The organism is Pseudoalteromonas sp. 31A1, from assembly GCF_011378815.1.
Taxonomy (GTDB): domain Bacteria; phylum Pseudomonadota; class Gammaproteobacteria; order Enterobacterales; family Alteromonadaceae; genus Pseudoalteromonas; species Pseudoalteromonas arctica.
Genome location: NZ_WTKY01000021.1, coordinates 1 through 57,671, shown reverse-complemented (window position 1 = coordinate 57,671; position 57,671 = coordinate 1). Strand labels below are relative to the sequence as shown.

At 39.0% G+C, this 57,671-nt stretch carries 51 protein-coding genes, 1 other RNA gene, 2 pseudogenes and 1 other annotated feature; of the genes and pseudogenes, 26 read left to right on the top strand and 28 right to left on the bottom strand.

The features are described 5' to 3' along the window. Position 1 precedes the first annotated feature (1 nt). Genes GQR52_RS16970 through sixA form a run of 3 tightly spaced genes read right to left on the bottom strand, consistent with a single transcriptional unit; the run spans position 2 to position 1,596 of the window. Entirely contained in the window at positions 2-739 is a 738-nt protein-coding gene (locus tag GQR52_RS16970) for an SDR family oxidoreductase (protein ID WP_165729182.1), read from the bottom strand. A gap of 8 nt (positions 740-747) precedes the next feature. Further along, positions 748-1,101, bottom strand: a complete 354-nt coding sequence (locus GQR52_RS16965; protein ID WP_165729180.1) for a RidA family protein — start codon at positions 1,099-1,101, stop codon at positions 748-750. Positions 1,102-1,125: 24 nt separating this feature from the next. Then, a complete protein-coding gene (gene sixA / locus GQR52_RS16960) occupies positions 1,126-1,596 on the bottom strand; it encodes a phosphohistidine phosphatase SixA (RefSeq protein WP_165729179.1) in 471 nt (156 codons plus the stop codon). Between the two features lie 192 nt (positions 1,597-1,788). Here sixA and GQR52_RS16955 point away from each other — a divergent pair, with 192 nt between their 5' ends. Together GQR52_RS16955 and GQR52_RS16950 are read left to right on the top strand one after the other, a co-directional pair. After that, positions 1,789-4,512 carry an insulinase family protein gene (locus GQR52_RS16955; protein WP_165729178.1) on the top strand — a complete coding sequence of 908 codons (2,724 nt, stop codon included), beginning with the start codon at positions 1,789-1,791 and terminating at the stop codon, positions 4,510-4,512. A gap of 54 nt (positions 4,513-4,566) precedes the next feature. Then, positions 4,567-6,819: an EAL domain-containing protein gene (locus GQR52_RS16950; RefSeq protein ID WP_007580604.1), complete on the top strand. Its 2,253-nt coding sequence runs from the start codon at positions 4,567-4,569 to the stop codon at positions 6,817-6,819. On the opposite strand, the gene GQR52_RS16945 is transcribed toward GQR52_RS16950, so the two are convergent. Continuing rightward, positions 6,816-7,010: a hypothetical protein gene (locus tag GQR52_RS16945; RefSeq protein ID WP_007580601.1), complete on the bottom strand. Its 195-nt coding sequence runs from the start codon at positions 7,008-7,010 to the stop codon at positions 6,816-6,818. The genes GQR52_RS16950 and GQR52_RS16945 overlap by 4 nt on opposite strands. 142 nt (positions 7,011-7,152) lie before the next feature. After that, complete coding sequence (gene yeiP, locus GQR52_RS16940; protein WP_007580599.1) at positions 7,153-7,725, bottom strand: elongation factor P-like protein YeiP; 573 nt, start codon at positions 7,723-7,725, stop codon at positions 7,153-7,155. A gap of 194 nt (positions 7,726-7,919) precedes the next feature. Here yeiP and GQR52_RS16935 point away from each other — a divergent pair, with 194 nt between their 5' ends. Continuing rightward, complete coding sequence (locus GQR52_RS16935) at positions 7,920-8,306, top strand: MmcQ/YjbR family DNA-binding protein (protein WP_007580596.1); 387 nt, start codon at positions 7,920-7,922, stop codon at positions 8,304-8,306. Positions 8,307-8,342: 36 nt separating this feature from the next. Here the strand turns inward: GQR52_RS16935 and GQR52_RS16930 are convergent, their stop codons facing one another. The 3 genes from GQR52_RS16930 to fadI form a co-directional block, all read right to left on the bottom strand. Continuing rightward, positions 8,343-8,852 carry a GNAT family N-acetyltransferase gene (locus GQR52_RS16930; RefSeq protein WP_007580595.1) on the bottom strand — a complete coding sequence of 170 codons (510 nt, stop codon included), beginning with the start codon at positions 8,850-8,852 and terminating at the stop codon, positions 8,343-8,345. A 73-nt stretch (positions 8,853-8,925) separates the two neighbouring features. Further along, positions 8,926-11,133: a fatty acid oxidation complex subunit alpha FadJ gene (gene fadJ, locus GQR52_RS16925; RefSeq protein ID WP_165729177.1), complete on the bottom strand. Its 2,208-nt coding sequence runs from the start codon at positions 11,131-11,133 to the stop codon at positions 8,926-8,928. Continuing rightward, on the bottom strand, positions 11,133-12,443 hold the full coding sequence (fadI, locus tag GQR52_RS16920; RefSeq protein ID WP_004335629.1) for an acetyl-CoA C-acyltransferase FadI: 1,311 nt from the start codon (positions 12,441-12,443) through the stop codon (positions 11,133-11,135). The genes fadJ and fadI overlap by 1 nt, the downstream gene beginning before the upstream one ends. A gap of 306 nt (positions 12,444-12,749) precedes the next feature. On the opposite strand from fadI, the gene GQR52_RS16915 reads away from it, so the two are divergent. The 9 genes from GQR52_RS16915 to GQR52_RS16875 all read left to right on the top strand — a co-directional run bounded on the left by GQR52_RS16915 (position 12,750) and on the right by GQR52_RS16875 (position 22,049). Beyond that, complete coding sequence (locus GQR52_RS16915; protein WP_004335627.1) at positions 12,750-13,706, top strand: MoxR family ATPase; 957 nt, start codon at positions 12,750-12,752, stop codon at positions 13,704-13,706. A 3-nt stretch (positions 13,707-13,709) separates the two neighbouring features. Further along, complete coding sequence (locus GQR52_RS16910) at positions 13,710-14,654, top strand: DUF58 domain-containing protein (protein WP_010554656.1); 945 nt, start codon at positions 13,710-13,712, stop codon at positions 14,652-14,654. A gap of 2 nt (positions 14,655-14,656) precedes the next feature. Then, positions 14,657-15,091 carry a DUF4381 domain-containing protein gene (locus tag GQR52_RS16905; protein ID WP_165729176.1) on the top strand — a complete coding sequence of 145 codons (435 nt, stop codon included), beginning with the start codon at positions 14,657-14,659 and terminating at the stop codon, positions 15,089-15,091. Continuing rightward, on the top strand, positions 15,084-16,070 hold the full coding sequence (locus tag GQR52_RS16900) for a VWA domain-containing protein (protein ID WP_165729175.1): 987 nt from the start codon (positions 15,084-15,086) through the stop codon (positions 16,068-16,070). Before GQR52_RS16905 ends, GQR52_RS16900 begins: the two co-directional genes overlap by 8 nt. After that, the gene (locus tag GQR52_RS16895) at positions 16,070-18,001 is read left to right on the top strand and encodes a VWA domain-containing protein (RefSeq protein WP_165729174.1); all 1,932 of its coding nucleotides are present in this window, start codon (positions 16,070-16,072) and stop codon (positions 17,999-18,001) included. Before GQR52_RS16900 ends, GQR52_RS16895 begins: the two co-directional genes overlap by 1 nt. Then, entirely contained in the window at positions 17,995-19,653 is a 1,659-nt protein-coding gene (locus tag GQR52_RS16890; RefSeq protein ID WP_165729173.1) for a BatD family protein, read from the top strand. Before GQR52_RS16895 ends, GQR52_RS16890 begins: the two co-directional genes overlap by 7 nt. A 61-nt stretch (positions 19,654-19,714) precedes the next feature. Next, positions 19,715-20,272 (top strand): sigma-70 family RNA polymerase sigma factor, encoded by a 558-nt coding sequence (locus tag GQR52_RS16885; RefSeq protein ID WP_032827217.1) that lies wholly within the window; start codon positions 19,715-19,717, stop codon positions 20,270-20,272. Further along, positions 20,272-21,024, top strand: coding sequence for a DUF3379 family protein (locus GQR52_RS16880; protein WP_165729172.1), 753 nt, complete (start codon positions 20,272-20,274; stop codon positions 21,022-21,024). Before GQR52_RS16885 ends, GQR52_RS16880 begins: the two co-directional genes overlap by 1 nt. 164 nt (positions 21,025-21,188) lie before the next feature. After that, positions 21,189-22,049: a TIM44-like domain-containing protein gene (locus tag GQR52_RS16875; RefSeq protein WP_165729171.1), complete on the top strand. Its 861-nt coding sequence runs from the start codon at positions 21,189-21,191 to the stop codon at positions 22,047-22,049. Between the two features lie 48 nt (positions 22,050-22,097). Here GQR52_RS16875 and ggt read toward each other — a convergent pair. Both ggt and GQR52_RS16865 read right to left on the bottom strand, forming a co-directional pair. Beyond that, positions 22,098-23,760, bottom strand: a pseudogene (ggt, locus tag GQR52_RS16870) (gamma-glutamyltransferase). Positions 23,761-23,852: 92 nt separating this feature from the next. After that, positions 23,853-24,395, bottom strand: a complete 543-nt coding sequence (locus GQR52_RS16865) for a GNAT family N-acetyltransferase (RefSeq protein WP_165729170.1) — start codon at positions 24,393-24,395, stop codon at positions 23,853-23,855. Between the two features lie 51 nt (positions 24,396-24,446). On the opposite strand from GQR52_RS16865, the gene GQR52_RS16860 reads away from it, so the two are divergent. Next, the gene (locus GQR52_RS16860) at positions 24,447-24,812 is read left to right on the top strand and encodes a hypothetical protein (RefSeq protein ID WP_024591652.1); all 366 of its coding nucleotides are present in this window, start codon (positions 24,447-24,449) and stop codon (positions 24,810-24,812) included. A 103-nt stretch (positions 24,813-24,915) separates the two neighbouring features. Here GQR52_RS16860 and fabB read toward each other — a convergent pair whose 3' ends face one another. Continuing rightward, entirely contained in the window at positions 24,916-26,127 is a 1,212-nt protein-coding gene (gene fabB / locus GQR52_RS16855) for a beta-ketoacyl-ACP synthase I (protein ID WP_007582000.1), read from the bottom strand. A gap of 179 nt (positions 26,128-26,306) precedes the next feature. Here fabB and mnmC point away from each other — a divergent pair, with 179 nt between their 5' ends. From mnmC to GQR52_RS16840, 3 genes are all read left to right on the top strand, one after another. Continuing rightward, positions 26,307-28,316 (top strand): bifunctional tRNA (5-methylaminomethyl-2-thiouridine)(34)-methyltransferase MnmD/FAD-dependent 5-carboxymethylaminomethyl-2-thiouridine(34) oxidoreductase MnmC, encoded by a 2,010-nt coding sequence (gene mnmC, locus GQR52_RS16850; RefSeq protein WP_165729169.1) that lies wholly within the window; start codon positions 26,307-26,309, stop codon positions 28,314-28,316. Between the two features lie 67 nt (positions 28,317-28,383). After that, on the top strand, positions 28,384-28,707 hold the full coding sequence (locus tag GQR52_RS16845) for a hypothetical protein (protein ID WP_165729168.1): 324 nt from the start codon (positions 28,384-28,386) through the stop codon (positions 28,705-28,707). Between the two features lie 183 nt (positions 28,708-28,890). Beyond that, positions 28,891-29,526, top strand: coding sequence for an NAD(P)-binding oxidoreductase (locus GQR52_RS16840; RefSeq protein WP_165729167.1), 636 nt, complete (start codon positions 28,891-28,893; stop codon positions 29,524-29,526). 179 nt (positions 29,527-29,705) lie between these two features. Here the strand turns inward: GQR52_RS16840 and GQR52_RS16835 are convergent, their stop codons facing one another. Then, positions 29,706-30,464: a sulfite exporter TauE/SafE family protein gene (locus tag GQR52_RS16835; RefSeq protein WP_165729166.1), complete on the bottom strand. Its 759-nt coding sequence runs from the start codon at positions 30,462-30,464 to the stop codon at positions 29,706-29,708. Between the two features lie 185 nt (positions 30,465-30,649). Between GQR52_RS16835 and GQR52_RS16830 the strand changes: the two genes are divergently transcribed. From GQR52_RS16830 to GQR52_RS16820, 3 genes are all read left to right on the top strand, one after another. Continuing rightward, entirely contained in the window at positions 30,650-31,654 is a 1,005-nt protein-coding gene (locus GQR52_RS16830; protein WP_165729165.1) for a YHYH protein, read from the top strand. A 35-nt stretch (positions 31,655-31,689) separates the two neighbouring features. Next, positions 31,690-31,986, top strand: coding sequence for a hypothetical protein (locus GQR52_RS16825; protein ID WP_165729164.1), 297 nt, complete (start codon positions 31,690-31,692; stop codon positions 31,984-31,986). 156 nt (positions 31,987-32,142) lie between these two features. After that, on the top strand, positions 32,143-33,234 hold the full coding sequence (locus tag GQR52_RS16820; protein WP_346774287.1) for a hypothetical protein: 1,092 nt from the start codon (positions 32,143-32,145) through the stop codon (positions 33,232-33,234). A gap of 383 nt (positions 33,235-33,617) precedes the next feature. Here GQR52_RS16820 and GQR52_RS16815 read toward each other — a convergent pair whose 3' ends face one another. The 3 genes and pseudogenes from GQR52_RS16815 to ssrA all read right to left on the bottom strand — a co-directional run bounded on the left by GQR52_RS16815 (position 33,618) and on the right by ssrA (position 35,044). Beyond that, entirely contained in the window at positions 33,618-34,319 is a 702-nt protein-coding gene (locus tag GQR52_RS16815) for a hypothetical protein (RefSeq protein ID WP_165729162.1), read from the bottom strand. Beyond that, positions 34,316-34,528 (bottom strand): annotated as a pseudogene (locus GQR52_RS16810) (tyrosine-type recombinase/integrase); the annotation flags it as partial. The gene GQR52_RS16815 and the pseudogene GQR52_RS16810, both read right to left, overlap by 4 nt. Before the next feature lie 159 nt (positions 34,529-34,687). Beyond that, positions 34,688-35,044: a transfer-messenger RNA gene (gene ssrA / locus GQR52_RS16805) on the bottom strand. Between the two features lie 264 nt (positions 35,045-35,308). Between ssrA and GQR52_RS16800 the strand changes: the two genes are divergently transcribed. Next, entirely contained in the window at positions 35,309-36,934 is a 1,626-nt protein-coding gene (locus tag GQR52_RS16800; RefSeq protein WP_165729161.1) for a FapA family protein, read from the top strand. Here the strand turns inward: GQR52_RS16800 and rnt are convergent. Further along, positions 36,918-37,622 carry a ribonuclease T gene (gene rnt / locus GQR52_RS16795; RefSeq protein ID WP_165729160.1) on the bottom strand — a complete coding sequence of 235 codons (705 nt, stop codon included), beginning with the start codon at positions 37,620-37,622 and terminating at the stop codon, positions 36,918-36,920. The genes GQR52_RS16800 and rnt overlap by 17 nt on opposite strands. 202 nt (positions 37,623-37,824) lie before the next feature. On the opposite strand from rnt, the gene GQR52_RS16790 reads away from it, so the two are divergent. Further along, the gene (locus GQR52_RS16790; protein ID WP_007581990.1) at positions 37,825-38,703 is read left to right on the top strand and encodes an OmpA family protein; all 879 of its coding nucleotides are present in this window, start codon (positions 37,825-37,827) and stop codon (positions 38,701-38,703) included. A 16-nt stretch (positions 38,704-38,719) separates the two neighbouring features. Here the strand turns inward: GQR52_RS16790 and GQR52_RS16785 are convergent, their stop codons facing one another. After that, on the bottom strand, positions 38,720-39,601 hold the full coding sequence (locus GQR52_RS16785; RefSeq protein WP_165729159.1) for a DMT family transporter: 882 nt from the start codon (positions 39,599-39,601) through the stop codon (positions 38,720-38,722). Positions 39,602-39,816: 215 nt separating this feature from the next. On the opposite strand from GQR52_RS16785, the gene GQR52_RS16780 reads away from it, so the two are divergent. Beyond that, positions 39,817-41,019 carry an aromatic amino acid transport family protein gene (locus tag GQR52_RS16780; protein ID WP_165729158.1) on the top strand — a complete coding sequence of 401 codons (1,203 nt, stop codon included), beginning with the start codon at positions 39,817-39,819 and terminating at the stop codon, positions 41,017-41,019. A gap of 80 nt (positions 41,020-41,099) precedes the next feature. On the opposite strand, the gene GQR52_RS16775 is transcribed toward GQR52_RS16780, so the two are convergent. The 4 genes from GQR52_RS16775 to GQR52_RS16760 all read right to left on the bottom strand — a co-directional run bounded on the left by GQR52_RS16775 (position 41,100) and on the right by GQR52_RS16760 (position 45,041). After that, positions 41,100-42,290: an amino acid aminotransferase gene (locus GQR52_RS16775; protein WP_165729157.1), complete on the bottom strand. Its 1,191-nt coding sequence runs from the start codon at positions 42,288-42,290 to the stop codon at positions 41,100-41,102. Between the two features lie 80 nt (positions 42,291-42,370). Continuing rightward, positions 42,371-43,030: a GAF domain-containing protein gene (locus GQR52_RS16770; RefSeq protein WP_165729156.1), complete on the bottom strand. Its 660-nt coding sequence runs from the start codon at positions 43,028-43,030 to the stop codon at positions 42,371-42,373. A 56-nt stretch (positions 43,031-43,086) separates the two neighbouring features. Then, a complete protein-coding gene (locus GQR52_RS16765) occupies positions 43,087-44,736 on the bottom strand; it encodes a SpoIIE family protein phosphatase (protein ID WP_121954292.1) in 1,650 nt (549 codons plus the stop codon). Then, positions 44,736-45,041: an STAS domain-containing protein gene (locus tag GQR52_RS16760; RefSeq protein WP_002962948.1), complete on the bottom strand. Its 306-nt coding sequence runs from the start codon at positions 45,039-45,041 to the stop codon at positions 44,736-44,738. Before GQR52_RS16760 ends, GQR52_RS16765 begins: the two co-directional genes overlap by 1 nt. Positions 45,042-45,176: 135 nt before the next feature. On the opposite strand from GQR52_RS16760, the gene GQR52_RS16755 reads away from it, so the two are divergent. Continuing rightward, complete coding sequence (locus tag GQR52_RS16755) at positions 45,177-45,506, top strand: stress response translation initiation inhibitor YciH (protein ID WP_165729155.1); 330 nt, start codon at positions 45,177-45,179, stop codon at positions 45,504-45,506. Positions 45,507-45,518: 12 nt separating this feature from the next. Here the strand turns inward: GQR52_RS16755 and GQR52_RS16750 are convergent, their stop codons facing one another. Continuing rightward, complete coding sequence (locus tag GQR52_RS16750; protein WP_021032079.1) at positions 45,519-48,533, bottom strand: EAL domain-containing protein; 3,015 nt, start codon at positions 48,531-48,533, stop codon at positions 45,519-45,521. 192 nt (positions 48,534-48,725) lie between these two features. Then, positions 48,726-48,843 (top strand) — a sequence feature (Phe leader region). A gap of 44 nt (positions 48,844-48,887) precedes the next feature. Between GQR52_RS16750 and GQR52_RS16745 the strand changes: the two genes are divergently transcribed. Next, positions 48,888-50,045 carry a chorismate mutase gene (locus GQR52_RS16745; RefSeq protein WP_165729154.1) on the top strand — a complete coding sequence of 386 codons (1,158 nt, stop codon included), beginning with the start codon at positions 48,888-48,890 and terminating at the stop codon, positions 50,043-50,045. Between the two features lie 127 nt (positions 50,046-50,172). On the opposite strand, the gene tyrA is transcribed toward GQR52_RS16745, so the two are convergent. From tyrA to ffh, 6 genes are all read right to left on the bottom strand, one after another. Continuing rightward, positions 50,173-51,306, bottom strand: a complete 1,134-nt coding sequence (gene tyrA, locus GQR52_RS16740; protein ID WP_165729153.1) for a bifunctional chorismate mutase/prephenate dehydrogenase — start codon at positions 51,304-51,306, stop codon at positions 50,173-50,175. A gap of 263 nt (positions 51,307-51,569) precedes the next feature. Further along, entirely contained in the window at positions 51,570-51,929 is a 360-nt protein-coding gene (gene rplS, locus GQR52_RS16735; protein WP_007581406.1) for a 50S ribosomal protein L19, read from the bottom strand. A gap of 33 nt (positions 51,930-51,962) precedes the next feature. Continuing rightward, a complete protein-coding gene (gene trmD, locus GQR52_RS16730) occupies positions 51,963-52,730 on the bottom strand; it encodes a tRNA (guanosine(37)-N1)-methyltransferase TrmD (RefSeq protein ID WP_165729152.1) in 768 nt (255 codons plus the stop codon). Further along, a complete protein-coding gene (gene rimM / locus GQR52_RS16725; protein ID WP_010554631.1) occupies positions 52,730-53,266 on the bottom strand; it encodes a ribosome maturation factor RimM in 537 nt (178 codons plus the stop codon). The genes trmD and rimM overlap by 1 nt, the downstream gene beginning before the upstream one ends. A gap of 17 nt (positions 53,267-53,283) precedes the next feature. Beyond that, the gene (rpsP, locus tag GQR52_RS16720) at positions 53,284-53,532 is read right to left on the bottom strand and encodes a 30S ribosomal protein S16 (protein WP_002962192.1); all 249 of its coding nucleotides are present in this window, start codon (positions 53,530-53,532) and stop codon (positions 53,284-53,286) included. 260 nt (positions 53,533-53,792) lie between these two features. Beyond that, positions 53,793-55,172 carry a signal recognition particle protein gene (gene ffh, locus GQR52_RS16715; RefSeq protein ID WP_007581399.1) on the bottom strand — a complete coding sequence of 460 codons (1,380 nt, stop codon included), beginning with the start codon at positions 55,170-55,172 and terminating at the stop codon, positions 53,793-53,795. Between the two features lie 253 nt (positions 55,173-55,425). Here ffh and ccsA point away from each other — a divergent pair, with 253 nt between their 5' ends. Together ccsA and GQR52_RS16705 are read left to right on the top strand one after the other, a co-directional pair. Beyond that, a complete protein-coding gene (ccsA, locus tag GQR52_RS16710) occupies positions 55,426-56,232 on the top strand; it encodes a cytochrome c biogenesis protein CcsA (protein ID WP_024593585.1) in 807 nt (268 codons plus the stop codon). A 61-nt stretch (positions 56,233-56,293) separates the two neighbouring features. Continuing rightward, on the top strand, positions 56,294-57,562 hold the full coding sequence (locus GQR52_RS16705) for a CNNM domain-containing protein (RefSeq protein ID WP_024593584.1): 1,269 nt from the start codon (positions 56,294-56,296) through the stop codon (positions 57,560-57,562). Positions 57,563-57,671 lie beyond the last annotated feature (109 nt).

The window sequence follows — 57,671 nt, the reverse complement described above, 5'->3', positions numbered from 1 at the left end:
CTTACAAACCGCCGGCTACATCAACAAAACTACCCGTTGTAAAAGAAGCGTGCTCCGAAGCTAAAAAGTAAATTGCTGCAGCAACTTCCTCGGGTGTACCGCCTCTGCCAAGGGGTAATTTACTTTTAAGACGATCGACTCGATTTTTTTCGCCGCCATCACTATGCATATCAGTGTAAATAAGCCCAGGTCTAACAGAGTTAACACGAATACCTTTACTTGCCACCTCTTTTGCCAAGCCAATAGTAAATGTGTCCATTGCACCTTTAGATGCTGCATAATCAATGTACTCATTAGGAGAGCCCGTTTTAGCGGCCCCCGATGAAACATTAACAATACTACCGCCATTTCCCATTCGCTTTATTGCCTCACGACTACATAAAAAAGCACTGGTAATATTTGTAGTCAAAACTTCGTTTATGCGCTCAGCACTCATTTCTAACAAAGGCATTTGTGGTTTTAAAATACCGGCGTTATTTATTAGTACATCAAGTTGACCTAACTCTTTATCAATAAAGTCAAATAACGCCAAAACATCTGCCTCTTTCGACACATCTGCTTTTATAACTTGAGCCCTAACGCCAGAGCTTCTGACTTGATCGGCTACTAGCTTCGCACTAGCTAAATCAGCTTTATAATTAATGCAAACATCATAACCATGCTTTGCAAAATATAGTGCAGTAGCTGCGCCAATACCTCGACTAGAGCCTGTGATAAGTACAACGGGGGAGCGAGTCATTAAAGCTATTATTCTTTTAAAGCTGCGACTACTGAAATTTCAACAAGCAGTGCATCACGTGCCATTTTAGCTTCCACACAGGCACGTGCTGGTGCACAACCCTCGGGTACCCATGCATCCCATACTGCATTCATATCAGCAAAGTATTCCATGCTCTTTACATAAATAGTCGCGCTAAGCATATGTTCTTTTGAACTTCCCGCTTCATCAAGCAATGCCTCTACTTTATCAAGCATAGTTTGAGTTTGTTCTTTGATATCTTTTTGCGCGTCGGCGCATACCTGCCCACATAAATACACAGTGCCGTTATGTTTTACAATGCGGCTCATGCGCGCACCTGTTTGTAAACGTTCTATTGTCATTTTACTTTACTCAATTATTTATATTTAAACGTTTTCTGGGGCATTTATACTTAAATAACTACTACGCTGGGTTTGCTCATCGTAACTAATAACAGCAACAGCCCCCGTATTAAAAATGGGCATATTGCCAGGGCTTAATTGGTCCACTAAGTAACTTACAATAGGCATGTGTGCCACTATAAGCCATGTATTGCATTGGGTGTGAGTAGCAATAAGTGTTTCGATGTAGTCAGCAGCAATTTGAGGTTTGCCTTCGGGAATTATATCAGACGTGGTTTCGCTAAATTTAAATACGTTATTTTTAGCCACACCTGCAGCTGTTTGCTGTGCTCGAATGTAAGGACTAACTAACAGTGCATCAGGGTAATGTGCTTTACTGAGCCAAAGGCCCATTTTTTCAGCTTCATCATGCCCTGCTTGGGTTAAATTTCTACCTGCATCATCAGCCTGCATGGGTGTTGCTTCGCCGTGGCGCATTATTAGGATTGTTTTCATAAAAAATCAACCGATTAAAGAATATAAAACAGTAGCCAGTTTGCCCGTTTGTCAGCTATATTAACAATATAAATCTATTTATTTCTAAAATAGTTCTTTCATGAGATTCAGGTAAATCTTTAAGCTGTACTTCGCTTTCCTGAAGCCATCATCTGTTGTTAACAAGTAAACGTTTAGTTTCAGGAGCATCATTTGAATATCAGCCGCAATGATAACAGAGCATACCGCGCCTTTACACTGGACAATGGTCTAAAAGTACTATTAGTGCAAGATAAAGATTCTACAAAAGCGGCAGCATCAATGGCAGTTAACGCCGGACATTTTGACGACCCTCTTGATAGGCAAGGCCTAGCACACTTTTTAGAGCACATGCTTTTTTTAGGCACTGACCAGTATCCAGATTCAGGTAGTTTTAATAATTTTGTTTCGCAAGCTGGCGGCAACACCAATGCGTGGACCGGCACTGAGCATACCTGTTACTTTTTTGATATTAACAATCAAGAATTTGAACAAGCACTTACCCAATTTAGCCGCTTTTTTATTGCGCCTCTTTTAAATTCAGCCGAAACAGAAAAAGAACGTAACGCAATTGAAGCCGAGTTTAAACTAAAAATAAAAGACGACGGTCGCCGTATTTATCAAGCCCACAAAGAAACGGTAAATCCAGCTCATCCATTTGCTAAATTTTCTGTAGGAAACCTACAAACCTTAGCTGACAGAGAGCGCTGTATTAGTGATGAGCTTCGTGACTTTTTTAATAGCCAGTACCAAGCTCAGTGGATGACTTTAGTTATTTGCGCAAACGAAACACTAGACACACTACAAAGCTGGACTCAAACTTACTTTGGCGCAATTAACGGCAACAAAAACCTTAAAAAGCCAGAGATCAGTGAGCCACTTTATCGTAAACAAGACATAGGAAAAATACTCCATATTGAGCCACATAAGCATATGCAAAAACTTATTATAAGTTTTGCTATGCCTAATATTGACGACTTTTATCGCCATAAAACAGTAAGTTTTATTGCCCACTTACTTGGCTATGAAGGCGCTGGTTCTCTTTATTCTATTTTAAAAGAACAAGGCTGGATCAATGCACTTTCTGCTGGCGGTGGTATTAATGGCAGCAACTTTAAAGATTTTAATATTAGCTTAGCGCTTACCGATGAGGGTATTGAATACTTTGAAGATATTATTGAAATGGTGTTTGAATACATTTGTTTAATTAACGATAACACCGAAAAATTGCCGCGCTTATATCAAGATAAAAAAAATCTATTACAAATAGCATTCGATAACCAAGAAAAATCACGCTTAATTGATTGGGTCAGTAATTTAAGCATTAATATGCAGCATTACGATGAAGCAAATTACGTGCAAGGCGACTATTTAATGGAAGGCTTTAAAAAAGCGACCCACGAAATGGCCATGCAGTGGTTAACGCCACATAATATGCGCATCGTACTTATACATCCAGATGTAGAGCCTGAACATAAAACGGCATGGTACAACACACCATATAAAGTAGAACATATTTCACCTAGTTGGCTTGATGCCCTTAGCGAGATAAATAAGCCGTTGAGCGAAATGCTGCTACCTACAGCTAATCCTTATTTAACAAAAGAAGTGGTGTTATTTGATGTCGTAAAACCACAAACAAAACCCGAGTTATTAGTAAAAGAACCCGGTTTTGACTTTTGGTTTAAACAAGACAACACATTTCGTGTTGCTAAAGGCCATTTTTATTTGGCCATGGATTCTGATTTTGCCGTAAAAGATGTAAAACATATGGCACTCACCCGCTTATTTACAGATTTATTTATGGATAGTGTGGGCGAGCAATTTTATCCAGCAGAACTTGCGGGACTTAGCTACCACTTAACCTCGCATCAAGGTGGATTAACTCTACATACCGCGGGGCTTTCATCTAGCCAGTTAGAGCTTGTTGATCAATTAATAGATGCTTTATTTAATGTAGAGATCTGTGCAAAACGCTTTGCTGAATATAAAAAACAGCTTGTAAGGCATTGGCGCAATAGCAACCAAAACAAACCAGTCAGTGAGTTATTTAGCATTTTAGGCGCAAAAATAATGCCTTGGAACCCACAACCTGGGGAGCTTGCATCGGCATTAAAAAACACCTGTTTTCAGCAATTTAATGAGTTCAGAACAGACTTTTTTAAAGCACTACATGTTGAATCATTTTTACATGGTAACTGGCAGCAAAGTGATGCAATAGCCTTTCAAAAAAAGGTCGCAAATCACTTAAAAAACGCAACCATAATTGAAGATTTAAGACGCCCTCTTTTTGAAATTAAAAAAGTAACTCGCTACGAGTTAGAGCTTCCTTGTAACGACCATGCAATGGTTATTTACTATCAAGCGCAAACGGATTGCGTGGCCGAAAAAGTAAAAATGATGGCGTTAAATCATTTAATTAATCAAGATTACTTTAATGAATTACGAACTACACAGCAACTTGGTTATTTAGTAGGCGCTGGTTATGCACCATTTAACACGCGTGCTGGTATAGCATTTTATGTGCAGTCACCTAAGTTTGATGCAAAAACATTATTGCATCGACATAACCGTTTTATTAAAAACTACCTTGATAATATTGATGCACTTGATGAAAACGATTGGCAACAGCAAAAACACGGCCTTAGTACTCATATTGCAGAAAAAGATAAAAACCTGCGCCTGCGCTCACAACGGTTATGGCTTGCTATTGGTAACAGAGATCATGAATTTTATATGCAACAACGACTTTTAGATGCCTTAAATGCGCTAACCCTAAAAGAACTAAAAGTTTATGCACTAAGCCTATTTGATGATAATAGACCAAGATATGAGCTTTTAAGCTCGGCAAAAGTCAATAAATCTCAAAATATGCCCGTTTACTCTCAATCTCTTTGACACTAGGTTTAGCTTGTTTTAAATTATCATTTGTAAATTAGAAGTAATAAAAAAATGATAAAAATAATAATAAAACTAAGCATGCTTGTAGTACTTGCTTACTCATTTGAGCTTTTTGCCTTTGAGTCATCATTTAATTACAACTCCGACAATATACTTATACTAGCAAGCGCCATTATAGCGCTTGCTTTGCCCTACCTGTTATTTGTAATCCACAAACTTAGACGCTCACGCCGTCAACTCCGTCTTTCGGAAAAACGCCTTAAAAGTACTGTAGAAGGTAGCGGCGATACACTTTGGGACTGGAACATAAAAACAGGCGAAGTTATTCGTATTAACGATAAGTACTTAATGGATTCGACTACCTTAATGGGGTTTCCGCCAAACAAAGGCCTTATTCACCCTCACGATATTAATAACGTTGAGCACTTGTTAAAAGTACACTTTGCAGAGCAGTCTGCTTTTTTTGAAGCCACCTACCGAATCAAAGATACATTTGGTCGTTGGCATTGGGTACTCGATCGCGGAAAAATAATTGAAAAAGACGCCAACTTATCACCCCTTAGAATGACAGGTACCGTTCGCGATATATCACAGTTAAAATCAACGGAAGAGCGCTTAAACCTTTTTGCTAAATGTGTTGAATCACTCACTGACGCCTTAGCAATTTACGATAAAAACTTTAAACTGGTTGATATAAACCCGAGTTTTTTAACCTTGTTTGGTGGCGTACGCGAGCAATACTTAGGAAAAGATTTCAACCTATCTGGGTATGAGCCAAGCTACACAAACAGAATTATTGAAATAGTAAAAGAGCGCGAACATATCCAACAAGAAGTGAAGCTTCGTAATAGTGAGCGTGTTTTATTGCCTATAGAAATATCGATAGATGAAATTAAAAACGATCAAAATCAAATAACTAATTATGTCGTTGTTTATTCAGATTTAACAGAGCGTAAAAAAGCCGAATCGCAGTTACATAACTTATCGAATCGAGATCGCACAACTAGTCTGCCTAACCGAAATTTATTTTTTACTGATTTGCAAAAGCTAGTAAAGCTCAACTCGCATCACGCCTTGCTTGTATTCGATTTAGATAACTTTAAAAAAATAAATGACTCGTTAGGGCATCAACTAGGTGACAGCTTATTAGCTAAACTAGCAATGCGCTTAAATAAACTAACCCGCGAAAATGATGTATTTTATCGTTTAGGCGGCGATGAGTTTGCTCTTGTAATGTCTGACACTAACGACATACATGTAATTACACGTATGGCAAAACAGTTTTTAGCAGCCATTGCTACACCATTTAAAATGGCTGGCCACGAACTGGCAATCACCTCAAGTGTAGGCATTGTATTATTTCCAGAAGACGGTAATACGCCTGAACTGCTTTTAAAAAATGCAGATACCGCGATGTATCATGCTAAAAAGAAAGGTAACAGCTACTTATTTTTTAACGACACGATGAACCGTCAAGCCGTTAAACGACTGCAAATTGAAAACCTCATGCGCTTTGGTTTAAAAGAAGACCATTTTGAAGTGTACTACCAACCAAAAATGAATATTCGCACAGGCAAGCTAACCGGAATGGAAGCATTAGTGCGCTTTATTACACCCAAAAAAGGCATTATTAGTCCGGGAGTTTTTATACCTATAGCCGAGGAAACTGGCCAAATAATTGAAATTGGTGAAGTGGTATTAAACAAAGCCTGCAGAGACGTAAAAGAATGGCTAGATAGCGGTTTATTTAGCGGCCGAGTAGCTGTCAACTTATCAGCAAAGCAATTTAGCCTCCCCGATTTAACTTCTCGTATTGACGTTATTTTGCAAAAAAACGAATTACCTTCTTACTTTTTAGAGCTTGAAATAACAGAAGGTACTGTAATGGACGACCCTAAAGAAGCCATTGCAATTATGCGTTCGTTAAGTGCCCGAGGTATTCATTTAGCAATGGATGATTTTGGTACTGGTTATTCATCATTAGCGTATTTAAAGCAATTTCCGCTTAATACACTTAAAGTAGATAAAGCATTTATAGATGACATGACCAACGAACGTGGGCGTAATATGGTCGACTCAATAGTCACTATTGCGCATAACCTTGATTTGCATGTAGTTGCTGAAGGTGTAGAACAAGCTCATCAAATTGATATACTTAAAAAGCTTAATTGCGAAACAGTACAAGGTTATTACTATTCTAAGCCACTATCAAAAAGTGAATTTACTGAATTTTTAAAGCAGCAACAAACTAAAGCAGCCCCAAGCTTAATTAGAAAAAATAAAAATGTGGCGTCGATAAATTAAGGGCGCCATATACACGCATTTATACCTACATTTCTTACTAAAGCACGGCGATAATGTAGATTAAATAAGCACCAGGCCACAGGCCCAAGTAAACCGCCTAAAATAAGCCATCGCTTAATTGGCATACCTTTTTTAATGGCTTCTAAATACATTAAAGCTATAAATGCACTGCTTAGTAAAACTATAAACAAAATCACCCTTTAAAGTTGCTCAAAAATACGGCACTTATTCTAACGCTAACGTGATTAAATTTAAAGCAACAAATCCCCCGCGCGCACAAAAAAGCCGAAGCTGTTAAACACAGATTCGGCTTTTAAAATTATAATTTACGCGTTACTTTTCAGCACGACCCATAAATTTGTGTTCAACAGTATTAATACGGATACGGTCACCTGTTGAAATATGCTCTGGCACAGAAATATTTAAGCCAGTAGACATACGTGCAGGTTTTGAACGAGCACTCGCAGATGCACCTTTGATAGATGGGTCTGTTTCTTCAACAACAAGTTCAACACTTGACGGTAAATCAAGCCCTACTGGCGCGCCATCAATAACAATTACGTGTACGCCTTGTGTTTCTTCATTAACAAATAAAATTTCTTCGCTAATAGCATCTTTGCTTAAGTTATAAGGCGTGTAATCTTCATTATCCATGAACACATACTCGTCACCATCAATGTACGATAGCATTACTTCACGGCGTGTTAAATCAGCCAGCGTTAGCATGTCACTGTCTTTGAATGTTTCGTCAACTTTACCACCGGTTACCACATCGTATAAACGCATACGGTATAAACTACCACCAGCACGACCTTGCGGCACAGAGCGCACAATATCTTTTACAACTAAAACGCGGCCATTGAAGTCAATAGCAGTACCTTTTTTAACATCACTCGCCTTTGGCATGTGTGAATTCCTATTATTTTTTTGATTGCCAGAAACATACCACGAACTGGATTTTGTTCAACTAAAATTACGTTGGTTTTACGCTACATGTTGTATTAGCTTGTAAAATTTTAATTTATACTAAAATACATATAATCAAATGTGAAAAAAACTGCTATGGTAGCTTTACCGAGTATGACTTCAAGGAATGGATCATGGACCAGAAAAAAGTACATGAGTATTTAGTTAAAAAACCACTTGTTCAGGTTACAAAACCATTTGCGCAAGAGGTTGATGTATATAAAGTGAATCATAAAATGTTTGCGACTCTTGCTATTGGCAATGACGGTCAAACTAATGATGATGGTGAGGTTATTTGGTGGCTTAACTTAAAGTGCGATCCTGATGAAGCAATATCATTGCGTGATATTTTCCCGGCAGTGATCCCTGGTTACCATATGAATAAACGCTTATGGAACACAGTAATTTTAGACGGCACAATTCCACAAGGTGAAATTGAGAGAATGATTGATAACTCATTTAATTTAGTCGTAGAAAACATGCCAGAAAAAGACCGAAAAGCTATTTCACTTCACTTGTAAACACTTTTTGGGCTAGGCTACTAGCCCATTAAAACCCTACACCTTAAGCGTATAAATTAAATCGTCATATAACTTTTCGCCTATTGTATGCACTTTAAAAAGTGTATCGGTATGGGTTAAACCGCACTTACCAAGCACCTTTTCAGAACCAATATTGCCACGCGTTACGACTGCTTTAAACTGCCTAATACCACATTCTTTCCAAGCCCAGTCAATCACAGCTCTTAGGGATTCTGTCGCGTAGCCTTTATTAAAATACTCTGGCAATAATAAATAACCAAGCTCTGCGGTTTCTCCGTCATAGGCAAAACCTGTAACACCCACAGGTTGTTTTGTTTGATTATTAATAATGAGTAAACACAGGGGATGACGTGATTTAGCATTCCACTTAGGCAAGCGTATCTCAAAGCGGTTTCTTACCAGTGACTCCATTGGCATATCAAAACAATACTTGAGGACTTGAGGATCGCGATGAAGCGCAAGAAAAAGAGGCCAATCAGATTCTTCCATTTGGTATATGCTCAATCTTTGTGTAAATAATGTCATTAAGCTCCTCATTTATTTATAAAAACTATAAAAAAACCGCATTTAAATGCGGTTTTTTTAGATAGCAGAAACTTTATTCTTTCGTTTCAATCTCTTTGGTAACTTCAGGCTCAGTTACACTTTGCTCTTGTGACTCAGTGCTTTGTACTTCAGGAGCTACAACCTCAACATGTGTTGCGTTATAAAAAGTAGCACCAGAGCTTGCCATTGTTACCAGTGATTCACATGGTGCAAAGTTAGCATCGCTGTTAGCTAATGTAGACATATCAGAGCTTATTTTACTTGCGCCTAATTTATCCATATAGCTAAACGGGCCACCTAAAAATGGTGGAAAACCAATACCAAATATTGCACCGATATCGCCATCACGTGGGCTGGCAATAATGCCATCATCTAAACAGCGTACTGCTTCGTTAAGCATTTGCGATACACAACGCTTAGCAATTTCGCTCTTGTTTAAACGTGGAGCCGGGGTAACACCCAATAGTTCGTAAACTGACTCATCAACCTTTTTGCCTTTTTTATCGTATTCATAAAAACCACGACCAGACTTACGGCCAAGGCGTTTTGAATCAATCATACGCATAAATGCATCAGGGCCTTTAAAACGCTCGCCTAATTCTTTTTCAAGAATTGGGGCAATTTTAGAGCCAATATCAATACCTACTTCATCAAGTAGAGCCAGCGGGCCTACCGGAAAACCGAACTCAACAAGCGCTGCATCAATCTTTTCAATTGGCTCGCCTGCTAACATTAAGTTAGCAGCTTCGTTTAAGTAAGGCGCTAAAATACGGTTGACGTAAAAACCGGCCATGTCTTTTACAACAATTGGCGTTTTACCTTGCTTACGTGCAAAGTTAACAACGCGGGCAATGGTCTCTTGAGACGTACCTTCGTGTGGAATAATTTCCACTAATGGCATTTTTTCCACTGGTGAAAAGTAATGCAAGCCAATTACATTTTCAGGACGTGCTGCCTGCGCTGCAATTTGCGATATTGGTAATGATGACGTGTTACTTGCAAAAATTGTATTTGCTTGGCATTGCTGCTCTACGTCTGCAACCATACCTTGCTTAAGTGCAAGGTCTTCAAACACCGCTTCTATTACTAAATCAATGTGTTTAAAGCCACTGTAGTCAGTTGTACCTGTAATACGGTTCATCGTTAACTGCACATCAGCTTTAGACATAATACGACGCTTAAGACGCTTATCTAAAATTTTATAGGTGTAGCTCATTGCATTACTAATGCCCTGCTCTGCTACATCTTTAATACGTACCGGTACTTTAGCTTTAACAGCACTTACGTGCGCAATGCCTGCGCCCATTAGTCCACCACCTAAAACAGCAGTTTTGCTTATTGCGGGTGCGTCATCATTGCGCCACTCTTTTTTCATTTCAGTCGTTGCAAAGAAAATACCGCGAAGCGCTTTCGATTCGTCACTCATTACAAGTGTTGCAAAGCTTTCAGCTTCTGTTTTATACGCTTTTAGCTCATCAAGCTCTACACTAGCTCGCACTGCTTTAATAATAGCTAGTGGTGCTGGGTAGTGCCCGCCCGTTTTTTTAAGTACGTTTTCTTTTGCTTTTTTAAAGATAAAGTTACGACCAAACGGGTTTGACTCTAGTAATTTACTAATATTGTCGAGCTTTGGCTCTTTTGCTTGTGGCTTTTTCTTCGCGGCAAATTCTTTTGCAACTTTTAGCAGCACACTGTGCGGTACACAATCATCAAGCACGCCTGCTTTTTTAGCTTGCGTAGGGCGAATTTGTTTACCTGTTAGCATCCACTCAAGTGCTTTTTGAATACCAACAATTTTGGTTAAGCGCTGGGTGCCGCCGCCACCTGGAAGTAAACCAAGTTGTACTTCTGGTAAGCCAATTTTTGTTAAATCACTGTCGGTACCAACACGGTAATCACATGCTAAAGCAAACTCTAAACCACCACCTAATGCAGCGCCATGAATCGCACTTACTGTTGTGTATGGCAGTTTTGTCATATCAAAAAACGCTTGATGACATAGCTCGCTAATAGCTAAAGCATCTTCACGCTTTTGAACGCTATCGAGCATTTTCACATCGGCGCCAGCAATAAAGTTATCGCTTTTTCCGCTTATAAATACCATGCCTTTTACATTTTGCGACTTAGCGTCTTCTAGTAATGCTTTTAAATCATCGGCAAAACTGCTGCGCAGGGTATTCATTTTCTCACCCGGCACATCAATCGTTACCACGGCGATTTTATTTTCATCTACCGCTAAATTAAATACTGAATCTGTCATTACGCGCTCTCCAATACAAAGGCTGCACCTAAACCGCCAGCAGCACACGCTGTTGTTAATGCTAAACCGCCACCACGACGTTTAAGCTCGTGTAAGCTTTGCGTAATTAAGCGTGCACCTGTTGCTGCAAATGGGTGACCATATGCTAAAGAGCCGCCGTTAACGTTAAACTTATCCATGTTAATTTCGCCAATTGCTTTGCTGCGACCTAAATGCTCTTGTGCAAATTTGTCTGAAGCAAACATTTTCATATTGGCAAGTGTTTGCGATGCAAACGCTTCGTGCATTTCAATTAAATCTAAATCAGCAAGGGTAATACCCGCTCTATCTAGTGCAATAGGTGTTGAATGAGCTGGGCCCATTAGCATGTCTTTTTCTACACCAATTGCTGAAAATGCAAAGCTGCGTACATAACCTAGTATTTCGTAACCCAATGCTTTTGCTTTGCTTTCGCTCATCATAAGCACTGCCGCTGCACCATCTGTTAATGGTGTTGCATTTGCTGCGGTAACTGTACCGTGCTGGCGGTCAAACACCGGTTTAAGCTTAGCGTAGCCTTCAACCGTTGAGTTTTTACGAATATTATTGTCTTCTGAAATGAAGCTTTTATATGGCGGTAAATGCGCCGTCATTACTTCATCTTTTAACTTTCCATCAGCCCATGCTTGCGTTGCAAGTGAGTGAGAACGATGTGCTAATGCATCTTGATCTTCACGGCTAATATTATGTGTTTTAGCCATTTGCTCAGCAGTTTGTCCCATTGAAAGGCCTGTTGAGTACTCTGCAACCGCAGGTGGAACTGGTAATAAATCTTTTAAACGCAGTTTTGAAAATATTTTTAAGCGCTGACCAAGCGTACGCGCTTTATTTAAATCAACTAAGCTGCCTGCTAGCTTTTTACTTACACCGATTGGCAATACTGATGACGAATCTGCGCCGCCTGCAATACCTACACTTACAGATCCCGCCATAATAGACTCAGCTACATTAGCAATAGCCTGAAAGCTGGTAGCACATGCGCGCGATACAGAATATGCATCAACCGATACTGGCATACCTGTGCCCAATACAATTTCACGTGCAATATTTGGCGCTTCTGGCATTTGTACTACTTGACCAAATACAAGTTGATCAATTTCTGACTTATTGAAATTTAATCGTTCAAGCATTTCGTTAACCACCAACTTACCCATATCAAGTGCTGGTACATGGTGAAACGCTGTTGCTTGCTTTGCAAAAGGTGTACGTAAGCCGCTAACTATGGCAATACGGTCGCCCTTTGGTGTTTTTAGTATGTTTTGCTCAGACATTTATGCTCTCCCGCTGACAGGTCTGACCTGTTTGTTTTCCTCGATTCTAAACAACCCGTGTGCTAAAGCCAATAGAAAAACACAAATTTATATAAACAGTGTTTAATTACGACTATCACAATAGGCTTTTTTAGACGCATTTACAAAGTTTTGTGGTACGCTAAAAATCGTTAAAAAATAACGAACTATTTTAAAAAATACAGTCTAACTCTTGAGTTACCCAATTATAAACCTTATAAATAGGTCAGTATTTATCACCTAACACTATTAGGTACAAACCCAGCTGACGAGGACAGTCCACTTATTATGGCAGCTAACGCATTTTCACAATTAAAAACGTACTTAGATACACAAATCATTGGCCAGCCAGAGCTTACACAAGCGCTACTTATTGCTATTTTAGCTGATGGTCACTTATTAGTAGAAGGCCCTCCTGGGCTTGCAAAAACACGTGCAGTTAATGCACTTGCTAAAGGTATTGAAGGATCGTTTCAGCGCGTACAGTTTACGCCAGACTTATTACCGGCTGATGTAACAGGCACCGATATTTACCGCCAACAAACTAGCGAGTTTGTATTTGAAAAAGGTCCTCTTTTTCACAACCTAATTTTAGCTGACGAAATTAACCGTGCACCAGCCAAAGTACAATCAGCACTATTAGAAGCCATGGCAGAGCGCCAAGTGACCGTGGGTAAAAACACCTATCCGCTTAGCGAACTATTTTTAGTTATGGCAACACAAAACCCGCTAGAGCAAGAAGGGACTTACCCGTTACCAGAAGCCCAGCTGGATCGCTTTTTACTGCACCTAAGTATTGGCTACCCTGGCGCAGAGCATGAGCTTGATATACTACGTTTAACACGTGGCGAAGCGCTTAACGAGCAACAACCAGTAATGCAAAAAATTAGTCAAAGCGATTTATTTGCAGCTCGTAAAGAAATATTAGGCCTTTATCTAGCAGAGCCACTTGAGCAATATTTAGTACAACTTATTATTGCCACCCGTGAAGGCGCTAAATTAGATGCGCAACTAGGTAGCTGGATTGAGTTTGGTGCAAGTCCGCGTGCAACAATAGCACTTGATAAATGTGCTCGTGCTCATGCATGGCTTCAAGGCCGTGACTTTGTAGCACCTGATGACATTCAAGCTGTTGTGCATAACGTACTGCGTCACCGCATTATTTTAAGTTACGAAGCCCAAGCCGATGGCATTACTAAAGATCAAGTAATAAGCCGTATAGTTGAACTTGTAGCCGTACCATAAGTTATGCAAAAACAATTAGAATCCCAAGCATGGCTCAAACAGAGCCATAGCCACGGTGTTAATTTAGCACTCAAAGAGCTGATGTATTACAAAGCCAAAGCGCAATTGCTTGAACTTGCCCCTAAGGTAAAAATAAAAAATACCTTAACAGGGCAATACCTTGCACCGCACAAAGGCCGGGGAATGGAATTTGCCGAAGTCCGACATTATCAGCAAGGTGACGATATTCGCTCTATTGATTGGCGAGTTACTGCGCGTACCGGCGAAACTCACACAAAGCTCTTTCAAGAAGAAAAAGAACGCCCTGTGTTTGTGTTCACTGATTTTTCAAACTCAATGCTGTTTGGCTCAAAGTTACTGTTAAAGTCGGTGCAAGCTGCGCATATAAGCGCTCTTGTTGCATGGTCGGCATGTCAGCGCGGCGATAGAATTGGCGGTATTGTGTTTAATCAGCACTCGCATTTGGAGTTAAAGCCCAGCGCCCGTGAAAAAGCCGTGCTTAAGCTTTGTCATAATTTATGCGACAACCACCAGCAAGCACTCAACAACATTGATAAAACAGCCCCTAACAACTTTAGCGATAACCTAAAGCGCCTTAACCATTTAGCAAAACCAGGCAGCTTAGTGTATTTAGTGTCTGATTTTAATGCTCTGGATGATGCCAGCTTTAAGCAACTCGAAATATTAAGCCGCCACTGCGAGCTGATTGGTTGCCACATAAGCGATCCATTTGAGCATCAGTTACCTGCGTTTAAGCAAGCAGTCACCGTTAATGCAAATGGTCAAGACTTTGCCCTACCATTAATGGATAACAGCTTTAGAGAACGCTTTGCTAAAAATGCTGAGCAAGCATTTAGTACGCGCTTTAATCGCTTAACTAAATCGGGTCTTAATTTAATATCATTCAATGCAGCAACACCGCTTGAGCTGCAATTAGTGAGAAAATAACCATGCAAACCAATCCACTCGATGGCCTGCACGATATAATAGCGCCAAACCAAGTTAATTGGTGGCCACTCGCCCCTGCTTGGTGGGTTATTATTGCACTGCTGTTTTTAGCACTGTGCGCGGCTATTTATATATTTTACAAAAAACATAAATTTAAAAAGCCTAAACGCTACGCAATACAATTAAGCCAAAGTGAGCAAAATCCTCAGCAACTGCATATTATTTTAAAACGTTTAGTGATTGAATATTACGACAAGCGCCTTGCTGCGCAATCTACCTCTAAATGGTGCACAACACTTAATACACTCACCGGTTTGAACTTTACAGAACAAGAAATACTAAGCCTATATAATCCCAGCCAAAAAGATACAACACTGTGCGAAAAATTTCGCCAAGGTATTAAGCAATTTAAAATAAAGGAGTCAGTACATGTTTGAATTTAGCTGGCCATGGTTATTTTTATTAATACCCTTACCTTTATTACTTTTACTATTAAAACCCGCAGCAAGTAATGCCAGTACGCGTTTACGTATACCCAGTTTTGCAAAGCACAATTTAACCAGCCAAAGTATTGAGCCACTCGCACGACGTTTAAATCCTTTTGAGTGGGTAATTTGGTTATTACTTGTGACTGCCGCTGCCAATCCAACATGGTTAGATGAGCCAATCTCATTGCCAAACGAAGGCCGCGATATAATGCTAGCTGTTGACTTATCAGGCTCTATGACCGAGCAAGACATGGCTTACAATGGCCAATATGTTGACCGCCTTACCATGGTAAAAGCCGTACTCAGTGATTTTATAGAGCAGCGCCAAGGCGACAGGCTTGGGCTGATATTATTTGGCGACACCGCATTTTTACAAACCCCCCTCACGCGCGACGTTAAAACAGTAAGTAAAATGCTCAGTGAAGCGCAAATTGGTTTAGTGGGACGCGCAACAGCCATTGGTGATGCATTGGGTCTTTCGGTAAAGCGCTTTGCCAATAAAGATGAAAGTAATCGTATTGTGGTGCTATTAACCGACGGACAAAACACCGCTGGTAACCTAAACCCAGAAGATGCCTTACTGCTAGCCCGCGAAGAAGGTATTAAAGTGTACACCATTGGCGTTGGCTCAGATAATCCGCGCGGTTTTAGCCTCTTTAATATGGGTGGCTCTAGTGGCAGTAATTTAGATGAAAGCTTACTTAAAAAGATTGCCGAGCAAACTGGCGGATTATACTTTAGAGCCAAAGATGTAGCAGGCCTTCAACAAATTTACGCAGAGCTTGATAAACTTGAACCTATTAGCGCTGACGAGCAAACATTTCGCCCACAAAGCTCATTATTTTACTACCCGTTACTTATCGCTATTTTACTTATTAGCTTAAAAGTAATGCTTAGTACACTGCGTGCATTAAAGGAGCCAAACTAATGGATTTTGAATTTATTCGCCCCGCTCTTTTATGGTTACTCATACCTGCTGTGGCATTATTTTTTGTCGCCTTAATTAAGGATAAAAAAACGACTAGTGAGCAGCTAATTGCACCGCATTTAGCACAATTTATAATGAGCGAAGCAAACACTAAAGCCAGCCAACCACTTTGGTTAGTTGCTTTGTTTTGCAGCCTTGGCATTTTATTTAGTGCTGGGCCTAGCTTTGAGAAAAAACAAGTTCCTGTATTTCAAAGTAAAAGTGCCCGTGTAATTGTTATGGATATGTCGTACTCAATGTACAGCACCGATATTTTACCAAATCGTTTAATGCAATCACGCTTTAAAGCGCTTGATATGATTGAGCTATTTAAAGAAGGTGATACCGCGCTTGTAGCTTACGCAGGCACGGCCTATATAATATCGCCACTAACAAACGACGCCACAACACTCAGTAATTTAATTCCAAGCTTAAGCCCTGAAATAATGCCAGACAAAGGCTCAAACGTTTTAGCCGGTCTTGATATGGCCAAAGAGCTATTAACGCAAGCGGGTTATATTGATGGCGACATTATTTTAGTGACCGACGGTATTGACCAACAAGAACAAAGCGACGTGAGTAGCTTTACCAATAACACCCAATATAGATTAAATATATATGGTGTAGGTACCGCTCAAGGCGCACCGATAAAATTACCTGAAGGTGGTTTTTTGAAAGACAGATACGGCCAAATTGTAGTACCTACACTTAATGCCACTCAGCTTAAAAATTTAGCATCAAGCAGCGGCGGTAAATTTGCCAGTTACCAACCTAGCAATAACGACATAAATATATTTGCTCCAAGCGCGCAAAGCGAATTGTTAAAAGACGAAAAACAAAGCCATGCACTTTGGCGAATAGATGCCGGTATATACGGACTCTTGTTATTACTGCCATTTGGCTTGTATTTATTTAGACGCGCTGCCTTGCTGGGGGCTTTTTTAGCCTTTAGCTTTTTACCGCAGCAAAATGCGTATGCCGTAGAGCTTCCTACTCTTTTGCAAAATTCAGATCAACGTGCATTAGAGGCTTACAAAAATAAAGAATACGATGCAGCAACACAGGCGCAATCGAGTGAGTTAAAAGGCGCGGCGCTTTACCAGCAAGGTAATTTTGATGCTGCACTTAATGAGTTTAATAATGATAAGTCGGCTACCGGTTTATACAACTACGGTAATGCCCTTGCCAAAGCTGGCAAGCTTGAGGACGCCATTGAAGCCTACAAACAAGCCCAAACCTTACAAGACGACTTTACACAAGCAACTGACAACCAAGCTTTAGTTGAACAATTACTCAATCAACAAGAGCAACAAAACCAGCAAGATCAGCAAAGCGACGGCGACGACTCTCAAGACCAAGATGATAGTCAGAAAAAAGATGAGCAAAACCAAGGGCAAAATTCTGATGAGTCAAAACAGGATCAGCAACAAAATGGTGATAAAAGCGATTCTGAAAAAGGCGAAAACGAAAGTCAAAGCTCAAGCGATGAAAAATCAGATAAAGAGTCTGAACAATCAAAAGATCAACAAGGTGAGCCTGGCGAGCAATCAGACAAGCAAAATGAACCAGATATGCAAGCTCAGCCACAAAGTGAGCAAGGGCAAAATAAAGACGCTGACCAGCCTAAAGAAGACGAGCAGCAACAAAGTAAGCCACAAGCAATAAATGAGCAACCAGCCACTGATGAGCAAAAACAAAATGCTCAGCAACAAGCTATGCAAGCCCAAGCAAGTGAACTCACTAATGAAGAAAAAGAAAAAGCCCAACAGCTTAATCAATTACTCAGAAAAGTTCCGGACGATCCGGCTATTTTATTACGGAATAAAATGCAATTAGAAGCCCAAAAAAGACAATATAAACGTCGCCCTACAGGAGTCGAAAAATCATGGTAATGCGATTATTTTGCTGTTTATTGCTATTAAGTGCGATGCCTTCGTGGGCTGCCACAAAGTTAGAAGCCAGCGTAGATAAAAACCCTGTTTTAGCGGGTGAGTTTTTTATGCTTAATATATCCGTAGACGATACAGTTAAAGGCGAGCAACCAGACACCTCATCGCTGTTAAAAGACTTTGTGGTAGGCCCAACAAGCTTAAGTTCTCGTACCAACATTATTAATGGCAGCATTAATAAACAAACCACGTGGTCAGTTAAATTAATGACCCGTGCAGAGGGTGATTACACTATTCCGGCATTTAGCGTTGCAGGGTTAACCTCACAGCCTATTAAATTAAAAGTGGCAAAACGCTCAGTTGATGCAGATAAAAATAACGAAATATTTTTAAAAACGTCGCTCTCGAGTAATTCATTGTTTGTCCAAGAAGCCGGTGTTTACACTATTAAGCTTTACCTTGCGAAAGAGCTGCTTGATGGCAGCTTAAGCACACCAAGTATGGAAGATGCTCAGCTAACCCAATTGGGTAAGCAAACTGAAAGCTATGAGCTTGTTGATGGTAAACGCTACCTTGTTATTACTCGCGAGTATTTGATTCAGCCACAAAAAAGTGGTGCGTACACTATTGCAGGCCCCGCTTTTCAAGGGCGAGTACAACAAAATTATCGTCAATTAGAAGTATCAGCTCTTGGCGACGATCAGCAAATAGAAATTAAACCAATTCCGAGTGATTATAAAGGTGCATGGTTACCAAGCGAGCTGGTTAGTCTTGATGAAGAATGGCAACCTAACGACAACACCGTAGAAGTAGGTACGCCTATAACACGTACTATTACACTTACTGCGCTTGGAGTTACAAAAGAGCAATTACCTGAAATCTCTATGCCTACCATTGATGGCATACGCAGCTACCCTGATAAAAAAGAAAATAACAATGCAGTACGTGACGGACGAGTTGTATCGCAGCAAACCGCATCGTATGCATTACTGCCGCAAAAACCAGGTACTTATACCCTACCTGAAATAAAACTGCCTTGGTTTAACACTAAAATGAATCGTATTAGCGTAGCTACATTACCAAAGCGCACTATAACGGTAACGCCTAGTAGCACTGCGGCTAATACAGCTGTGGCAAATCCGCAGCCAAATATAAATAATTCATCTGCTATTGAAAATATATCGAATGAAGATCTAGGCACACAAAGCATTGAAATTAAAAGAGATACTCCTCTTTGGTTAATTGTAGTTGCCGTTTTAGGATATATTTTATGGATTGGTACTGTAATTTTTTATCTAGTTACCCGTTCTTCTAAAAATACGACTGAAAAAGTACAGATTAATAGTGGGCGTATTGTTCAGCCAAACTTGAATGAGCTTAAAGCTTTAGCTAAAACACACGATGTGAAAGCTTTTTACACCGCATTAAATAGTTTTTCTGTAAAGGTGACTCACAAAAATGTTGGCGCTATTGATGAGCTTTGCTATCGCGTAAAGAGCAGCGAGCTTAATGGCCTCATTAGCCAATTGCAGGCACAACTTTATAGTAATAAAGGCGCAAACACGGATCTTAATGCTATTATTAAAATTCTTGAGAACTATCAAACTCAAGCATCAAAGTCGCAACAAGCTGTATTAAAAGACCTTTATGATTAATAACTACGATACTCAGGTCTTTTTTTGCAATAAATAATAATTTTTAATTAAAAAAGTGCTTATGCTTGGAAAGAAAAAATCAAACAATCAGGTCTTAATCGATATGGCAGAGAAACAAAAGCGTTATGAAGCCTTGGTCCACGTTTACAATAAAGAGCTTTATCGCTTTGCTTATTGGTTATGCCGTGATCCGCACATAGCAGATGATTTAGTACAAGAAACGTTTTTACGCGCGTGGCGTTCTCTCGACTCTTTACTTGATCAAAAGGCAGCTAAACCTTGGCTGCTTACTATATTACGAAGAGAAAATGCGCGCCGATTTGAACGTAAACAGTTTGATTACAGCGACGTAGAAAACGATACGCTTGTTGATGAAACCAGCCACTCATTAGATGATGAAATGGAGCAAACGGTTATTCAACGCCAGATTGCCCTGCTATCTGATGAATACCGAGAGCCATTATTACTACAAGTTGTAATGGGCTGCTCTGGTGAAGAGATCGCAGGCATACTTAATTTAAATAAAAACACGGTAATGACTCGTTTATACCGTGCCCGAAATCAACTTAAAGAGGCTTTAAGCCGTGATGATGAACAACTTAAAGGGGCATCAAAATAATGGATGAACTTGAGTTTCGTCGCCGCACTATTGCGCAGCCAAACGACATTGACAAGGAGCTCATGGAGTTTGCTAACAATAACCCTGAGCGACAAAGTTTTATTAACGATATGAAAGATTTTGATAAGTATATTCAAGACTCTTTAGATATACCTGTGCCTGAAAACCTTGCAGACCGCATTCTTTTAAACACATCGTTAAAAGAAAAAGCGCTACAAGAAGAGCAAGCAACGGGAAAGAACGTGGTTGATGCCCGCTCGCGTTTTAAGTTTGACCGAGTGCATCTTGCATTAGCAGCGTCTTTTGTAGTGGCTATTAGTGCCTTCTTTTTTAGTACAGAGCAAAATATTGCACACGAAGCGGGTGAGCATGCGCTTGCCCATGTGTACTACGAAATTAATGCGCTTGACAAAAAAGAGCCCATTAGCCTACAAAGCGTTAACGACAAGCTTGCAGTATTAGGTGGTCATCTTGATGAACTTCCTGGTGATGTAACTTACGCTATGTTTTGTGATTTTAAAGGCGAAAAAGGGCTGCATTTGATATTTGAGTCTGACTTTGGCCCAATGACTGTATTTATAGTGCCATCTGAAAATAAATCATTTGGTTTTGGTGATGATAATTTCAAAGACGAGCGCTTTGAAGGTCATATTAACCGAGGCTCACAAGCAGATACTATTTTAGTGGCAAGTGTTGGAGCACCTCTAAATACTTATAACGAACGCGTTACTGGCGCTATTCGTTGGCTTTAAAATAAACAAATTTACCGCTTAGTTCCTACTAAGCGGTTTTTTGATTATATACCCACCAATAAACCTTTTCTTTTATACTCAAAACCTCTGATTTTTAAAGTAATTAATTAAACTCCTTAAGAAAGTAAATTATAATCGCGGCTCGATTTTAATTAGGGAATTTCATGAAGAACATCATCGTTATTTTTTCATTATTGGCATTATTATGTACTGCCAGTTTTGATGCACACGCACGTAAAAAGTTTGGCAGTAGCAAACGTGGACAAACTCCTGCAACACAACAAACAGCACAAAAACAAAAAGCAGATACAACACCCCCAACAGCAGCACCTAAAGCCACATCAAATAAAAAAGGCATTATGGCTGGCGTTTTGGGTGGTCTTTTAGCGGGTGGCTTAATTGCAGCAATGTTAGGCGACGATTTTGAAGGTTTTCAGCTATTAGAAATGATTTTATTAGCTGGCGGACTATTTATTTTATTTAAGCTAGTAACAGGCTTTTTACGTGCTAATCGTGCCCCACAACTTGCAAATGCCAGTGCAGGTACAAGTGCTCAGCAAAATGCTTTTAAACAAGCACCTATCGAGCAACCAACAAGTACAGGCTTTGCTAACAGCGCCCCACAAGATGAAAGTGTCCCTTTTAATTTACCACCTAACTTTGACGTTAATGGCTTTTTGCAAGGTGCCCGTAGTCATTACCATACACTACAAACTGCATGGAATAATGCTGATTACACCACAATGGCTGAATACTTAAGCCCTGCACTTGTTGCCGAATTTAAAGCTGAGCGTGAAGCTATACAGAGTGTAGACACTGAAGTAATGTTTATTGATGCCGAACTTGTGCGTGCAGATACAAATGCGCAATCGTGGCAGGTTAGTGTTCGCTTTAAAGGTAAGTACCGTGATTTAGGCGATAAAAAAGAACAGCCTATTTTAGAAATTTGGCACTTAGAGCGTCTAATTTCAGACGATGCTCCATGGCTAATAGTGGGTGTTGAAGATTTAATTGATACTCAATAAGCTTTTATTATTTTAAACACCGCGCTTTTTAGCGCGGTGTTTTTTTATTTAAAAAACAATTGATTTACCGCGCCCTGATGCTTCAGAAGCAGCATCTAATTGCCCATTTTTATTAATAATAACGTGTAAGTCACCAAAGTGTCTCTCGTCTATGGTGTAACCCATTTTTGTAAGCTCTGCTTTTACGCTATCGGTTAAACCAATGTGCGTTCTAATTATATTTTTAGGCCACAATTGATGATGAAAACGAGGACTATTTACAACCTGCTCTGCACTCATATCAAACTCTATCGCATTTAAGATAGATTCGTACACAGAGCTAATAATGGTTGTGCCACCAGGCGAACCTGTCACCATTTTAACGGTGTTGTCTTTAAGTAGTATTGTAGGCGTCATAGAACTCAACATACGCTTGTGTGGCTGTATTTCATTAGCTTTACCGCCTAACATTCATAACGCCTGGTTTGGCGCTAAAGTCGTCCATTTCATCATTTAAAATAAACCCTGCACCTTCAACAACTGCACCGCTACCAAACCCTAAGTTTATTGTGGTGGTATTTGCGACAGCGTTACCCATTTTATCAACGATTGAAAAGTGCGTAGTTTGCTCACTTTCTTTAAGGCCCGGTTTAATATTTTCGGTAGTCGAGATAGCGGTTAACGAAATGCCATTACTGCGCTCTTTGAGGTAGTTAATATTAGTTAACGCGTTTACTGGTACATCAAAAAAATCAGGATCGCCTAAATACTCTGCTCTATCTGCAAATACACGTTTACCTATTTCAGAAAGTAAGTGCACATACTGAGCAGAGTTATGCGCTAAGCCTGCATTTGGTTTTTGTAACTCATACATTTTGAGCCACTGTAAAATAGCAATACCACCTGAACTTGGCGGTGGCGAAGTAAGTACTTCATAACCATTCCAACTTGCTTTAATGGGTGTACGTGATTTAGCGGTATAATTTTTTAAATCATCTTGATTAATAATACCACCATGCTGGTGCATAAATTTAGCAATAATATTTGCAGTCTCGCCTTTATAAAATCCATCTTGGCCGTTATCACGAATACGCTTTAGCGTTGCCGCTAGCTCGGGTTGCTTAAAGACTTTATTGGCTTTTACATCAGCAAAATATTTTTCGAAGTTTACATTTATTTTTTGCTCTTTTAGATGGGCTATATAATGGCTAACACCTTTTGCTAACTTAGGCGGAACTACAAACCCTTGCTCAGCCAACGTTACAGCAGGCTGTACTAGTGTTTCCCACTTTAAAGTGCCATGCTTTTGATGTGCAAGCCACATACCCGCTACACTGCCAGGTACACCGCTTGCGTGAATGCCGTATATTGATTTGTTTGCAATAACATTACCTTGCTCATCTAAATACATATCACGATGAGCCGCTGTTGGCGCTGTTTCGCGATAATCTATAAAATCGCCTTTGCCATCTTTTTGAATAAGCATAAATCCCCCGCCGCCAATATTTCCGGCTTCAGGAAGCGTCACTGCAAGTACAAATTGTGCCGTAATAGCTGCATCAACAGCATTACCGCCTTGCTCTAATATACTTTTAGCAGCATCGGCACTGAACGAGTCTGGCATTGCGACCGCGCTTTGCGCTAAAGGCTGCGCCAAAACACTAAAAGTAGTGAACTGTAAAACCAGTACACTTTTGACGATTAATTTACGTGGTGAAAAAAACAATCCCATACAACATCCTTAATTTATTATTTTTGTTGCCCATATTAATGCACGTCACTTAAGGACAGGTCAATCTTTATACTGTTGATATTTAATCATCTTCAAACGTTTTTTGAATAAAGTACCGCGGGTAAGTCGCCTTGCTCATCTGTATGTGTATAATTATTTATAAATTGCAGGCCTAACTTTTTCATTATTGTTATAGAGGCCGTATTATCTTTTAGTGCAGTTGCGCTTATCGCCTTAACGTCATCTTGCTTAATGAGTTCATCACATAATGCTAAAGCCGCCTCGGTTGCATAACCATGCCCCCAACTCGCTTGTTTAAAGCGCCAACCTATTTCAATATCGCTGTAATTTGGTGCATCACTAAAGAAATCCATAGGTCTTATTAATACCCAGCCAATAAATATATTGGTTTGCTTTATAGTGATACTCCACAGCCCCCAACCTTTAAGCTCATTTCGATATGCGAGCATACGAGGCACTCCCTCATTTTTTATTTGCTCTAAAGAGGTAGGTTCACCTCGCGTTAAATACTGCATTACAGCGGGGTCTTGGTCGAGTTCAAATAATTGAGGCCAATCATGCTCATTCATTAATTTAAAATTTAATCGTTTTGTTACGGGGGCGTTCATTTTCATTGTTGTATAGTCTGCCTCGAATTAATTATCAGTCTCTAAAGGAGATAGCACATGAATAAATTAGCAGGTTTAGCTTTATTAGGCACTTTAATTACATTAACTGGTTGTGAAGATGCCAACGAAGTAAAAGAAGATGCAAAAGATAAAAGCGCACAAATGCAAGAAAAGCTTGGTGATGCATGGAACGACGTTAAAGAGACAACTAACGATCTTAAAAATGATGAGTCTTTAAACGAGCTATTAGAGCAAAGTAAAACAATGGGCTTAGACATGTACGACGACGGCAAAGAGATTGCGGTTGATGCATGGATTAAAAGCAAAGAAGCTGCTGGCGAGTTAACTGAAAAAACTAAGCAGAAAGCGCAAGATATTGCTGACGAAATTGAGCAAGCGCGTAAAGAACATAACGAAGGTTAATTTAACTTTCGATAATAAAAAAGGAAAGCCTCGGCTTTCCTTTTTTGTTTTAAGCAGTTTAGCCCTGACATGTGTTTACATATTTAGGGCTTATAAGCTCAAATTAACCTTTGTACTTACTCATAACTAAAGTCGCGTTTGTGCCACCAAAGCCAAAGCTATTAGACATTACAGTATTTAACTCAACGTCACGACGTTCAGTAATAATATCCAAACCTGCCGCTTGCTCATCTAGCTCATCAATATTAATTGAAGGCGCTACAAAGCTGTGCTCTAGCATCAATAATGAGAAGATAGCTTCGTGAACACCTGCAGCACCGAGAGCATGACCCGTCATTGCTTTAGTTGCGCTGATCATTGGTGACTTACCACCAAACACTTCTTGAATCGCACCAAGCTCTTTAACGTCGCCTACAGGTGTAGATGTACCATGCGTGTTTAAGTAATCAATACTGTCTACATCTTGCATAGCTTGGCGCATACAACGTGCTGCACCTTCGCCAGATGGAGCAACCATGTCGTAGCCATCTGATGTTGCACCGTAACCAACAATTTCAGCGTAAATGTGCGCGCCACGTGCAAGTGCATGTTCAAGTTCTTCAACTACAACAATACCGCCGCCGCCAGATATAACAAAACCATCGCGGTTTGCATCGTATGTACGAGACGCTTTTTCTGGTGTTTCGTTGTACTTAGTAGAAAGTGCGCCCATAGCGTCAAATTCCATTGCCAATGTCCAGTGTAGTTCTTCACCGCCACCAGCAAAAACAACATCTTGCTTACCTAATTGAATTTGTTCTACTGCATTACCAATACAATGCGCAGATGTTGCACATGCAGAGCTAATTGAATAGTTAACACCTTTAATTTTAAATGGTGTTGCTAAACAAGCAGATGTAGTGCTCGCCATAGTACGTGGAACCATATAAGGCCCTACACGTTTTACGCCTTTTTCACGTAAAATATCAGCTGCTTCTACTTGCCATTTAGACGAACCACCGCCAGAGCCAACAATAATACCCGTGCGCTCATTTGATACTTGGTCGTCAGACAAACCTGAGTCTTCAATTGCTTGAGTCATCGAAATATAAGAATATGCAGCAGCATCACCCATAAAGCGCATTGCTTTGCGGTCAACATGTGCTTTAACGTCAATATCAATTTTACCCGATACGTTACTACGTAACTTATAATCGGCAAATTCTTGGTTAAAAGCGATACCGCTTTTGCCCGTTTTTAACGATTCTAATACTTCTTCTTTGTTGTTACCAATGCTTGATACAACACCGATACCTGTAATTACAGCTCTTCTCATGGGTAATTCCCTTAGCTTAATACTTAATTGCATTCTATTTTACGCGAATTTAATCACCTAAGTGGTCAGCTTTCTAGCGTACACTTGTACTCTGAACTGCTAGCATATAAATAACGCCAGACTATTTCAAAGAAAACCCGTAAAATAATTAAAAAATATATCCATAAATTTAAAAAATCATGATTAAAAACGCACATAGTCACTTTAATAATTTAGGTAAACCTTTGACTAATGACTCCGGTGATATTTATTTTTCTAATGTCGATGGCTTAGCTCAATCGCATTATGTGTTTTATGAGCAAAATAATATAGATGTACGATTACAAAATCATGACCAATCACATTTTGTTATTGCCGAAACCGGTTTTGGCACCGGTTTAAACTTTTTAAATACGTGGCAACGCTTTAAAGACCACCTTGAGCGGATGCAAGTTCAAAATGAATGTGAAAAAAGCGTAAAACGCCTACACTATATTTCGTTTGAAAAGTATCCCTTAACATTAACAGACTTAAAACAAGCATTAACAGCTTGGCCTACCTTAAGTTATTTTAGTGAGCAATTAACAGTAAACTACCCAATTAATTTAGAAGGATGCCACCGGCTCGAATTTAATAATGGTAGTGTTGTTCTCGATTTATACTTTGGTGATGCGCTTGAATCAATACAAGTAATGAGCTATCCGCAAACAGGAATTGTTGATGCTTGGTATTTAAATAGGCTTGAGCCAAGTAAAAATCCTGATATGTGGCAGCAAAGCTTATTTAACTCCATGGCTGATATAACAAGAGCTAATGCAACCTTATCGACTTTTACTGCCGCTGACTTTGTTCAACGAGGATTAATAGAGGCTGGCTTTAGTACTAAAAAAGCCAAAGATTTTAATCAAAAAGAAGATATGCTTACTGGCCAACTTAAACATGTTAATAACGCTCAATCAACCCCCGCTTATTTTAATCAAGATAGCAGTACTTTAAAAAATGTAGCGGTCATTGGCGGTGGTATTGCCAGTAGCTGTATTTTATACAGCTTGGCTAAACGAGGCATAACCAGCCAATTATTCTGCCAAGATGAAAAGCCTGCAATGGGGGCATCGCACAATGTGCAAGGCGCTATTTACCCTCACCTACAAGCTAAAAACTCGCCACACAGTGAATTGTTTGCACATAGCTTTTTATACGCCAAACGTTTGTATAACCAGTTACTCAAAAACGGCTTTAGCTTTGATTACGATTGGTGCGGCGTATTACAACACGCAGTGAAAAAACCTCTCGCTGATAAGCACGAAAACTTAGCACAAAAGCAACTGTGGCCAACCCAGCTAATGCGTAACGTAACCGCAGAGCAAGGCGATGAAATAGCCGGCGTAACGACAGGTTATTCAGGCGTATTTTTTGAACAAGGCGGCTGGGTTAACCCGCCACAATTAGTAAACGCTATGCTAAGCGCTGCAAATAGCATAAACCCATTTAAAAGCGTGTTTAACTGCAATATAAAACAACTTAAAAAAACTGACAAAGGTTGGTTTTTATTAACGAATGATGAGCAGCTAGGCCCGTTTAGCGATGTAATTATTTGTGCAGGTGAGCACAGCGATGCATTTAAGCAAACAAAAGCGCTACCTATAGTAGGCGTGCGCGGTCAGGTTTCACATATTGAGGCAAGTGAGCAATCACGCAAACTTAAAACAGTGCTATGCCATAAAGGGTATTTTACCCCGGCTTATTTAGATCATCACTGCATGGGTGCCACATTTGAAAAAAACACTAAAAGCCGCCAAGTTACAGCGCTCGACAACCAATTAAACCAAGAGCAACTACTTAGCTTTTATCAGCAAAGTGAATTTGCCTCTACCCTTGGCAATATAAACTCGGCAAAGGCGGCTGTTCGCTGCACATTTATAGATCACCTACCAATGGCAGGGCAATGGTGCGAACAAAGTGATTACATAATGGCTTTTGCTAATCTACGTTTAGGTAAACGCTATCAATATGAAAAACTTAATAAGCCACAACAAGGCCTGCATATTTTTACCGGTTTTGGCGCACGCGCGCTGTGTAGTGCACCGCTAAGTGCAGACCACCTCGTAAGTTGTTTAAATAATGAACCCCGCCCATTAAGCGAACGTGTAAGCCAAGCTATTCACCCTGCTCGGTTTATAGTGCGAGACTTAATTCGTAATAAAATTTAAATGACATTGGTGCTTATTGAGGTAAAATAAGTACCAATAAAAGGAATTTATTACTCAAAGGACTCTAATGAAAACTTTAGCATTTTTAATAATATTGCTATGCACTCTATCGTTTAACGCACTCAGCCAAAACATCACTGAAATCCCACTTCCTGAAGAATTTGTTACAACGATGGACGTAGCAAGCGAATACCCAATGGTACGCACTGGTTATTTAACAGATTCAATTTCTGATATCACTCGCTTTTATCAGCAAAAATTAGGTGAACCTTCAAAAACAAATGGCAATAGTACATATCGCACTTTGTTTTATAATTACCAAGAACATAAAGTCCGTATTAGTCTATACCGCCGTAGTTATGTGACCGAAGTGAGTATAATGGTTGAATAAAAAGGTCTAAAAAAACACGCCAAAAGCAGCTGATTTTAATACTCAGTTAAGCATCGCACTTTAATTAAAGTATTTTTTGAAATTAGCTCATTTAAACTCTTTTTTACCCTTTAAAAATAATCCCCTACCCCAAGGTCTGTTTGTAAGCACATTACTTTTACTATTTATTGGAAGGAGTTAATTATGAGTAAGACCCTAATTATTGGCGCAAGCGGACAAATAGGTAAAATGGCAACTGAGCTACTTTTAGAAAATGAGCAAAATGTTGTGGCATTAGTGCGTGACAAAAATAAGTTAAGCGATTTAAACAGCTCTTTTTTAACTATTGTTGAGCAAGATCTTGAAGGCGATTTTGGTGATGCAACAAAAGGCTGTGACCAAGTAATTTTTGCTGCTGGTTCTGGTGGAAGTACAGGCGATGATAAAACTGTACTCATTGATTTATGGGCTGCAACAAAAGCAGCTACATTCGCTAAAGAGCACGGCGTTAATCACTTTATTATGGTCAGTTCAATTGGTGCTGACGATCCAGATTCGATTCAAGGTGATTTAAAACCTTACTTGGTTGCTAAGCACATGGCTGACGAGCACCTAATAAATAGTGGTTTAAATTATACCATTGTTCGCCCTGGCACATTGACTGATGATAGTGCTTCAATGCAAGTAACTACGCAGCAACCAAGTGATCGTTCAGAAGCTAAAATTAGCCGCGAAAACGTAGCCAATGCATTATTACATATTGCGACCAACTCATTTATTAGTAACCGCATTTTTAAGTTGTTTGATGGCGACAAGCCAATTAAAGCCGCTGTTAAATAAGCTTTAATACCAATTTAATTAAACGTATGAACAATTATTACAAAGAATATGTAATTCATCGATAAGGCAAAAAATTACAGTATAGTCGCTCTATATCAGTAACTTTTTGGCGCAATGAATTATTTAATTCGCTTAAATAATTTATGTTTAATAAAATTAAATTTACTCCACTAAGCAAATTAGTGGAGTAATATTTTTATACCTTGCCAACCAAGTTGTAGCGTTAATAACGTTAAAACTATCCTAAAAATACGCTTAAATTTATCCCCAGCCATCCTTTTAAGTAATTTAATTCCGAACCAAGTTCCTACAGCGCCACTTATTACCATGGCAATTACAAGCGGTATCCATTGCCAAAAACTAAAGCCAACAGCGCCATAAATTATCGCTTTTAATAAATGCTGCACACTCATAATGCTCGAAAACGTTGCCGTAAATTTTAACTTTTCGTAATTATTTATATATAAACAGCTACCAACTAATGGGCCACTTGCCCCCACAAACATAGAAATAAAAGTAGTTATTCCACCGGCGACCATACGCCACACCTTAGAGGTTAATTTTATAGGTGGCGTTTTACCCCACAGTAAATAAATAACAAAAATAGCGACCACTAACTTTATAGCATCAAGCGATATATCATCAATAACAAAACTTGATAACCCCGCCCCTACTAAGCCGCCTAACGCAAAATATACAAACATGCTTTTATCAATATGCTTAAAACTGAGTAAAAACCTATTTGCATTAGAGCCAAGCTGTACTAAACCATGCACAGGCACAACAACTGCCATTGGCATAAACGACGCCATAACAACAAGCAGCATTAATCCGCCACCAGCACCAAATGCAGCAGATATAAAAGAAGTAAAGCCAGCGGTGATCATTAACAATAAAAACAAAAATAAAGACATGCTGTCGGGAAATAAAAAATCCATAAAACTCCACTGCCTATTTAAGTACTTTTAAGTCGCAGTATTTTAAACAATAAAAGGTACTAAACGCATTTATAGCAACTTTATCAGCTTCTATCTCTAGCTATGTACTATGTTGCGTTGTTTTTGCACTTTGTTTGCACATTTAACAAATATTATACATTCAATTTCATTACCGGATATTTTTGATGAGAAGATTTAACACACCAATTTTGACACCGCTTGCAGTGTGTATACTTGCACTGGGTTTAGCTGCCTGTAACGGTAGCGATGCTGAAAGCACCGTCGTAACTGAAACAACCACCGATGAGGGAACTACAACAGATACTTCAACCGATTTTGTTGTAGAAGTTGACCCTTTTAACTTTGAAAGCGATGCGCTCATTTCATCAATTACCACTCAAACATGTACGCTAAGTAATGGCGATGAAGCCTCATGCTACAAAATTGATATTGCCGGTGCGCCTTCAAATTACGAGATTGGTGTATTTTGCCCTCAAAATATCACCTCAACAGCAGACGAAGCCGGTATTTGGTTTGACGGCACCGGTGAGGTTTACGATATAACCGGAGACTTTATTTTAAATCTACCAACATTATATAACGATAGTCATTGGCAACTATACGACGAAGGTACAGGCCTTGTAAATGTAACCGACACACAAGAATCGTGTGATGGCGCTGCACGCCCAAACGTAGAAGAACAATACCAAAACCACTGCGTAGAATGCTCTATTGATTATGTTGATGGCGGTATATCAGAATCATTTTTAATTCCAATAACGCCTGTTGCAACCACTCAAAATAGCAGTATTGGTAACGCCAATGTAGGTGTTGCTCTCAATGGTGTTGTACTTGCTGCACCCGCGCCTGTTGAGGCTATTTTAGGCGCATACACTATTGCAGCCTTTGATGATTGCGCTGGCCATATTAACTTAGTAGCAGGTTATCACTACCACGGTGAAGCAGGTTGTAGCCAAACACAAATCCAATCAGACGGTCATGCCGCCATGATGGGTTATGCACTCGATGGATTTGGTATATTTGGCATGCTTAACGAAGATGGATTAGAACCCACTGATTTAGACGAATGTAGAGGCCACAACGACGATACACGCGGATACCACTACCATGCAGCCGATGTATCTGAAAACATGTTTATTGGTTGTTTTAAAGGTGCTACCGCAAGATAACTCGCATTCTGGCCAAATAATTAACTGAGATACTAATGAAAATATTTAACGTGATAAAAGCACTAACCACTGGCTTTTTACTTGCTGCCTCATGCTCAGCGCTAAGCCATGCAGGCCACGGTTCAAACGCGCCTTGGGAAGCATGTGAAGCAAAAGCCATTAATGAAGATTGCAGCTACACAAGCCATGATAAAAAAGCGACAGGCACATGCCAAGCAATGAACAAAGTACTTATGTGCGTTCGAAATAAACCACTTGAAAAATTAATAGACAAAGCAACCCAACCAGCAAGTGATCAAAAGCAATCTGTAAAATCACTCGCTAAACGATAAAGTAACAGCTACACGCCAAAGCCTTAACGCTGTTTGTTAAGGCTTTTTTAATCGCAAATCATTAGAAAGCATACCCTTTATCTGTTAAGTTAGCTTTGTGTATCAAATAATAAAAATAAAATTCCAAAAATGGAATTACACAAGCAAGGTACTAACGTGAGCGCTACATTTAAAATTGTTTTTAATGGTCAGTTATATCAAAATACTGACCTTACCTCTGCCCAAGAACAACTCAGCCAACTTCTTAATATTCCTCATAATATTGTTGTTCAGTTATTTGATGGAAAAGCTTACGCTTTAAAAAAAGACTTATCGAGTATTGATGCTGTTAAAACAGAATCCTCACTTAAAAAGCTAGGTTTGATTACTAAAGTAGAACCTCAACTCATTACTGTAATCTCTCAATCTCAAAATAATCAAATAGCACTCACTGAGCACAGTAAAAATACAGATAAACACATTAGTGAAAGTACTAACGACAAAAGTATCTCAATACAAAATGAACGCCTAGATACAGACGAAGCCCCAAATACAGCTGCAGCTATTAAGCAAAGTTATAATAAATATAAACTACTGCGTAACACTTTAAAAAGCGCATTGTACTTTTGCTATTGCGCACTTTGTATTATTACCTTAGTAGGCGTAGTGATCAGTGTTAATGCACTTAAAAACAACTTTGGCACTCTAAATAACACAACTACAAACAACTTAAGTTACCAAAACTATAAACAATATTTGATTGATCAAAATAGCCTAAATCAACCAACACAAAAAGTAACAAACGAGCGAACAGCTAACCCTACACAGCAAAAAAGTAATGAATACTTTAGTCGCTTTTCATCGCTAATAAATAGCTACGCGCAAAGTACAGGACAAGCTGATATAAAAACGATGGGGGGTGACAAATTACAACAGCACCTACAAGAAATAGACGACCTAGGCCCTAAAAATGAATTTTGGCAGCAACTGATACAACTTTCAAAAAGCTTAGATAACGATAAGCACACAATAGGGATGCTCAACAATACTGATCCCGCCAAAGTACAATGGATAAACGCGGTAGATTGGATAAGCCAAAGCTATATTAGGCAACATCAAAACTCGCAAACTACAAACAGCTCTCCAGTCAGAACCGAAGAGCAAAATAACCCTATACTTAATCTAACGTTGTTAATAAGTATGCTCTCGTTATTTAGTATTTTTATAATTGCGATAAAAATGAAGCTACGTGCAATTAAAAATTCTTAAACTCTATTTTTACTTTATAAATTCCATAAAAAAACCCGCAAATTTGAATTAACAAATTTGCGGGCTTCTTATGGTTTTCGAATAACGAGTTCGAAAACCTTTATTGGTGGAGCTGGGAGGGGGGAGCCCCGTCCACAAAGTTAAATCGAAAAACAACCTATTAAAAACAAAAATTTAGTTAAAAAGGAGATATTAGATTCTACTGTAATCTAGTCGAGACTTACTTTAACTTTTATTTATCGACATAAATTGGACAAATTATTTACTCTCTTTTCGAGGAGGCGGCATTCTTGGTGGTGGTGGTGGTGGCACACTACTTTTGCTTCTTTCAACAGGATTTTGGCTTTTATCTGACATTGCTATTTCCTTTTTGATTATTTTGTTTATTTGGTTTCCTTGGAGGAGGAGGTGGTGGTGGTGTTTGTATTCTCCGATCTTGTTCTTCCATTATTTACTTCCTCTTTATTAATAGTATGAATTGTATTTATAACTTTGTTTAATGTAGGTTTTACTTGACCATTTGTTTTGCTAGATTCACTTAAATTGAACGCGAAGTAGATTCCTACTAATAAGATTCCTATAATCAAAAAAATTGGCGAACTATAGTGGAATATTCTTGTAAAAAAACCCAAAACTTTTGGTTCTTTAAATTTGATTTTATCTAATTTTACTTTCTTTATTTTAAAATTGCTTTCTTTTCCGACTTCTTCATATTCATATAATTTTCTAATCAAGTTCGATCTTTCTCTTAAAATTGAGTCAATTCTTTTTCTATTTCTTGATAGCATTACCCCACTAAAATACATGCTAATTATTACTAATGTCATTGAGCCGGCTATAAAAAACCAACCACATATCAATAATAAGTTATTGATATGGTTATCAATAGAACTATAATTTTTACTGTAGTTAAACAAAAGACCTATTGCTACGCTTGAAATTGTTAATATAGCTTTATCAGATGCTTCTGAATTTTTTAACTCACTCTCGTCAATTCCACTTCTATATTTTAAATAATGGTCATGCTCATCATAGCAATCATCAATTTCTTTTTCGTACCTAATAAATACTTTATCATCACTCATCCACAAATCCTTGGGCCTAATCTAATAGCATCCTCTAAATGGCTTGGCGCAAAATGAGCGTAAACCATAGTTTGTTCAATCTTTGCATGACCCAGTATTTGTTGCAAGACTAAAATATTACCTGCGTTCATCATAAAGTGACTCGTAAAGGTATGCCTTAATACATGGCTAAACTGCCCGTTTGGCAGATTAATATCTGTTTTATTTACTGTACTGTAAGACGCTGAAATAACAGCTAAAGCTTAGTTGCTACAAACGTTAAACGATCATTAATAATTAAATTATAAGCATAAAAAAACCCGCAAATTTGGATTAACAAATTTGCGGGTTTCTTATGGTTTTCGAATAACGATTTCAAAAACCTTTATTGGTGGAGCTGGGGGGATTTGAACCCCCGTCCGAAAAGCCTCGACCGTCGGTACTACATGTTTAGTATTGTCATTTAATTAACCTTTAAGTCCCGGACAAACACGGTAAATAAAGGCGAGGCCGCTTAGTTTTAGCGCTTCAACCCCGGCCAGGGTTTCCGTCGCGATCAGGTGTTAGGGTGACACTCCAAAATCCAGTCCACAAGAATACATGGAAGGAGCGCTAGCCAGCCTAAGCTGCTAGAGAGTAGTTATCGTCGTTTGCGATTACTTTAGGTTGCGGCTGTTTAACGAGGCAAACCGCACCTCGACATGCACCTTGGGCTTCTTGAATTCCGTCGAATCCTAATCAGCCCCTGAATTAGTAACTCAATTCAGAGCGTGCAAACAGTATAACTGAGTAAAGTACTGATACTCAAGGCCTAGTAACGCTTTATTTTAATTGCATGTGCCAATCGCGCATTAAGTAACCAAAATTTAGTTTGTGCAAGCCTATATAAACATTTACTTAACAATGTGTTTAACCTGTGTTCAAATAAGGAGTTAAGGTTTTTGTCATTTCTAAACCTTTAGTTGTAAAAAAATAAAAATAATAACAGGCATAATTTAAGGAATTTATAAATGTCGGTTTTTTCATTTGATAAAAGTACAGGGTTTGTCTCTTTAGTAAGTCACCCTATTGATAGTGGTTTTCCTGTTACAAGTACTCAGTTAACGCAAATGCTAGAGCAATCTGAGTTTAGTGAGTACGAAGCTGTCATTGCCAATATTGGAAAGCTTTTTGCGCCAACTAAAAATTATCAGGAAGTATCGCTTGTCGTTGCTAGAGCTGTAGGTGCGTCGCTTATCATTAATATTGATGAAAAAAACATGGTCGCAGAAGCAACATTAACTACCGCTAAAGGTGGCGCACTTTTGTCTATGGAAGGCGCGCAAAAAGCACTTGCTGATGCAGGTGTTAAAAAAGGAATAAGTCCTCGTGCGCTTGATACCTTTTTAGGCCAGCAGTTTGAGCAACCAGCAGGAAGCTCTTACAGTGCCATAATTGCACATGGGCGCAATCCAAAAGAAGGCAGCGATGCTAAATTTGTGCGTTTATGCTCAACAGCTCAAGACCGAGTACTCAGCCCACAAGCTAAAGAAGGCGGTAAGGTTGATATGAAAAACCTTGGCGCTATTATCACCGTAAAACCTGGCACTCCCTTAATGCAGCGTATTGCAGCGACCCCTGGAGAAGAAGGCTATACGGTATTTGGCGATTCAATTAGTGCAAAACCAGGTAAAGATCACCAACTCCAGCCTTTCGAAGGTACAAAAGTAGATCCTAATAATCCTAATATGCTTATTGCCGACTGCAAAGGTGTGCCCGTTGCCCTACCCCGTGGTATGCGTGTAGATGACGTTTTATGCTTTGATAACGTAGATGTAAGTACAGGCCATGTTGATTTTGATGGTAGCGTAATTATTACTGGCGATATTAAAGACGGCATGCGTGTAAAAGCCAATGGTGATATTACGGTACTTGGTTTTGTAGAATCAGGAACTGTTGAAAGTAAAAGTGCGGTAACCATTATGCTTGGCGCAATTGGCCGAAAACGTGAAGGCGAGGAAGCATTTACGTGCTGTATAACCGCTCAGCGAACTATTTCGATTGGTTATGCCCAGTACTGCGACATTAAATCCGAACAAGATTTATTTATTGAACGCCAAACTCTGCATTGTGATTTGAGTGCTAGGCGATTAATACGTGTAGGCAAAGCAAATGACCCGCGAGGTAAAATTATTGGCGGTAATATTTTAGATGCTATGCGCATTGAAACAGGTGAACTAGGCGCGCCAGCCGGTACTAAAACGCGCGTATTTTTAGCACAGCTCTGGTTTGAGCTTCGCCAAAAGCAAACACAAATAACCGATTTTGAAAAAGTACTTGCAACCAAAGTAGCGGCTTTACAACAAGCTCGTGAAAAAGCGAGTAAAATTGCGGGGGCAGCTCAGCGCCAGCAATTCATGAATAAGATAACTGAAAATGAACAACATATAAAAATACGCTCTGCCCATATTAATCGTCAAAAACTACTTATTAAGCAAAAAATAACGCAATTACTTGCCAGTAGCCGTTTAAAAGTAAACGAATTAATGCACCCTGGTGTGGAGCTTAAAATAGCGAAAGATTCTAAACAATTTTCGCGTATTTACCCGCCCCACCTAGTTAAGCTAACTGAGGGTAAAATTACTCAGACGTTTTAGCGTCTTCGTCATTTTTTGTTTCAGTTTCAGTTTCAGTTTCAGCGTCGCAATCATCTAGCGGCGCTAATGGCCAACCACCTAATTGCTGCCAGCGGTTTACTATTAAACAATAAAGCTCAGCTGTACGTTCTGTGTCGTAAAGCGCTGAATGCGCTTGGCTGTTATCAAACTCGATACCAGCCGCTCTACATGCTTTTGCTAATACAGTTTGCCCTAACGCTAAACCTGCTAAAGACGTTGTATCGAAGCTTACAAACGGGTGAAATGGCGTACGCTTAATGTTATTACGCTCTATTGCTGCATTTAAAAAGCCATGATCGAATGCGGCATTATGCGCCACAATAACTGAGCGTTGGCACCCAGCAGCCTTTTGCGCTTTGCGTACTACTTTACATATTTCTTTAATTACTTCATCTTCAGGTACTGCGCCACGTAATGGTGAAAACGGGTCTATACCATTAAAGTCGATGGCGGCTTGTTCTATATTAGCGCCTTCGAATGGCTGAACATGAAAATGAACAGTATGATCTATGCTGAGCAATCCTTCGTCATCCATTTTTAAAACAGAGGCTGCTATTTCTAGTAAGGCGTCTGTTTCTTTGTTAAAACCTGCAGTTTCAACATCAATAACAACAGGAAAAAATCCACGAAAGCGTTTTGCGAAAGGTGTTTGCTCAGTATTTGCCATAGTCTTCTTTGTTTATACGTGTAAGCTGACTATTATGTCAAAATTGATGCCCCCTAGGCTAGGGGATTTAAGTATTTATTGCTTTAAAATTGTAGGCACATAACTTGCTTTAACTTATAAGTTAGTTACGTAGAGAATAAACTAATCATTGCAGTCGTTAATTTGCCAAATTATTGGCATTCCCGGATAGCTGGAGAGCACCATGAAGTATAAGTTGTTATTTATTAGCCTTAGTATAAGTGCGGTGCTTTACAGTACTCACTCGCAAGCTGCTATGCGCCAATACACAGCAACCCAAGACAACTCCAACTGGGAAGTCGTTAAAACAACGCGCTTACAATGCCAATTAAATCATGAAGTTCCTTATTACGGCGAAGCTATTTTTAAAGCTTCAGCAAGTAAAAATAAAAACTTAACATTTAATTTAGATATGGTTGTACGCCCAGATAACTACGCAATTGCAGGTTTAAAAGCAGTGCCACCTACATGGCGTGCAGGATTGCCCGCTCGCGATATTGCAAACATGAAATTACTTAAAAAGTTTGATGGCGAGCTAGGCAATAAAACCGCATGGGAAATGCTTACCGAGCTTGAAAAAGGCTACTACCCTACTTTTTATTATCAAGACTGGCAAAACAGTGCCGATAAAATTGCCGTTGGTATATCGAGCGTAAACTTTAAACAAGCTTACTGGGCTTTTTTACAATGCCGTGATGAGCTACTCCCGTACAGCTTTGAAGATATTTCGTTTACTGTAATGAACTATCAATCAAACAGCAGTAAATTAACTAAATCGTCGCAACAACGTCTTGATAAAATTGCTGAGTATTTAAAAAATGATGCAAGCATAGAGTCCATTAGTATTGACTCATACACTGATAGCTATGGCGGACGCTGGAATAACTTAGATTTATCGCGCAAGCGCGCCAAAACTATAAAAGATTACATGGTGAGCTTGGGTGTTGATGAAGCCAAAGTACAAACAACCGGTTTAGGTGAAAAACGTTTTGTTGATAATAACGATAATATTTTAAGCCGAGACAAAAACCGTCGTTTGATTATTCAAATAGAAAAAATGTAGTAAAGCTAATTTGTGTTTACTTTTTTCGCTTTAAAAATTTATCACCAAATTGAAAAAAGCCCAGACTAATTAAAATAATAACCGCACCAATTATTAACTCTTGGCTTAGTGACTCATTGTTTAGCCAAGCTCCCAAACCTAGCGCAAAGCTAGGAGTTATAAGAGTAGTAAGTGATACCGTACTCGCATTTAGGTTTTGCAGTACATGAAAATACGCCAAAGCCCCTACTAAAGATCCAAATATTCCTAGATAACCAATAGCCCACAATGATTTTGCACTCCAGTTTTGTATATGCAATTCACCGTCTAATAACCACCACGCAATAAAAAAGAGTGGAGTTACAAAAACTAAGGCACCAAATGTTGTTGCCATTGGATGAATCGCAATCTGTACGCGCTTGATCATCACACCACTTAAACTAAAAAAGCAGACCGCCATAAACACATAAAGTAACCCAAGCCCTTGAGTTTGCGAGTTTTGTACTTGGTTATAACTAACAAAATATAAGCCAATTAAGGCGCACGCTAACGCAACTAATTTAATCGGGCTAAATTTAGGCTCATTTAATAGCTGTTGAGCAAGCAATCCCGACAAAATAGGTGCAAGGCCAAACATAAGCGAAATAATGCCTGAAGGCACTGTTTTAGCTGCCATATAGCTTAGTAACATGCCACCAAAAATACCTATACTCGAATAAAAGTAAAGTAGGCATGCGTTTTTACTCCAAGGCACTCTAATATTTGTAATAGCAACAATTAAGCCGCCTAACAATAACCCCACCAGCATCCGCATTAACACTGCAAGTGTTGGCGATACAGTGTCACTACTCCACACTATACCCAGTGGTGTAGTAGACCATATAAGAACCATTAAAAAATACGATACTTTAACTGGCACGTGCCATCCTTACGCTTTATATGAATGAATAAAACAAAGAATAAATTATACGCTCACCACCGTGTTTTTGTACTTTTTAAACGCTAAAGCCCTTAATAAATACAGTTGTAAATTGTAAGTTACATTTTTATACCGCTCTTTTATTACAAAACTATTTGAGATTTGAGCAACTAGTTATATGGTGCATCAATATTAATAATAATTAAGGTAATTAAGTGCTTAAAAATAAAACAACGGGAAGCATGTTAATTGTTGCAGGCACCACTATTGGTGCGGGTATGTTGGCACTGCCAATTGCCTCTGCTGGGCTTGGGTTTAGTACTGCACTTGCATTAATAATTGCTAGCTGGTTATTAATGACCTACACCGCACTACTCATGTTAGAGCTACACCAATATGCACCACGCGATGCAACATTAAATACATTGGCTAAATTATGGCTTGGAAAACGCGGACAATACATCGCGAATTTTTCGATGGTTTTTTTATTTTACGCTTTATGCGCTGCTTATATTGCAGGTGGTGGTGCACAACTTCAAGCGCGTATAAATATAGGCTTTGATGTAGATATAGCCCCACAGTTTGGCTCTGTGATCCTCGCTATTATTATTGCAAGTGTGGTAACACTAGGCACTAGCAAGGTAGATAAACTAAATAGAGTGTTATTTACAATAAAAATTATTGTATTAGCTAGTTTGTTTTACATGCTTACCCCTTATGTACAAGGTAGACACTTATTAGAGATGCCCGTAGAGCAAGGATTAATCCTTTCGGCTATACCGGTTATATTTACTTCGTTTGGTTTTCATGGCTCTATCCCTTCTATTGTTAAATATGTTGGTGTAGAAATAAAAGTACTGCGCAAAGTAATGATTGCTGGAGCCGCCCTACCTTTAGTTATTTATATTTTTTGGCAACTACTTAGCCAAGGTATTATGAGCCAAGCTGATTTACTCAACAGCCAAGGTCTTAATGGATTTGTATCTAGCGTGGCAAGTATTGCGCATAACCCAAGTGTGGCAACGGCCGTTAAGTTATTTGCTGATTTAGCACTTGCGACATCATTTTTAGGGGTGAGTTTAGGGTTATTCGATTTTTTTGCTGATGCATTTAAAAAGGGTGACAATAAAACAGACCGAATTAAAACGGCCTTAATTACGTTTATTCCGCCACTTGGCTTTGCATTATTTTATCCTCAAGGCTTTATTATGGCCTTAGGGTATGCTGCAATAGCACTTGTCGTCCTAGCAATATTTTTGCCTGTAGCAATGGTTTATAAACAGCGTACAACATCAAATAAAACAGGCTACCAAGTTAAAAGTGGGAATGTTGGGCTTGGTATAGCAGCTATATGTGGCATCACTATTATTGCTGCGCAGTTTATGCAAATGGCGGGGCTTATTCCTGCTATCGGTTAAAGGTTGCTGCTAATTGTTTAAATTTAGATAATAAAAAACCGCACATCATTATGATGTGCGGTTTTTTATATTAACTGCGTTTATTTACAAACGTCAGCTACAGCATTTGAAAAGTATTCAATATTTGAATGACTAACACCTGCAACATTTACGCGGCTAGAGCCAACTATGTAAATGCCGTATTCTTTTTGTAGGCGAGCAATTTGCTCTTTATTAATACCTAAGAAAGAAAACATACCATTTTGGCGTTCAATAAATGAGAAGTCTTGAGCAATATCTTTAGTTGCTAAGCTTTCTTTAATTAAGCTACGTAAGCCATTTATACGACTACGCATTTCATCAAGCTCAGAGTGCCACAATTGTGTAAGCTCTGTACTGCTTAAAATAGTATTAACAATATCGGCACCATGCGCTGGCGGCATTGAGTAAATACTACGTACAACGCTTAGCATTACAGAGTTTGAAATATCTGCTGTTGCGCTGTCTTTTGCAATTAGTGAACATGCACCAATACGCTCGCGGTATAAGCCAAAGTTTTTAGAACATGAAGAACAAATAATTAGCTCTTCCACTGCATCGGCTAAAATACGTAAGCCACGTGCATCGTCTTCAAGTGAGGCACCAAAGCCTTGGTACGCAATATCAACAAGTGGTGTAAAGCCAACTTCTTTTGCCAGTTCGGCAACCGTGTTCCACTGTGTTTCGTTTAAATCCATACCGCTTGGGTTATGACAACATGCATGCAGTAAAACCACATCACCTTTAGGCACTTGTTTAAGTGTGTTGATCATTTCATCAAACAATAAATCTTTATTTTCGTAATCGTAATATGGGTATTCTTTTACTGTTAAGCCTGCAGCTTCAAACAAGCTAATATGGTTAGCCCATGTTGGGTTAGTTACCCAAACAGTCGCGTCTGTATTACAACGCTTAATAAATTCAGCTGCAACACGAAGTGCACCCGTACCACCTGGCGCTTGCGCAGTACGTACGCGATTTGCTAGCAATGCTTGATGCTCGCCTAATAGTAACTGCTCCATTTTTTGGCAGTAATCTAAATTACCCGCTAAACCAATGTAAGATTTGCTCATTTCGTTTTCAAGACGAAACGCTTCAGCTTTTTTAACCGCTTTAAGAACCGGTGTATTGCCTTGCTCATCTTTGTAGACACCTACACCTAAATCAATTTTATTAGGGTTTGTATCTTGTTTATAGGCCGCCATAAGGCCAAGAATAGGATCTGTTGGTAATGGTTTTAATACTGAGAACATTGGCTATCTCTTATCGTTATTTAGGGGTTAGCTGTTAAGCTAAGCTTAACATAAAAGCACATCATATTGACTAGCGTTATTTACACTAGAAAGTGAGGAATTTTAATACAACATGCAATTAAAACGGCAAGCGTCTTTTCATCAAAAAAATCATTTTTAAAGGCTTCTGCATCTACAATACCAACGCATTCATTTTGTGCATTAAATAAAGGTAGGCAGGTTTCTGATTTAACTTTAGGATCGCATGTGTAGTATTCACCACCTTGTGATAAATACGCCTCAACGTTATTAATAATGCGGCCCTTGTGAGATAGCGCAACCTGTACATTGTTACTCCCTGCTGCAAATGCTTGCGTTAAAGGAAACAACGGGCGACTAGGCGCACCATGATAAGCTAATTTTAACAGTTGCTTACCTTCACTTGTATTAGTTGATTGATAAATACCATACCAATCAACGCCTGTTTGCTGTTCGATGTAGCTTACAATACTTTGTAAATTAGCTAACTTAAGTTGTGTTTGCTCATCACCTTTAAGATAGTCAGTTAATTTGAATGGCTCATCTTGTAAGTAACCAAATAAACTACATGCACCGCCCTCGCCAAGCTCTGGTATTTGATACTCCCAACACACATCAGGCAAAGCAGTGTTTGCTAAATGTAGATCAAGCTTTTCAAGCTCTGTTGAAATCAAAGCTGAATTAGCACTAAGTTGTGCTTGTTTTAAGTAAGAAGAAATCATTTGGCCATCCATACATCTAAAGTTTCGAGAATAATAGCATGGATATTTTTACAGAGCTAGCTCAACTTGTAGCACATTTCAACTTGGTTACCACTGGCGTTATAGGTGACTTTTTCGGCTATTTCTTCTAATAAAGACACCCCTCTGCCAAATTCGTTATTAGCCTTTGCCAACTCATCGTGCTTACTACTAAACCCTCGACCTGAATCACAAATAATAAAATATAAACTGAGCGTGTCGGGGCAATAGCGCATATCAATAATAATCATGGCATCTGTAAGTTTAGCAAGGGCAGCCTCTCTCAACTCGTAATACCGAAAAAAGCCGTCTTCTTGTTTTTTAATTTCTGAGTTAAGTCCTAATACACCATGGTCAAGCGCATTGTTGTAAGCCTCAGACAACAGTAAAAATATATTAGAACGATGAGTATTTAACCCCTCAACACTGCTTAAAATATTAACGACGTCGTAAACGGGGTCTGTTTTTTTTATTTGCTCTGAGTTTAAGCTCAAAGACAAATTAAAAGCTAAAGTAGAAAATGCTTCTCGCTCTTGTTCCTCAGGAATTAAAGGCAGGCAGTTTAGTAAAACAATGCTTAAATCGTCTTGCTGCTTAGTACCATCTGCAAACTTAGTAACATTAGCAACTATGTCTTCACTACTAATCATCGATTTACTTTTTAAGGTTTGTAAAAAACGCTCCTCCCCAAAAAATATATCCTCTTTGTTTGCCGTTTCTATAATACCGTCGGTTGCTAATACTAGGCGTGTATTACTATTTGTTTCAAAATGAATAACTTCATATTCAAATTCTTGTTCATCTAAAATCCCCAGCGCCATATGCTGCGATTCTAATGTTTGTTTTACATTACCGTCTTTATCTATTAGGTAGGCATCGGGTAAGCCGCCCATCCATGCAGAAACACTTTTACCTGATGCACTAAGCTCTATAATGGTTGCAGCACAAAACATATGCCCAGGTAGTAGGTTGTACAGTAGTGTATTTAGCTCACAGGCAATATCGTTAACCGCCATGCCTTTTTGTACCATAGTATAAAACACACGAGAAGTTGGTAATGCACCAATAGCTGCAGCAAGGCCATGGCCCGTAAAATCTCCCAACATGCAATACAAATTACCGATTGGGCTTTGCGCTACTAAAAACATATCGCCGTTAAACATAGAGGCAGGTGATAAATTAAAATCTAAATACTCTTTAAACTTACCTTGGTTTTCTAATGAGTTATTAAAAATGTGCTCAATTATTTCGTGTTCACGTTCAATTTGGTTGTGATGATATTCCAGCAATTTCTTTTGTTGGTTTGCTTTTTTACTCAGCTCTCTGGTGCGAATATGTGCTTTAATTTTTGCATGCAGAATTACTTTTTCAAATGGTTTATGAATAAAGTCATCGCCACCCACTTCGAGGCAGCGCTCAAAACTTGCTTGATCTTCTAAGGAGGTTATAAAAATAATCGGTAAGTAAACTTCACTATACTGCTGCTTTATTTTTTCAGCAGCTTCAAAACCATCCATTACAGGCATTAAAACATCCAGTAAAACAACGTCTATTTGCTCTCTTTTAAGTACATTAAGTGCATCTAGCCCGTTATAAGCCACTGATATTTTATAACCCTCTTGCTCAAGCATTTTACTTAGTAAAATGCGATTGAGCGCCTGATCATCCACAATTAACACATGTATCATTAGCTAATATCAAACTTTTTATCAAAACGCGAAATTTGTAGAATTTTTCTAAGCTGAGGTTGGCAATTGCTTATTTCAATAGTTTTCACTTGGCTATCAATTGTTTTTTTCATGTTAAGTAACATGCCAAGTGCTGAGCTATCCATGTAGTCAGTCTCTCTTAAATCGATAATAACCTTTACTGTTTTTTCGCTCATTTGGGCATAAGCTTGGCGAAAAGATTGCACTAAATTAAAGTCAAATTTACCTTTGATTTGTATTGTTAATGTAGTGCCATCGACTGATTCATTCTTAGTTAAACTCATATTAAACTCCAATAATATTTCCTTTGAACTAAATATAACCTGTTAAAAGTATTTAGCAAAAAGAAAAACACACAACTTCAAATTTGCTATCATTTACGCCAATATTTAATTAATTTTTATCCATAAAGGTAAGGTATGAGTGATAGTCACTTAGTATATTCAACAAGTACGGGGCGCATTGACCAGGCAAAACCAGAAAAAGAGTTAGAAGCTAAGCTTTTTAAAGATGGTTTTATTCGCATTGAGCGTCAAACAAAAGGACGTAAAGGCAAAGGCGTAATGTTAGTTGTAGGCATTGATCCAAAAGATCATGATTTAAAAAAGTTAGCTAAAACTATAAAAAGCAAAATGGGCCAAGGCGGCGCAGTAAAAGAAGGCATTATTGAAGTGCAAGGTGATGACCGCGATAAACTAAAAGCCATTTTAGAAGCGTTAAAATTTAAAGTTAAAATTGCGGGTGGTTAACCCGCAATTTTATTAACTACTTACTTCGCTATTTGAGAGTTCATTTAACCTTTCATACAATTTTGGTAGTTCGTGCTCAGCAATTGGTTTACTAAAATAATAGCCTTGTACAATGAAGCAATTATTATTTTGTAAAAACTGCATCTGCTCTATTGTCTCAACCCCTTCTGCGACCACGTCTAGCTTTAACTTTTGCGCCATGGCAATAATAGCGGCAGTAATTTCCATATCATTTGTATCCTCAGGGATATCTTTTACAAATGAACGGTCAATTTTCAATATATCAACCGGGAATCGTTTTAAGTAACTGAGTGACGAATAGCCAGTACCAAAATCATCAATAGAAATAGATATACCTAAGGCTTTAAGCTCGTGGAGTTGTGTAATTGCAGCTTCTACATTTCCCATTAGCATACTTTCAGTCAGCTCTAAGTGAAGGCGCTTAGCCGAAACACCCGTCCTAATTATCATTTTACTCAGTGTTGAGACTAAGCTTGAGTCTTTGAACTGGCGAGCCGATAAGTTTATCGATATATTATTTTCTAAGCCTTGCTTTGTTAATCTTACGGCAAAATCACAAGACTCTTGAAGCACCCATTCGCCTAATTCAACTATAAGGCCTGTCGCTTCTGCAATAGGAATAAATTTATCTGGAGGGATTGCGCCTTCAGTTGGGTGGAACCATCTTAATAACGCTTCATAGCCAATGACCTGATGAGTACGACTATCAACTTGAGGTTGGTAGTAAACTACAAACTGTTTTTCTTTTAGTCCTATACGTAGCTCATTTTCAATAAATAAACGCTCATTAGCAGCTGCGTTCAATTCTTGGCTATAAAAATGGAATGTATTACGCCCTTTTGCTTTTGCCTCATACATTGCTAAGTCAGCATGTTTTAATAACTGATCTTCTTCTAGGCTATCGTACGGAGCCATTGTAATACCAATACTCGCGCTCACAATAACTTCATTACTACCTAGTTTTATAGGCACATTCAGTGTTTTTTGAATTGTATTGGCAACATCAGTCGCGTGAGCTTGGCTTTCTATACCACTGAGTAATACTGCAAATTCATCACCACCTAAGCGCGCTATGGTGTCCTCGGCTCGTAAACGTTTTTTAAGTCTGTTTGCCACTTCAATTAATAATTGATCGCCGGCATCGTGACCTAATGTATCGTTAATACGTTTAAATTCGTCTAAATCAAAGTAAAACAATGCAAATGCATAGTGCCCACGTTCTGCTAATGCCATTGATTTACGCAATTGCATTCTAAAAAACGTTCTGTTGGCAAGGCCCGTAAGGGTGTCAAAGTAAGCAAGCTGCTCCATTTTACGCTGGCTTTCTTTTACAAACGAAATATCTTGTGCAGATGCTACATAGCTGGTTATTTCACCGCCCTCTTCACGAATTGGCGAAACACTTAAAGACACCCAAATTGGCTCTTTATTCAAGCCTTGAATTAATGTATCACCGCGCCAGTAATTACGGCTGCGTAAATCTATGTCTATATCTTCAACTAAAATAGACATTTCTGAGGCAATAATATTAAGTAATGGTGCTCTATTAAAATGACTTTCTGGGTAGCCTGTCATTTCGAGCATTTTTGGATTTACGTATTCAATTACAAAATTCTCATCGGTGATCACAACACCAGTGCCCGAGAATGCTACCGCTTTAGATAAACGGTTAGCTGCTTTTTCAGCAATTTCTTTTTCTGTAATTCTCTGGTTTAAGCCATCGATAAGTTTGCGAATTTCTACCGTCATGTCTCTAAATGAGCCATTAAGCGTGCCAATTTCATCTTTGTTTTCTGGTGGGAATTCTGTAGTTAATTGACCTTTGCCAAAACTTGTAACTGCATAAACCAAAGTATGTAAACGGCGAAGGACTAGTTGATAAAGCGCTTGATGCAGCAATAAGGCAACTAATATTGCGTATAAAATAAAGAGACCAAAAAACTTCAGTTTTAAATCTTGTAATGCAGATAACGTCGATGAACGCTTTTTATATACCCCTATGTACCAATCTAAGTCATCAATCTTACGAATATTGATAATATGAGCTTCGTCATTTTTTTCAAACGAATTTGCGTATTCAGGTAATTTCACCGCAATTACATCATCAATAATCGACTGCAGTGCTGGGTTTACAAATTCATTAGTAGCGAGTGCTTTATTATCACTACCATAGTCGGCTAGTAAGGTCGGATTTAAATCTGGGTGTGCTAACAATTGCCCTTTACTATCAAACACAAGTAGGTGTTTTTCTTTATCACCAACAGGTAAAAATGAAATAAGTTTGTTGAGGGAAATATCGCTCCCTGTCACACCTAAAAACTCATTATCGACATAAACTGGCACTAGTAAGCTAATAACCCATTTGCGCCATACTGTATCGTAATAGACTTTTGACCATGCAGGCTCTCTTACTGTTTCAAGCGTGCTTTTAATCGATTTATAGGTTGAGCCATTCGTTGCTCTAAAGTCGGCAGGTGCGTTTAATGCCCAATTTGGAGGAGAAACACGAATAAAATCATCATCAGTTATGAGATAAAAGTTAAAAAAGTCGTGTACCAGTGTAGGAGAAATTATACGCCACAGCATCTCAGAATCATTAAATAGGCGTTTATAAAAAGGAGAGTAATTTTGCTGTGGTAAAAATGCTGCTGATAAACCATCAGCCGAGGCACTTCGAATCGTACCGTCACTATTAAATTGTAACTGTGATTTATTACTTAAATTAATTGGTGAATTGGGTTGAAAAAGTTGTTGTGTTACTACGTTATTAGCTTGCTGAGCAATATTTACTTTTGTTTTAATGCGCTCATTAAATTGCTTCACTAATAAATCTGTCGAGCTTTTTAAAACTTCGTGTTCTTCAAAAACGAGTTGTTTCTCTTCAGATTTAAGCATTAAGGCAGCCGCACATACCCCAGCTATTAAGCAAATAGCGGATATGAGTAGCGATAGTTTTACACTTAAAGAATTCAATCCAAAACGCGATGGAGGGCGTCTGTAAACCACGGGTCAACCTTAATTATTAATAATTGTTATTATTTGAACCAGTTAACGAAATATACCAGATCCACATTCATATTTATAAATTATTTGTAAACTTTCTATAAAAACTAATATAGGGAAATAAATAGTACTCTAAGCTTATTTAGATCTTTATTGACATTGTTAGCAACTCTCCATACATTAACTGTATGAATATATTTATCTCTCGCACTTTTTTTTCGTTTTTTAGCTTCTTTATATAGAAGAGGCTTCCCTGTTTGTGAGATAAAATCAATCGAATAGTAAAGCCTCCCAACCGGGAGGCTTTTTTGTTTTTGCTGTGTAATAACAGCCTACTTTTGGAATGAGGATACCAAAATGACAAATGATGTATTAAATGCACTAAGACACGATATAAATGAAATAGACTCCGATTTACTCGTGTTATTAGCTAAACGTCGTCGTATTAGCCACGGTGTGGTTGAGTATAAAATTGCTAACAACAAGCCAATTCGCGATGAAGCACGTGAACTCGCACTTTTAGAGAAACTGATTGGTTATGGTAAATCACTAGGTTTAGATGCTTACTACGTGAATAATGTTTTTCAAACTATTTTGGAAGACTCTGTTTTACACCAACAAGCAATGCTACAAAAAAACCTGAATCCAGATGCCCTTAGTGAAACACACCGTGTAACTTACTTAGGTGGTCAGGGTTCTTATAGCCAACTAGCATGCCATAAATATTTTAGCCGCCGCCCGGGTAAATTAGTTGAAATTGGCTGTACATCGTTTGACGAAATAACAGGTAAAGTAGAAAACGGCCAAGCTGATTTTGGTTTATTACCCATTGAAAACACAAGCTCTGGCAGTATTAACGAGGTGTTTGACTTATTACAGCACGCGCAAGTGTCTATTGTTGGAGAAGTAACTCACAGTGTAGAGCATTGCTTACTCGCCAACCCCGATACTGAACTTAGTCAACTAACAAAAATATTTGCACACCCACAACCATTTGCGCAGTGCAGCCGCTTTTTACAGGGCTTAGGTGATTTACAACACGAAACATGTGACTCAACATCAAACGCGCTACAATCAGCTCTGAACACACCATACAGTGCTGCAATTGGCTCTGCACAAGCGGGGAAAAACGTAGGGCTTGAGGTTATTAAATCAAACCTAGCTAATCAAAGCGAAAACCATAGCCGCTTTATTGTTGTTGCACGTAAGCCTCTACAAGTGTCTAACCAAATTCCAACTAAAACTAGTTTGATCATGTCGACAAAACAACAAGCGGGCTCACTAGCCGATGCGTTAATGATTTTTAAGCAGCATAAGATTAATTTAGTAAAACTTGAATCTCGCCCTACTCCGGGCAATCCGTGGGAAGAAGTTTTTTATGTTGACCTAGAAGCAAACTTAGCTGAAAGCCAAGTAAAAGAAGCGCTAGAAGAACTTAAAGAGCACACCCAATATGTACGTATTTTAGGATGCTACCAAAGCGAGTCACTACAGGCAGTAAGCGTAAATACTTAATAAGCAATTTTACAAATCAAAAAGGGCCGATATCGGCCCTTTTTCGTTAACTAGTACCAGTCTGCATAAATATTTTAGCAATTTAACGAATTAAATCCCCATACTTAAGCAAACGGTATAACAAATATTAATCTAAAACTTTTGAATCATTCGCTTTATTTAATAAGCTCCTGCTTTGCGTTAAAAAGTGTTCTGTCGAGTCAGAAAAGTAAACTTTAGCCTCAGCAAAAGAGTCAATAAGCGCTGCTTTATCTCCCGCTTTTAATTTTGCTAATGTACTTGCGAAGGTATCTTGGTACTGTGCAAGTAAGGTTTCTACATCATCGAATTGTGCTAGCATAATATCTGAGTAAAGCTCAGGCGACTGCGCAAATAAACGCCCTACCATCATCAGTTCTAATTGATATATAGGTGACGAGCAGCTACGTAATTCTTCTAGTGTATGACTTTGTTTTGCTAGAAATTGTCCGTACACAAATGTCGTTAAATGGCGCATTACCTGAATAATTTGCATTGCTTCATCATGCTTTTTAGCATCAAGTTCAACAAGCTGACAACCCCATACTTGTAACTGCTGTAACAAACCTTTTGCCGCTTGGTGTTCTCGCCCTTCACATACAACAACTGTTTGTTTTACCCAGTGTGATATATCAGGCCCAAACATAGGATGTAAACCAACCACAGGGCCACTGTGCGCAGCTTTTAGTGCTTTAATAGGCGATTGCTTTACCGATGTAATATCAACTAGTAAACAGTCTTCATCTAGTTTAGGTAACTTAGCAACGACAGCGTCCAATGCATTAATAGGTACGCTAATCATTACCAGCTTGGCACCTTTTAAAATACTTTTAGCATCGTTTTGCTGATCTTTATCTAAAATTTTAACTTCGTAACCTGAGCGAATAAACTGCTGTGCAAATAACTGGCCCATGGCACCTTGACCACCCACAATCACAATTGGCGAAAGCTCTGGCGCTGCGCATGCAAGTTTTGCTTGTTGGTTTTGATAGGCTTCTCGCATCATGCGTCTTAGTATATCTTCAACGAGATCTGGGCTTACATTTTGATTTATTGCTTCTTGTCGTCTTGCCGCTAATAGCTCTGCTTCACGGACAGGTGCATGTAAAGGCGCGCCTGTTTGTTGTTTTATCTCACCAATTTTTTGCGTAATACCATTACGTTTAGCGAGTAAGGCAACAAGTTGTGCATCGCATTCATCTATACCTTCTCTTAGCTGTGCTAAATCACTTATGTCAGCCACGTTCGTCCCACCTTAAAAAACCAAATAACGTAAATATAAATTTACATAAAAGTAAACTAATCAATACGATAAATACTAACAGGATCAGCTAACTGAGAAAAGGCTAAAGAGGAAATTTTACTAATGAGGAATTAAGAATTGAGAATTGAGAATTGAGAATTGAGAATTGAGAATTGAGAATTGAGAAAATAATATTCTAAAACCAAAACGGGTTGCAACCCGAAGGATGCAACCCGTTTTTTTGCGTTGATAAACAGCGCGTATTAGTTAAGTTTTTCTCTAATACGTGCAGATTTACCAGAACGCTCACGTAGATAGTAAAGCTTAGCACGGCGAACTGCACCGCGACGCTTAACTGTTACGCTATCAATAAGAGGGCTGTGCGTTTGGAATACACGCTCAACGCCTTCACCGTTCGAGATTTTACGAACTGTGAATGCTGAGTGAAGACCACGATTACGCTTAGCGATTACAACACCTTCAAAGGCCTGTAGACGCTCTTTAGCACCTTCTTTTACTTTTACCTGTACAACCACTGTATCACCAGGGCCAAATGCAGGTACGTCTGTTTTAAGCTGCTCATCTTCAAGCGCTTTAATAATATTTTGGTTTACTTTTGCCATTATGTTTCTCACTTTCCTAGGTGTAACTGTCTTCTAGCCACAAGCTTTTTGGTACTCTTGCTGAAATTTCGCGAGTAATACCGCTTGCTCCTCAGTCAGAGCTAGGTTATGCAACAAGTCAGGACGTCGTAACCAAGTTCTGCCTAATGACTGCATAAGCCGCCATTTTGCTATCTCTTGGTGGTTACCACTGAGTAATACAGCAGGAACCTGTTTGTCGTCCAATGTTTCTGGTCGTGTATAGTGTGGACAATCTAACAAGCCATCCGAAAATGAATCTTGTTCCGCTGACTGGTTATGACCTAACACACCTGGCACTAATCGCGCTACTGCGTCAATTAATGTCATGGCAGGTAGTTCACCACCACTCAAAATAAAATCACCAATTGACCATTCTTCGTCAACATATGATTCTATTATTCTCTCATCTATACCTTCATAGCGACCGGCAATCAAAATCAGTTTTTTAGAGCTAGCGAGTTCGCTAGCACCTTGCTGATCAAGTTTGCGCCCTTGCGGGGACATATAAATTACTTTAGCACCATCACCAGCTGCTTTTTTAGCTTCGGCAATCGCTTTTTTTAATGGCTCAACCATCATTAACATACCAGGTCCGCCCCCGTAAGGACGGTCATCTACGGTTCTATGCTTATCTAAAGCGTAGTCTCGTGGATTCCAGCAGTTAAAATCAATTAAGCCATTTTTTACTGCGCGACCAGTAACGCCTTGGTCTGTAATAGCGTCAAACATGTCTGGAAAAAGGCTTATCACCCCTACCCATAATGAACTAGTTTGCGTCATTAAAAACCAGGATCCCAGTCTACGGTAATTTCTCTTGCGTCGTATTTAACTTCTTTAATAACTGAATCAGTTAAAAAAGGAATCAAACGCTCAGCTTGACCAAATGCGTCTTTACTGTTTGCTTTAACAACCAGTACGTCATTTGATCCTGTCTCCATCAGGTCATCAACAATGCCTAAGCTATAACCTTTATCGGTTACAACAGACATGCCAATGAGATCTCGCCAATAGAACTCACCTTGCGGGAGTTCTGGTAAATGCGCTGCATCCATTGAGATTTCTGCATGGGTATAAGCCATTGCTTCGTCTCGGTCGTTTACCTGCGCAAATTTAGCGATAAAGCCTTTGTTGTGGCGACGCCAGTCGACCACTTCTAAGGACTGCCATTTACCTTGCTGCCCTATCAACCACGGGCTGAAATCGAAGATCCCTACGGGATCATCAGTAAATGAATGTACCTTAAGCCAGCCCTTTATACCATATGGGGCACCGAGCTTTCCTACGACAATTATTGATGAGGTGTTCTCTTGACTCATGGTTACACTTACGCCTATTAAGCCGCTTTACGAGCGTCTTTTACTAACTTAGCTACGCGATCTGAAAGAGATGCGCCCTGACCTACCCAGTGTTCAACACGTGGTAAATCTAAACGAATTTTTTCTTCTTGACCTGAAGCAATTGGGTTAAAAAAGCCTACTTTCTCGATGAAGCGACCGTCACGCGAGAAACGGCTATCCGCAACCACAATTTGATAGAAAGGGCGTTTTTTAGCGCCACCACGTTGCAAACGAATAGTTACCATACCGTCCTCTATAAAGATTGACTGTTTTCATTAATAAGATTTACTCCCCAGAATGGGGAGCTGGGGAATTGTACGAGTTTTTGGCAATAACGCAAGTAAGAAGTGAACCAAAAAGGCAGTTTAGTAGGTTAAACCGTGATCTCAACGACAAATAAGAGTTAAAGGTGTATTACATGCATAATTTATTCAACAAAAAAGGAGCTATTTGCTCCTTTAAATATGATTCGCTATTATTTTAAAAAGTAACTTAATGGTACTTTTTAAAATTTAGGACCGCCGCCGCCCATCATTCCAGGTGGTAACATGCCTTTCATACCGCGCATCATTTTAGTCATGCCGCCTTTACCTTTCATTTTTTTCATCATTTTTTGCATTTGCGTAAACTGCTTAAGCAACTTATTAATCTCTTGTACTTGTGTACCAGAGCCAGCTGCTATGCGTTTTTTACGCGAACCTTTAATGATTTCTGGGCGTGCACGCTCTTTTTTAGTCATAGAGCTAATAATAGCTTCCATTTGGATAAATGTTTTATCACCCATTTGACCTTTAACAGCATCTGGTAAGTTAGACATACCAGGGAGCTTATCAAGCATTGACATCATGCCACCCATGCTTTTCATTTGCTTTAATTGGTCAGCAAAATCATCAAGAGTAAAACCTGCGCCTTTAAATACTTTTTCAGCAACTCTAGCAGCTTGCTCTTTATCTACTTTCATCTCGACTTCTTCGATTAATGAAAGTACGTCACCCATGCCTAAAATACGCGACGCTATACGGTCTGGGTGGAAAGGTTCAAGTGCGTCAGTGCGCTCACCCACACCCATAAACTTGATAGGCTTGCCAGTGATGTGACGAATAGATAAAGCAGCACCACCACGCGCATCACCATCGGTTTTTGTTAATATAACACCGGTAAGTGGTAATGCTTCGTCGAATGCTTTAGCTGTATTCGCCGCATCTTGACCTGTCATTGCATCAACAACGAACAAGGTTTCAATTGGATTGATTGCTTTATGAAGATCTTTAATTTCATCCATCATGTTGCTATCAACATGTAGACGACCTGCAGTATCAACAAGTACTACATCTATAAATTTCTTTTTAGCATGAGAAATTGCAGCGGTTGCAATATCAACTGGCTTTTGCGAAATATCACTTGGGAAGAAATCAACATCAACTTCTGCTGCAAGCGTTTCTAGCTGTTTAATCGCCGCAGGACGATAAACATCGGCACTTACTACAAGTACTGATTTCTTTTTTCGCTCTTTTAAAAACTTAGCAAGCTTAGCTACACTGGTGGTTTTACCCGCACCTTGTAGACCCGCTACCATTACAACGGCTGGCGGTTGCGCATTTAGACTTAGCTCTTCATTAGCCTCGCCCATTGCTTTTTCTAGTTCTTCACGCACTATTTTTATAAATACTTGGCCTGGGCTTAAGCTTTTTGTAACTTCAACCCCAACTGCGCGTTCTTTAACTTGTTTTACAAAGTCGCGAACAACAGGCAATGCCACATCGGCTTCTAAAAATGCCATACGCACTTCGCGAAGTGTGTCTTTTATGTTGTCTTCCGTCAGACGGCCACGGCCACTGATATTTTTTAAGGTTTTACCTAATCGTTCTTGGAGGTTCTCAAACATGTAACGGTTCCGATAAGACGTTTATATCAATCCATTTAAATTTTACGATTAATTTGATTTTTCAATTAACCTAGATTGACTTATTAAGTTTCAATTAAAAGTAGTATACCGTATATGGCGTCTTACAATATAGTGTTCAAGTGCACCTTGATGAGTTTCTTTTTTTAAGGTCTATGCATTTGCTTTGCTATAAAATACAATGGCTATATAACAACAAGGTTTATTTTGTCTCAAATTAAGTGGCCCAAGCACAATGCTGATTATTAGTTTAACTATTATTGCCAGTTTATTTTATGTGTTAGCAACGTCTCACGTGCTTTCACGCCTGTTTCATCAACAAGGCCCAAGCCAAAAAGTAACTGTTATTTTAAGCACGGTTGCTATAGTGGCGCACATGCTGCTGTTAGTTAACTCTGTTTTTAGAGCCGACGGTCAAGATTTAAGTATCGTAAACGTCGCTCTTTTGACGTGCTGGGTGATTGTGGTCTCGGTGACGGCTGTCTCGCTAAAATTCCCTGCAACTTTATTGTTGCCCGTTGTTTATGGTTTTGGTGCCTTACTAACCATTGCCAGTTTATTTATACCTCATCATATTTTATTGCAAAGTATCAATATTGAGGTGGGTTTAGTAACGCACATCTCTTTATCTTTGTTAGCCTACTGTATTTTAATTATCGCTACTTTATACGGTGTACAGTTTTACTTTATTGATAAACGTTTAAAACGTAAAGATTTAGCAATTGTACATAGCCATCTTCCGCCTTTAATGGTTGTGGAGCGCCAGCTTTACCAACTTCTTAATTTAGGCACTATATTACTCACATTTGCATTACTTTCAGGGTTTGTATTTCTTGATGGAATGTTCGCTAAAGAGTTCATTCATAAAACAATATTATCGTTAGTTGCGTGGGCTATTTTTGCCGTTGTAGCTATCGGGCATATGAAAAAGGGTTGGCGCGGTAAACCGGTGGTTATTACAATCATGGTCGCTGCATTTGTCCTCACACTCGCTTATTTTGGCAGCCGTTTCATACAAGAAGTGATACTAAATAAGTTTTAACTTGACTCTGCTTGCTCACTCTAGCTTAATACGCATTGATTTATAAGAAAAGGATCCATCGTTGGACGACATATCGACAAGTACCCTATTTATCATTTTAGGTTTTTTGGTGCTTTTTTCTGCTTATTTTTCTGGTTCAGAAACCGGAATTATGTCAATCAATCGTATACGCCTGCGACACCTCGCTAAAGAGGATCATCGTGCAGCTAAACGAGTCAGTAAATTACTTAGCCGTCCAGATAGGCTCATCGGTTTAATTTTAATCGGTAATAATCTTGTTAATATAGCAGCAGCCCAAGTTGCAACCATTATAGGTATTCGCCTTTACGGTGACCTAGGTATTGCTATAGCAACGGGCGTGTTAACTCTAGTTGTGCTTATATTTGCCGAAGTAACACCTAAAACCCTTGCTGCCCTCTACCCTGAAAAAGTTGCTTTTCCAAGTTCAATAATACTTAAGGGATTACTAAAAATCCTGTTCCCTTTTGTCGTGGTTATTAACTGGATGACAAACGGTATACTGCGGTTATTTGGTATTAGTGCTGCTCAAATCGACGAACACAGCATGAGTAAAGAAGAATTAAAAACAGTACTCAATGAGTCAGGCGCACTTATTCCTGCTCGTCATCAAAGTATGCTGACTTCAATTTTAGATTTAGAACAAGTAACCGTTGAAGATATTATGATCCCACGAAACGAAATTGTGGCCATTGATATTAATGACGATTGGAAACTAATTAGTCGCCAGCTTACCCATGCGCAACATACTCGTGTGTTGTTGTATCGCGATAATATAGATGATGCAGTAGGTTTTATTCACTCACGTGATGCGCTTCGTCTACTTACAAAAGAGCAATTTGATAAACCCTCTTTGCTACGGGCTGTACGTGAAATTTACTTTATCCCTGAAGGAACATCACTAAATACTCAGCTATTAAAATTTCAGCAATCTAAAGAACGCATAGGCTTAGTGGTAGATGAGTATGGCGACATCCAAGGCCTAGTGACCCTAGAAGATATTTTAGAAGAAGTTGTTGGCGATTTTACAACTACGCAAACTCGTACACCGAGCGAAGAAGTAGAAACACAAACTGATGGCTCATGTATTGTGGATGGCGGCGCTAACGTACGCGATTTAAATAAAGAAATGGGTTGGGATTTCCCGCTCGATGGACCTAAAACTTTGAGTGGTTTAATTGTTGAATACTTGGAGAATATTCCTGATGCAAATATTAGTCTGCGTATCGCGGGATATCCTATTGAAGTACTCGAAGTAAAAGAAAATATGATAAAACAAGTGAAGATACTGCCGAATAAGCGTTCTCGCTAAATAAAAAAGGAGCCAATTGGCTAATGCCGATCAGTTAAGAAAATGACCGGTTGACCGATCCAAACGATCATGCAAAATCCGTAGTTAGGAAACTAACTACGGATTTTTT

Excerpts from the sequence above, each read along its gene's own strand:
- GQR52_RS16930 (WP_007580595.1), bottom strand. The coding sequence starts at position 8,852 with ATGACATTATTTACACAAAGATTGAGCATATACCAAATGGAAGAATCT.
- GQR52_RS16830 (WP_165729165.1), top strand. The coding sequence starts at position 30,650 with ATGAGAAGATTTAACACACCAATTTTGACACCGCTTGCAGTGTGTATA.
- GQR52_RS16790 (WP_007581990.1), top strand. The coding sequence starts at position 37,825 with ATGAAGTATAAGTTGTTATTTATTAGCCTTAGTATAAGTGCGGTGCTT.
- GQR52_RS16760 (WP_002962948.1), bottom strand. The coding sequence starts at position 45,041 with ATGAGTTTAACTAAGAATGAATCAGTCGATGGCACTACATTAACAATA.
- rnt (WP_165729160.1), bottom strand. The coding sequence starts at position 37,622 with ATGGCAAATACTGAGCAAACACCTTTCGCAAAACGCTTTCGTGGATTT.
- GQR52_RS16900 (WP_165729175.1), top strand. The coding sequence starts at position 15,084 with ATGTTTGAATTTAGCTGGCCATGGTTATTTTTATTAATACCCTTACCT.
- GQR52_RS16910 (WP_010554656.1), top strand. The coding sequence starts at position 13,710 with ATGCAAAAACAATTAGAATCCCAAGCATGGCTCAAACAGAGCCATAGC.
- GQR52_RS16815 (WP_165729162.1), bottom strand. The coding sequence starts at position 34,319 with ATGAGTGATGATAAAGTATTTATTAGGTACGAAAAAGAAATTGATGAT.
- GQR52_RS16935 (WP_007580596.1), top strand. The coding sequence starts at position 7,920 with ATGGACCAGAAAAAAGTACATGAGTATTTAGTTAAAAAACCACTTGTT.
- GQR52_RS16965 (WP_165729180.1), bottom strand. The coding sequence starts at position 1,101 with ATGACAATAGAACGTTTACAAACAGGTGCGCGCATGAGCCGCATTGTA.
- ffh (WP_007581399.1), bottom strand. The coding sequence starts at position 55,172 with ATGTTTGAGAACCTCCAAGAACGATTAGGTAAAACCTTAAAAAATATC.
- GQR52_RS16825 (WP_165729164.1), top strand. The coding sequence starts at position 31,690 with ATGAAAATATTTAACGTGATAAAAGCACTAACCACTGGCTTTTTACTT.
- trmD (WP_165729152.1), bottom strand. The coding sequence starts at position 52,730 with ATGACGCAAACTAGTTCATTATGGGTAGGGGTGATAAGCCTTTTTCCA.
- GQR52_RS16970 (WP_165729182.1), bottom strand. The coding sequence starts at position 739 with ATGACTCGCTCCCCCGTTGTACTTATCACAGGCTCTAGTCGAGGTATT.
- GQR52_RS16775 (WP_165729157.1), bottom strand. The coding sequence starts at position 42,290 with ATGTTCTCAGTATTAAAACCATTACCAACAGATCCTATTCTTGGCCTT.
- GQR52_RS16890 (WP_165729173.1), top strand. The coding sequence starts at position 17,995 with ATGGTAATGCGATTATTTTGCTGTTTATTGCTATTAAGTGCGATGCCT.
- GQR52_RS16840 (WP_165729167.1), top strand. The coding sequence starts at position 28,891 with ATGAGTAAGACCCTAATTATTGGCGCAAGCGGACAAATAGGTAAAATG.
- GQR52_RS16745 (WP_165729154.1), top strand. The coding sequence starts at position 48,888 with ATGACAAATGATGTATTAAATGCACTAAGACACGATATAAATGAAATA.
- GQR52_RS16875 (WP_165729171.1), top strand. The coding sequence starts at position 21,189 with ATGAAGAACATCATCGTTATTTTTTCATTATTGGCATTATTATGTACT.
- GQR52_RS16765 (WP_121954292.1), bottom strand. The coding sequence starts at position 44,736 with ATGATACATGTGTTAATTGTGGATGATCAGGCGCTCAATCGCATTTTA.
- GQR52_RS16885 (WP_032827217.1), top strand. The coding sequence starts at position 19,715 with ATGCTTGGAAAGAAAAAATCAAACAATCAGGTCTTAATCGATATGGCA.
- fadJ (WP_165729177.1), bottom strand. The coding sequence starts at position 11,133 with ATGACAGATTCAGTATTTAATTTAGCGGTAGATGAAAATAAAATCGCC.
- GQR52_RS16860 (WP_024591652.1), top strand. The coding sequence starts at position 24,447 with ATGAATAAATTAGCAGGTTTAGCTTTATTAGGCACTTTAATTACATTA.
- rplS (WP_007581406.1), bottom strand. The coding sequence starts at position 51,929 with ATGGCAAAAGTAAACCAAAATATTATTAAAGCGCTTGAAGATGAGCAG.
- GQR52_RS16950 (WP_007580604.1), top strand. The coding sequence starts at position 4,567 with ATGATAAAAATAATAATAAAACTAAGCATGCTTGTAGTACTTGCTTAC.
- sixA (WP_165729179.1), bottom strand. The coding sequence starts at position 1,596 with ATGAAAACAATCCTAATAATGCGCCACGGCGAAGCAACACCCATGCAG.
- GQR52_RS16755 (WP_165729155.1), top strand. The coding sequence starts at position 45,177 with ATGAGTGATAGTCACTTAGTATATTCAACAAGTACGGGGCGCATTGAC.
- fadI (WP_004335629.1), bottom strand. The coding sequence starts at position 12,443 with ATGTCTGAGCAAAACATACTAAAAACACCAAAGGGCGACCGTATTGCC.
- GQR52_RS16800 (WP_165729161.1), top strand. The coding sequence starts at position 35,309 with ATGTCGGTTTTTTCATTTGATAAAAGTACAGGGTTTGTCTCTTTAGTA.
- GQR52_RS16915 (WP_004335627.1), top strand. The coding sequence starts at position 12,750 with ATGGCAGCTAACGCATTTTCACAATTAAAAACGTACTTAGATACACAA.
- GQR52_RS16895 (WP_165729174.1), top strand. The coding sequence starts at position 16,070 with ATGGATTTTGAATTTATTCGCCCCGCTCTTTTATGGTTACTCATACCT.
- GQR52_RS16835 (WP_165729166.1), bottom strand. The coding sequence starts at position 30,464 with ATGGATTTTTTATTTCCCGACAGCATGTCTTTATTTTTGTTTTTATTG.
- GQR52_RS16770 (WP_165729156.1), bottom strand. The coding sequence starts at position 43,030 with ATGATTTCTTCTTACTTAAAACAAGCACAACTTAGTGCTAATTCAGCT.
- GQR52_RS16865 (WP_165729170.1), bottom strand. The coding sequence starts at position 24,395 with ATGAAAATGAACGCCCCCGTAACAAAACGATTAAATTTTAAATTAATG.
- rimM (WP_010554631.1), bottom strand. The coding sequence starts at position 53,266 with ATGAGTCAAGAGAACACCTCATCAATAATTGTCGTAGGAAAGCTCGGT.
- mnmC (WP_165729169.1), top strand. The coding sequence starts at position 26,307 with ATGATTAAAAACGCACATAGTCACTTTAATAATTTAGGTAAACCTTTG.
- fabB (WP_007582000.1), bottom strand. The coding sequence starts at position 26,127 with ATGAGAAGAGCTGTAATTACAGGTATCGGTGTTGTATCAAGCATTGGT.
- GQR52_RS16845 (WP_165729168.1), top strand. The coding sequence starts at position 28,384 with ATGAAAACTTTAGCATTTTTAATAATATTGCTATGCACTCTATCGTTT.
- rpsP (WP_002962192.1), bottom strand. The coding sequence starts at position 53,532 with ATGGTAACTATTCGTTTGCAACGTGGTGGCGCTAAAAAACGCCCTTTC.
- GQR52_RS16880 (WP_165729172.1), top strand. The coding sequence starts at position 20,272 with ATGGATGAACTTGAGTTTCGTCGCCGCACTATTGCGCAGCCAAACGAC.
- ccsA (WP_024593585.1), top strand. The coding sequence starts at position 55,426 with ATGCTGATTATTAGTTTAACTATTATTGCCAGTTTATTTTATGTGTTA.
- yeiP (WP_007580599.1), bottom strand. The coding sequence starts at position 7,725 with ATGCCAAAGGCGAGTGATGTTAAAAAAGGTACTGCTATTGACTTCAAT.
- GQR52_RS16905 (WP_165729176.1), top strand. The coding sequence starts at position 14,657 with ATGCAAACCAATCCACTCGATGGCCTGCACGATATAATAGCGCCAAAC.